Raw genomic sequence first — 57,671 nt, 5'->3', positions numbered from 1 at the left:
CTTTTGGCTGAGGGTGTAGAGAATAGTCCACTGAGACGTGTATAAATTATGCTCCTGCAACTGTTCGTTTAATTGCTTCGATAATAGTCGAACCTTTTGGTTTAAAGTATGTAAAAGAGTGCTTGTATTCATGACTATTTTCCTCCATCTAATATTTACCTAGGTAAGTAATGATTATTATCCCCATTATAGTGGGAGGAAAACAGATTGTAAACTCGAAGAATCAATGCAAAGGTTTTCAAAGTAGATAAATAGAATGAGGGCTGAATGAATATTATTATACGGTTGAATGATGACAATGGCTGGATATATCAGGCGAAGAAGAAGGACTGAAGCTTAGAGATAGTTCATATGGACTTTGAGTGTAAACAAGAAGAGACAAAGCAAATCAATGGAGAAGTCGATCAGCTTTGCCATTAATGTCAGAGGGAAACAAGGATTTTTTAATTTTTTTAAGATGACTTTTTCTGTTTATGTTTTTCATATTTTGTGAAAATAAGAGAATCATGATTAGGGTGATTTGTCCGCAGGAAATCTTCAAAAGGCTCGCCATATTTATCAATGAGTTTCTTGGTGCCGAATGGTTTGCCGAATAGTTTCCCTAAATAGTATTCCCACTCATCCAAGTCTCTGTTACTGTGTTCATTTATTTGGTGTCGGTGTGTGAGCTCTTCTAACTGAACTTTGCTAATACCGATATTCATATAATAAACGCCTAACAAGATGGCTATAATGACAATGATTGCAATTAAATATATCAATGGTAATTCTCCTTTTTTGATAAAGTAAGTAATCATAGTGAAAGATTGGCTTGCAGTTTTTCACCAGTACCTCTTAAAATAGTATACCATCTATCAAAGAGGACAAGTGAGAGTTCAGAGTCAATAAATGATATAGTATTACTAGAGGTGATATGATGAACACACAAACATTTCGTCGATTAGATGCGACTGATTTAGCAGAGTTGATTCAGAAAAAAGAAGTTACAGCAGTTGAATTATTGGACCTTAGTTTTCAAGTGGCTAAAGAGTTAAATCCTCCTCTGAATGCTATTATACATATGCGAAAAAAAGCAGTTTATGAAGAAGCACAGAAACTAGATTGCTTGAATTTGCCCTTGGCTGGTGTGCCGATACTGTTGAAAAATATTTCCCAAGCAATAAAGGACGAACCGATGACAGCGGGAGCAAAATTACTTAAGGGAAATATAGCGAAACAGACGTCAAATTTTGTATCTAAATTACAGAAGGCAGGATGTCTGATTATTGGTCACACGAATACACCAGAGTTTGGATTAAAAAACATAACAGAACCGAAGCTTCACGGCGTAACCAGAAACCCATCGAACACGGAGTATTCTGCTGGTGGCTCTAGTGGTGGCGCGGCAGCTGCGGTTGCTTCTGGAATAGTCCCCGTTGCAGGAGCAAGTGATGGGGGAGGTTCGATCCGAATTCCTGCCTCGTTTACAAATATTTTCGGTCTCAAACCAACCAGAGGAAGAACTCCAGTAGGACCAGGGATTGGTAGACAATGGCAAGGGGCTTCGATAGATTTTGTCGTTAGCCGAACGGTTCGAGATAGTGCGGCCATGCTTGATGAGTTACAGGTTATTCAACCAGAAGCAGCATTTCAAGTCCCATTGTTTGCGGGAAGTTATACAGAACAATTAAAAAGACCTTGGGTGAAACCTCTCCGAATTGGTTTCACAACGGAGTCTCCAGTAGGTACACCGGTATCTACAGAAGCTCGTAAAGCAGTAAATAAAACCATGACTTGGTTGGAACAGCAAGGGCATCATGTCGAAGAAAGAAATAATGACGTAGATGGCATTGGGCTTATGAAAAATTATTATTTAATGAATTGTGGCGAAATCTCAGCTATGATTCAATCGATGGAGAAGATGCTAGGCAGGAAAGTCACCCCTGGAGATGTAGAAATAGAAACGTGGTTGCTGCATGAAGCCGGAAAATCTGTATCAGCAGCAGAATTCACTGGCAGTCTTGCCTCTTGGGATAGAGCGGCAGCACAGATGGCCAGCTACCATGAAAAGTATGACTTTTTTGTGACTCCTGCGACTGCGTTTTCTGCTCCAAAAATCGGTGAGTTATCCCATTCGACAGCGGAGCAAGAAAGATTACAAGAACAGATGGCTAAACTGGCTGGGGACGTGACAAAGCAGCAGCAATTAATCTATGAAATGTTCCTGCCTAGTTTAACGTATACCCCATTTACGCAACTGGCTAATTTAACAGGACAACCGGCGATGTCTGTCCCCGTTCACTTGACTGAAGAGGGTCTTCCGATTGGAGTACAATTTATGGCTACTAAAGGTCGAGAGGATTCATTGTTAAAAATAGCTTGGCAGTTCGAGCAATCAGCTATTTGGGAGGGGAACCGTTAAAAAACGCATCGAATGTTTCGATGCGTTATACGTCCGTCCGTATGGAGAGAATTATCTGTTTTGTTCAGATTCCCAAGTATTCACTTCTTTTTCTGCTTCATCTCTTTCTTTTCCATAACGCTCTTGAATTTTCCCAACAAGCTTATCTCTGTCTCCATCAATAGATTGAAGGTCATCATCCGTAAGCTTTGACCACTTTTTCTTTGATTCACCTTTTAATTGATTCCATTTACCTTTGAAAATATTTTTGTCCATTTTTATCAACTCTCCTTAATTTTAGGATTGTTAAAATCTCTTTCATACTTTATATACTCGTTTTAATACGATGTTAAACCGGGAAATAAGTTGTATTTTAAGAGTTTTTGACTTTAAAATTAGGGTATAGGTACTTAGTTACATATTAAAGGATAGGTTCAATTGGTGATCCAAAGCTGCTTTTATTTCGTTATAAAAGTAGGAAGACTATCCGAGAGGAGATTAAGATGGGTGAAAACAAGGACTTAATGTTGTACGAGCGACTTCGCTCCGGTGATAAAGAAGCGCTTGAATCTCTTTATGACAAATATGAACGTCTTCTCTATTCCTTTTCATACAAGATGGTACATGATCCTCAAGCGGCGGAAGAGATTGTCCAAGAGGTTATGATAAAAGTATGGAAAGGCACAGGTTCATATTCTGATAAAAGTGGTAAATTTTCTTCTTGGTTACTAACTGTTACACGCAATACAGCGATTGACTATATTCGAAAAGAGAAAAAAGTCCGTTCAGAAGAGGTTTATCAAGAAGTAGAACTACGGGATCATCAAGCCCCCGTGGAAGACTTAGTGGAATGGAAAGAAAAGGGTGACCGTTTAAAGACGGCCATGCGTACATTAAAAAAAGAACAACAAATAATTATCGATTTGTTTTATTTTAAAGGGTACTCTCAACAAAAAATATCTGAGAGAATTGATATTCCTCTTGGAACGGTAAAAGGGCGAATTAGGTTAGCTTTGAAGCACCTGAATGGCCAATTGCATGATGAAAGGAGGGATTTACAATGACTGAACGCCAATGTGATCAGGTAATCGATTATTTTAACGATCAATTATCAGATGAAGAAAAACGAGAGTTTGAAGATCATTTGCGAAGTTGTAAATCCTGTCAGGAGGAGTTAAATGAATTGCGTGATTTAACAAGCGATCTTCCGTTTCTAACTGAATCAGAGGAGCCACCTCAAGGCATGAAAAATAGAGTATTAGCTAGTGTTTTTGATGAAAAAAAGGAATCAGAAACGATGCAAAATACCACACCAGTTTCACCTGAACGTGAGTCAATAACTGAAAATCATCCCGGAGTATCAAGACGTCGTCGTTCCCCAATTATTTTTGGAACACTCGCTGCAGCACTGTTATTATCGGTAGCGGGAAATGGCTATCTATGGAATGAGGCCAGAGAAACAGAGTCTGAAAAAGACAACATTGCGATGGAAAGAGACATTCTTGAGTCGGATTATAATGAGATATTAGCTCAGATCGAAACCGATGATGAAGAAGGAGTCTATGATGTTATCCAGACTTCCAATCTTTCTTCTATAGATGAGGGAGAAGAATGGCAAGGTAAGGCAAGTATAATTGCTGAAGGTGGCAATATAGACTTGGTCATCCAAGTAGAAGGGCTTCCACCACTAAACGGAACAGAAACTTTCCAAGCTTGGATTATTGAAGGAGAAACCCCACTGCCAGCGGGGAATTTCAATATTGATGAGAATGGAAATGGAGCAGTGACGTATCGTATTAGTGACTTGGAAGATTTTCAAATTGATCAAATAGCCATCACATTAGAACCACAACCATACAATGAAACGCCCGAAGGAGATCTAATTCTCGCTTCACCTTTATAAAATACGAAGAGACCCGGAAGATTTCGATCTTTTGGGTCTTTTTTGTGGTGGATGGGGTTTGGTACTTTTGCGATTGCTTGTCGTAGTTGTCGGTAGGTGCTCCTGCGATTACTCGTCGCAGAATGTCGGTAGGTGCTACCGGGGTAGCACCTACAAACGTAGCAGGTAGAAAACGGGGGAATGAGTGAGGTTGAGGGAGGTAGAAGAGTGGAATTATCGGTAGGTGCTACCGGAGTAGCACCTACAAACGTAGCAGGTAGAAAACGGGTGAATGAGTGATTATGAGGGAGATTGAAGAGGAGGAATATCGGTAGGTGCTACCGGGGTAGCACCTACAAACGTAGCAGATAGAAAACGGGTGAATGAGCGAGGATGAAGGAGGTAGAAGAATGGATTTATCGGTAGGTGCTACCGGAGTAGCACCTACAAACGTAGCAGGTAGAAAACGAGCGAATGAGTGAGGATGAGGGAGATTGAAGAGTGAAGTTATCAGCAGCTGCTCCTGCGATTACTTTCGTCGCAGAAAACATTGCTAACGATCTAGCAACTACAAAAACTAACAAAAAAAACGAAACATTACTAGTTTTATTAAAAATAATTAACCTCATTAAGCACTGATATATCAACGTTCTAGGAAACAACTATAATTTTTTATTGAAAATAGTGATCCATATTGATCTCTCTTCCGTTATCTTGGGTGAAAGCAAATTAAAACAAACTAAAGGGAGAGTGTTTCAACATGAATTGGAAAAGATCATTAGCAGTATTACCATTAGGAGCAGCACTATTAATTCCGGCAAACTCGGTTTTTGGACATGGGCATGACGAAGAGTCAGACATGAAAGAAGGACACGGCGAGTATGAGGTAAGTGTTTCTACACCAGCAGCAGACCTTCGAGCAACATTAGACCAATACTTATCTGAGCACGCCTTTTTAGCAGTATTAACGATGCAAAAGGGTATTGACGGCGCAGAAGACTTTGAAGCAACGGCAGGAGCGTTAAGTAATAATACGGATGATCTGACAGGTGCTATCGCAAGTGTATATGGCGATGAAGCTGGAGAGATGTTCCGTGGAATGTGGGAAGATCACATTGGATATTTCGTTGATTATGTAACAGCAACAGCAGAAGAAGACGAAGCAGGAAGAGAAGCAGCATTAGCCGAGCTAGATAATTATCGCGCAGATTTCTCTGAGTTTCTAGCATCAGCTACGGAGGAAAGATTAGAAGCTGGAGCGCTAGCAGAAGGTTTACAAATGCACGTTGATCAGCTAGTTTGGGCTTTTGACAATTATAATGCAGGTGAATTTGACACTGCATATGACAATGTTAGTGAAGCAATGGAGCACATGTTTGGTGTAGGTAAAGGTCTTTCTACAGCAATCGTAGATCAGTTTGATGAAGATTTCGATGGTTCACATCCTGATACACCAGCAGCTGACCTTCGCGCTGATTTGAACTTCCTTTTCTCTGAGCACGCAGCACTAGCTGTAGTAACAATGCAAAAAGGGATTGATGGTGCAGAGGATTTTGAGTCAATTGCAGGATCATTGAATGAAAACACAGAAGAATTATCAGCAGCAATCGCTTCCGTTTATGGTGAAGAAGCAGGAGAGGCATTCAATGAGCAGTGGAGCGAGCATATTGGTTATTTCGTTGATTACGTGACGGCAACTGCAGAAGACGATGAAATGGGTAAAGAAGAAGCTTTAGAAAATCTTGATGGCTACAGAGCAACATTCTCTGAGTTTCTTGAAACAGCTACTGAAGAAAGACTAGATGCTACAGAACTTGCTGATGGTCTTCAAATGCACGTCAACCAATTAGTTGGTGCTTTTGATAGCTATGTAGAAGGCGACTATGAAACAACGTATGAAAATGTACGTGAAGCATATGGTCACATGTACGGTGTAGGTGAAGGCGTTTCTGGTGCGATTGTTGACCAGTTCCCTGAAAAGTTTGAGTCAGGTATGCCTAGTGAAATGCCTAAAACAGGTTTAGGTGGAATGAGTGATTCAAATTCTATGTCACCATGGTATTTGTATAGCATCATGACAATTTTACTTGCAGCTGGAGTAGTTATGATTACTCGCAGAAAAACATCAAATCAACAATAATTAGAACGTAATCCTATTCAAAGGTGATGACGATGAAAAAATGCATAGGCTTGATAGTTTTACTACTAGTGTCTTGCGGTACGAATGAAACAGAAGAAACTTCTGAACAGATGATCAATGATTCAAATGATACTGTTTCCAGTGTCCAAAACGATGAATCACTTGATGAGGTTGAGGTGGAAGCGGAAGAAGAGGGGCAGGAAACAGCCTCTTCTGTTCCAGCTTTAAAGATTCCCACAGATAAAACTAAACGAGATGAATCCCAAGTTATGAGTTATGTTAGAGAGGGAATTGAACCAAATAACATTGAAATTCCCGCGCTTGGCATAGATGCACCCATAGAGGATGTTGGCTTGTTGGATAGCGGACAGATGGATGAACCATCAACTATGGATGGGGTTGCTTGGTATGAAGGTGGCTATTTGCCGGGGGAACAAGGAAGTTCTGTTCTGGCAGGACACGTAGACAGTAAAACAGGGCCAGCTGTATTTTATCAACTTGAGGAGTTAACTCAAGGAGATGAAATCATTGTTACCGATGAACAGGGAGAAGAAAAAATCTTTGTTGTTCAAGAAAGTAAGAGTTATGATCGCAATGAAGCCCCATTACAAAAGATTTTTGGCTATTCCTATCGAAGTCAGTTGAACCTTATTACCTGTACAGGAGAATTTAATTCCAAAGCAGGGACTCATGATGAACGACTTGTTGTTTATACTGTGTTAAAAGATGATTTGAGTGATAGTTAAGCAATAATGATTGCTAATCCACTATGAGAAAACTCTCATAGTGGATTTTTCAATCGAAAAAAATTTACAGCTATCTTTACGCCACGCGTGTCAAAGGAACCCCACCCTTGACACTTAAATGATGGTGGCTAAAAGATCACGCTGTATTTAAGAAAAGACGCTACGCGTTTTTCTTATAAACTAAGTACTTTTTCCTATACTTTTTCTAAAAGAGTTTATATTAAAAGTAATTAACAGGTATTGATGATATAATTGGACTATTAACTTGTACAGGAGAAAAAGCGCTATGAAACTAAAAATGAAGGTATTTAACGTCATTTTAATCTGTTTATTGGTATTTTTCATCGTTTTACTTTTTATTATCAAACCGATTTTACTTGAAAGTGCAGCAAAATTAGACGAGCATCGTTTATCTACTAAAATGGATAATGTCCTTGCGTACATAGAAAGTGAAACGGATGATCTTCAAAGGCTTAATAAAGACTGGGCAGTGTGGGATGACACCTACAATTTGCTTTTAGGGGAATACCCTAATTACGCGGGAGTGAATTTACAAAAAGAAACCTTTACGAATAACGAAGTAAACTTAATGATATTCATCAATGAGAACTCAGAAATAATAGAAGAAAAAGCAATGAACTATGATACGGGGATAAATTTAGAGCTTGGTGAGGAATTTGTTGAAAACCTTAGTTTACTAATCGATAAGAAGAGCAACAAAGAAAGAACGTTGTTCGGCGTTACGGAATTTGGTTTAACAATGTTATCTGTCGAAGAAGTTTATCCGAGTAATGGAGAGGGTGATTCAGCTGGATTACTCGTGATGGGGAAATTTTTAGAGACTGGTTATTTTGATCGGATGCAAAAAGAATTAGCTACTTCTTTTTCATACATCGAAGTTGATGAGGCAGGCAACGATGGTGGCCATGAAATATCAATCACCGATAGTACAATGATAAATGGATCAATGTATCTTTTTGATGAATTTAATGAACAAATGCTACGGTTAGATATTCCTATGCCAAGAAGCCACTATATGGAAGAACAATCAAATATGAATATGCTTTTTCTGTCATTTTTCCTAGCTAGTGTCCTGCTAACAATGATCTTATTTTATTTATTAGATCGATTGATTACTTCAAGAGTAACGGGACTGTCAACGGAATTGCGGACTATTCAAGCAACAAAGGATGAAAAGAATGCCAGAGTGGAAGTGGATACATCAGGTAGCGATGAAATAAGTATGCTGAAACATACGATTAATGACTTACTTCAAACGTTAGATTGTAAAACGGAAGAAGTTAAGAATTTGGCATTTTATGATCAAATGACAGGGTTACCTAACCGGTATTATTTATATCAATACAGCTTTAAAAACAAAGAGCAGCATTCGTTTTATACGATATTTATGGATATTGATGGTTTTAAAAGTGTGAATGATACCTATGGTCACCTGGTCGGGGATAAATTATTAAATGAGTTTTCTTCGAGATTAAGAGAATTTATGAAGGATCAAACTGGCTTTGTTTCCAGACTTGGTGGAGATGAATTTATCATTCTGCTGGAAGATATGGATAATGAAAAACTAGAAGAGCAGCTTGATAGATTATTAACTTCTCTTAGACGGGAATATAGAATAGATAACACGAGGATTAGCAATTCAACGAGTATGGGTATTAGTCATTATCCTAAAGATGGAGAAAGTCTGGATGAACTTATTCAAATGGCAGATAAGGCGATGTACCAAGCGAAAAAGAATGGAAAAAATAGATGGCATTTTTATAATCCAAAGCCATTTCCATAATCCCTCTTATTTTGGAAAAGCAACTGCAGACAAGGATCGCTTGTAACTGCAGTTGCTTTAAAGCTGTAAATTTAAGTAACTCAGCGTAATTTGAATCACCCAATGATCTGATGATAAATCGTCCTGGCTTCGGAAATGTCACTGGTGCCATGAATAAGTACTCTTCCATCTAAAAAGAATACGAGTCTGTGTTTTTGATGAAAAAAAGTGACTAAGTAAGGATTCGATTCCACTTTTCCTTCAAGATGAGACAATTGTTCTTTTAAAGCTTGTAAATCTCTTGTCATGTTATCAGAAGGTCGGATTTGAACAGAATCTCTTCCGCATAACACAGATGATTTTAGTTGTTTCTCGAATGATAAAAATGGATAGGTTGGATTAGTGCCACATGACAAACAATGCTCGTTTTTCAAGCTGCTCACATCAATCGTCGACTGTTCATTTTTCCAAAGATCAAAAGAGATTAATCTTTTTCTTAAAGAAGCTTTGTCGTTCACTAAGAGCTTCATAGCTTCCGTTGTTTGGTGAGCTACGACCATTTGAACTGCAGGTGCTATAATTCCGGCTGTATCACAGGTTGCTCCACCGAGTGGAATAGTTTCCATCAGACAATGCAGGCATGGAGTATCTTTAGGAATCACGGTGAAACTTAACCCGTAACTACCAACGCAAGCACCATAAATCCAAGGGATATCGTTTTTCTGAGTCAGGTCATTGATGATTAATCGAGTATCAAAGTTATCTGTAGCATCTATTAGAAGATCTATTCCTTTGAGTAAACCTTCGAGCTCTTCTTTTCTTATATCTAAAACATGGGCACGAATGTCAACTTGAGAATTTATCGCTTCAAGGCGAGTTTTTGCAGCAACTGCTTTTGGAAGGCGTTCGAAAGCGTCTTGTTCCGAGTAAAGCTGTTGGCGTTGAAGGTTACTTTTTTCTACATAGTCCCTATCCACAATAGTAACTGTACCTACGCCTGCTCTTACAAGATTTTCTGCATTCCCAGTTCCTAGCGCCCCGGCTCCGATGATTAATACATGTTTCTGTTGGAGAAGGTGTTGCCCTTTTTCACCGATAGGCTTAAATAAAGTTTGTCTCGAATAGCGAGTTTCCATGTTATCCACCACCAACGAAGTGGACGAATTCTAGTTGGTCATCGGCTGTGAGAAGGGTCTCACTGTGAGTTGTTTTATCAATGATTACGCCATTCTGTTCGACAATCACAACTTTTTTATCTAATCCATAGTGTGATAGTAAATCTGCGATTGTACGAAGACTTTCTGGAATCTCATCTTTTTTCCCATTCACTTGTATGAACATGTTTGTTACTCCTTTCTTGAAAGATGAAAGATCTTTCGTAAGCTTCTTTATAGGTTCTGGCTGCTTTTTCAGGATGTGGAGCACTAAAAACTCCTGACATCACTGCCATTCCATTTGCTCCGGTTTCCATGATGTCATTAACGTGAGCCGGTTGAATTCCTCCAATGGCAATCACTGGAATGGTCACAGTTTCCACAATATTGCGTAGACCTTGTAAACCGTTTGGTTGTTTTCCAGGTTTAGAGGAACTTTGATAAATATGTCCAAAAAGAAGATAGTCTGCTCCACTTTCTTCAGCTTCTTTTGCTTCAGTTACAGAATGAATGGATTTCCCAATCCTGAGAAAGGGGAATGCTTTTTTTATAGCAGCGACATGGAGACTGTGAAAAGCAAGTTGAACGCCAGCTACTTGCGTAACATGTGCGACATCTGCCCGGTCATTGACAGTAATTTTAGAGCTTGGGATTCCGGCTGCTAATAGAAGCTGAATTGTTTCGTATAATTCCGCCGAAGACTTTTGTTTTTCACGCAATTGAATAAAGTCGACATAAGGAGCAGCCAATAATGCTTTTTCCACAAGTGTTTCAATCGAATGATTGCCATCAGAAACAATATGAAAATCAAAGTCTTGATTTGTCATCAAACAACCTCCTTATTTTTAGGACAGGATGTGCCAATCTTTCATCACGGGTTGGTATCCTTTGGCGAGTAACAGTTCTTTGACCTCTTTGACAGAGCGCTCATCGGATATTTCGAATTGACTTTGCGTTGCATCAGGTTCTGTATAACCGCCAACGACAGTAGAAGAGGCCGCAGACATTTTTGTAACACCTAATGGGATAAGTTGGTCACGAAATTCTGGCGTTTCTCTCGTTGATATGGTGATCACGGACCGTGGTAAAAATAGTCGTGAAGCAAGCAAGGCTTGAACAAGATTCTTATCTGTCACATCGACTTTAGGTTGGAAGTCACCAGCATTTGGACGAATTCTAGGGAAAGAGACACCTACTTCTGTTTCTAGATAGTTATCTTGTAAATAAGCTGCATGGAGACCGGTGATGAAGCTTTCTTTTCGCCAATCGTCCAATCCTAGAAGTGCCGCGATATTTACCGAGCGCATTCCGGCAATGGCGCCTCGCTCAGGCGTATCCAAGCGATATTTAAAGTCTCGCTTCGGACCTTTCGTGTGAATACCAGCATAAATTTCTTCGTTGTAGACTTCTTGATAGACGGTTAGTCCGTCGATACCGTGGTCGACTAATTCTTGATACTCCTCTGTATCCAACGGTTGAATCTCTAAACCAATTGAAGAGAAGTATTTTTTCAGTACTTTCAAGCTTTCCTTTAAATAGGCATTGGATGAATGCATTCTCGATTCACCGGATAAAAGTATGATGTGTTTAATCCCCATGTCCGCTATAATTTTTGCTTCCTGTTCAATTTCTTCCATAGACAGGCGTCTTCTAGGGAAATCATTATCGACACTAAAACTACAATATTTACATGTGTTGACACAGTAATCAGATAAATATAATGGAAGAAACAACTGCATAGTTTTGCCGAAATGCTGTGTTGTTATTTCATGGGATTTTTGTGCCATTTCCTCTAAATAATTTTCTGCTGCAGGGGATAAAAGTGTCATGAAATCTTGTTCGGATAATCGGTCTTTTTTCAAAACTTTTTCAACATCACGGTTTGTGACGTTTTCAAAAAGCTCATCATAAGAAAGTGTATTAATCTCTTTTAATTTCGTATAAAAACTCATTAAATCACCTTTTCATTGAATATATTTTAGGATCGGACAGGTTCTAGAAACGGTATGCGTTGTTCTTACAAGATAAGAATTTGTAAGTTGACAGCTATCTTTACGCCACAAGCATCAAGGGAAGTTCGCCTCCTATCGAGTAGCACCTACACGTACTACGTAGGTGCTACTCGGGGTGGCTTTAAAGATCACGCTGCATTTAATAAAAGACGGCTATGCCGTTTTTCTTAACCTAGAAATCCTGTTAATGGCGAAGAGGCATGGGCTTTCTTTGAAATAGGTCCGAGTCCTGAAAGATAACCTAGACGGCCGGATCGAACAGCTAAGTTAAAAGCATGTGCCATGTTGATAGGGTCATCAGCTGTAGCAATTGCAGTATTTACAAGCACGGCATCAGCACCCATTTCCATTGCTTCTGCAGCTTCTGAAGGTTTACCAATCCCTGCATCGACGACAATAGGAACCTTGATTTCATCGATCATGATCTGTATCATTTCCTTCATTCGAATTCCTTTGTTTGAACCGATAGGCGCGCCTAGTGGCATAATGGCAGATGCTCCTGCTTGCTCCATTTGCTTTGCGGCCATTAAATCGGGACTCATATATGGTAAAACAATAAAGCCTTCCTTTGCTAAAACCTCGGTTGCTTTCACTGTTTCTTGGTTATCAGGCAGTAAATATTTACTGTCAGAAATCACTTCAATTTTAATCCAATTACCCATTCCACTCGCTTTCGCCAGTCGGGCAATGCGTATCGCTTCATCCGCGGTTCTTGCCCCAGATGTGTTTGGCATTAAGGTAACGTGATCTGGTATATCATTCACAATATTATCTGCTTCAGAATCCATATCAACACGTCGCAATGCAACAGTCACTACTTGTGACTCAGACGTTGTGATAGCTTCTTTCATCTGATGATGATCGGCATATTTCCCTGTGCCTATAAATAAACGACTTGATAATTCTACTCCACCAATAACTAACGAATCTTTCATTTTTCATTCCTCCAATGTTGAAATAAAAAGATAGACAAGAACTTAATAGTACAGGGGATGAAAACGCAAAAAAGCCCGCCAACTAGGGCGGGCATAATAAACATATAATAGAAGATTCTACTTTAGTTCATCTATGCTTCCCTACGTTGGTATTAACCAATTCAGGTTCAAAGGGTCGGCGGTTGTTCCTCTCAGCCATCACATCACGGTGGCTCCCCTAGCAATTACTTATTAAGTTCTTATATTTACCATAACATAGATTAGTAAGCGGTTACTACTGTTTAAAGAATATACATCGAAAATTTAGATGGTTTTCGAATAGTCGGTCAAACCAACTTCGTTTTCACTCCATTTCCAAAACGCTGTTGCCAAAGTTTTATCTCGTGCGGTTTCCGAGGCGGAGATCTTTTTCTTATGTTCGAAGTATTCTCCGGTAATTCCCTTGATTTCAGGGCTTGTTGCTAGGTAGATTGCAGTCCGAGATCCCTCAGCAGGTGTTTGGAAAAATGGTTTTAACAGTTTATGAACGGTTTTTCCGAAGCCCGTTTTTCTGTCGACTCCGAGGCTCGTCGCAACGGCACCTGGATGTACTGCATTAACCGTGACATTTGTGTTTTTTAATTGACTGGCCAGTTCTTTTGTAAAAAGAATATTTGCTAGTTTGGAACGTCCGTATCCTTTGATAACATTATATTTTTCATTGGTGAAATAAGGATCATTCAAATCAAATTTACCCCATTTGTGGGCTCCGGAAGACAATACGATAATGCGACCATCCGGTGACTCTTTGATCATGTCCAACAGTTCGTTTGTCAGAAGAAAATGCCCTAAGTGATTGACCCCTAACTGTAATTCAAAACCATCCTCTGTTAATTGCTTTTTTAACGAAACAACACCGGCATTATTAATGAGGATGTCAAGATAGTCAAAGGTTTCTCGGAACAGTTGTGCAAACGACCGAACACTCTTTAAGGAACCTAAATCACAAATCATCAATGAAATGTAGTTGGAACCACTTTGCTCGATTGCTGTCGACAGTGCTTCCCTTCCTTTTTCAGGGTTCCTGCATACCATAACAACTTGTATCCCTTTCTTAGCTAATTCAATAGACGTCGCCAATCCCATGCCGGTGTTGGCACCGGTGATGATTGCCAGCTTTTTTTTCATGATCTATACCTCCGTCGTTATAAATTCTCACATTCATGCGCTTAGCAAAACTATTTAATGTTATTCTTATTATAAGTCTAACAGAATGAAATGAGCTTCAAAAAACTAACGTTGAAAGAGAATCTATTAATATTATTGCGATTTGATAAAATAGAGATAGGGTAAATAAATAGACAACTGGTTTTAGCTAAAGGAGAGGAAAAAGATGCAGTCACCACTTAATATCTATTCAGAAATAGGCACACTTGAGAAGGTAATGGTACATAGGCCAGGTAAAGAAATTGAAAATTTATTCCCAGAGTTTATGAAGGAATTTCTTTTTGATGATATCCCTAATCTGCGATTGGCTCAAAAGGAGCATGATAAATTTGTAGAAGTTCTCTCATCCAGGGGGGCAGAAGTACTTTATGTAACTGACCTTGCTTCCGCTGCCCTTACGGAGAAAAGTGTTAGAGAAGTCTTTATCGATGAGTTTCTGACCCTTCCAAAACAGCTGCATCGAGATGAAGAGAGTGTATATAAAAGTTTAAAAGAATACTTGCTTTCCAAAAATCCAACTGAGCTTGTTGAAACTTTGATTCGGGGTATCCGTAAAGAAGAAGTTTTTGTAGAAAAACGGCACAAGCTTGCTGGAATGCTGGACCACCCGTATCCATTTTATTTAGATCCGTTGGTTAACATGTATTTCACAAGAGACCCGTATAATGTCATTGGAAATGGGATTTCTTTGAATCCGATGAATCAAACGGCGAGGAAAAATGAAACCATTTTTATGAAATACATTATGAATCACCATCCTGAATTTAAGGATGCTGACACACCGATCATCTATGATAAATCGAATAACTTCTCGATAGAAGGTGGAGATCAGCTTATCCTGACACCAGAGGTCATGGCTATCGGTATAAGTGCCAGAACAAGTCCTCATGCGATCGAAGTGTTATTCAAAAAACTTCTGTCAGTTAATAAAAGCATCAAGAAAATTGTTGCGATCCAAATCCCAGAAGAACGTGCATTCATGCACTTGGACACCGTATTTACCCAAGTAGACACGAATAAATTCACGGTCCATCCGGCGGTGATAAAAATTGCGGATGAAATGAATTTATTTGTGATGGAAACAGATGAGAACGGCGAAATTATCGTTGAAAAACGGACTAATTTGGTTGAAACTCTTAAAGAAGTTTTAGAATTAGATGATATTATTCTTATCCCAATTGGAAATGGGCACGTGATTGAAGCAGCGAGGGAACAATGGAATGATGGAAGCAATACATTAGCGCTGGCCCCTGGTGTAGTTGTGACTTATGATCGTAATTACATCACCAATGAAACGCTCCGTTCACATGGAGTAGAGGTTCTTGAAGTACCAAGCTCGGAGTTGTCGAGAGGAAGAGGCGGCCCAAGGTGCATGACAATGCCGATTTCAAGACGCAGAGTATAGAGTGAAAACATAGGAAACTCGTTAAATAGTGGAACCTTCTCTTTTATAAAGAGGGGGTTCTTGTTTTGTGTGCTGGGGTGATTTTTCGGGGAGGGGTAGGTGCTACCGGAGTAGCACCTACAAAAGTAGCGGGTAGAAAACGAGAGTATGAGCGAGTATATGAGAGAAAAGATTATTCAATTTACGGTAGGTGCTGCCGGAGTAGCACCTACAAAAGTAGCAGGTAGAAAACGGGAGCATGAGCGAGTATAAGAGAGGAAAAAATGGTCGATTATCGGTAGGTGCTACCGGAGTAGCACCTACAAAAGTAGCGGGTAGATAACGAGAGTATGAGCGAGTATAAGAGAGGAAAAAATGGTCGATTATCGGTAGGTGCTCCTGCGATTACTCGTCACAGAAAACATTGCTACCAACTTTTTGGGCAACAACAATGGAGTATGGGGTGTATGGATACGGAATGTTTTTACTAATCGCAAATCTCGTGGCATGGCGGAAGGTGATCTAAGAGCGATGTTTGTCTGTATTAAAACGATGATATTCAGGGTATATACTATACTGAGGGGTTGAATAAAACCTTTACTCTTAAGAGATAGCGGCAGTAGATGACGCGCTGCATTTAATTTAAAAGCTAGGACGTTTTTATTATGAGAGGATGGACTATGGATAATGTTGTTTAATATGATTTATTGGCCAGTAATCCTGAGCCTTGTTTTAGTAATTGGATTTCTGATTATAGGTGTTTCGTTTTTAATATGGAGAAGTCAGCGATAGCAGTAAAAATATTTTAATTTGCAAAACCTAAAACTGTCGTGAGCTTATGCTTACGGCAGTTTTTCAATGCAGTTTTATCATGAAAAATATTACAAATGCGCGATACGGATCAATAAAAGCGCCACCTGGGCCAGTAGATCGGCGAGAGTAAAAATGCTCCGATCATGAGCGAGATAAATTCCTTAAATTGAAGGAATAAGTAAAGCTAGGTAATTGTGGAAAATCAACGAAAAATCTAGTTTTCATGTTATTATTAGATTTAGAGATTTGTGTTTTTAACATTCAATGATACTGCTTGCAAACTACTATTCAAGGAGGAAACCTCATTGCAAAAACAATCTGAACGATCAGTGGTTGAACAACCACTAGTATATAAATTAATCGAAAATATCGAGAAAGTTGTCGTAGGAAAAGGGAAAGAAATCGAACTTAGTCTTATTGCCCTGTTAAGTGGTGGTCATGTTCTTTTGGAAGATGTTCCGGGTGTGGGGAAAACAATGATGGTTCGTGCAATTGCCAGATCTATAGGAGGAGAATTTAAACGTATTCAGTTTACGCCGGACTTGCTACCGTCTGATGTGACCGGAGTCTCTGTTTTTAGCCAAAAAACAATGGAGTTCCATTTTCGGCCAGGACCAGTAATGGCTAATATTGTCTTAGCAGATGAAATTAATCGAACGTCTCCGAAAACACAAGCAGCATTGCTGGAAGCTTTAGAAGAAGGCAGCGTGACCACCGATGGAGAAACGCGGATTATTCAGCAACCGTTTCTAGTCATGGCAACCCAAAATCCGATTGAGTATGGTGGAACGTACCCATTACCGGAAGCGCAGCTTGATCGTTTTCTCTTTAAGTTTCGTATAGGTTATCCGACAAAATCAGAGGAACTTGAAGTCTTAAACCGTGTAGAGAAGCAACATCCGATTGAGACACTCTTTCCTGTCATAGAATTAGACGAGCTACTGGAAATGAAAAAACAAGTTAAAACCGTTTTTGTAAATGAAAATGTGAAGCAATATATTATTAATATTGTGAGTGAAACAAGGCATCATCCTGCTGTTTTCTTAGGTGCCAGTCCACGAGCATCGATAGCGTTGATGAAGGCAGGACAAGCTTATGCTTTTATGCAAGATCGAGATTATGTGATACCGGATGATATTAAATATTTAGCTCCATATATCCTGCAACATCGGCTTATATTAAATTCGGAATCCAAGCTTTCTAATGCGTCCACAGATCGGGTGATCGAAGAAGTACTCGAACTAGTGGGTATTCCAACAGGGAAAGAAAGAGCACAATGAAATCACTTAGTTTCAAACGATTATGGTCTCCGATAAAATTCCTTTTTAAGATATTGATTGTAGTCGGTGTGTTCGTCGGATTGTTTAGCTATGCGATGTTTCAGGGGGAGTTTGTAAGTTGGTTTTTATTTTATAGTGTAGCTACTTTAGTGGTTTTAATGCTGCTGTATGCATTAATTCCTCTTGGTTCATTTGTGATAGAAAGGAATGTGGGTGACGGAGCATTGCCTTCTGGTTCTGAATTAACGGTGGATATATCAGTCCGGCGCAAATGGCCGTTCCCTTTTTTATATTTAACTGTGGAAGATGAGGTTGGAAATGCAATTCGCGAACAAATGCCATCACGCCAATCAAGAATGATCTTTTATCCCACGATGAAAAAGAAACTTACTTTCTCGTATACCATCCCGGAAGTGAAGCGAGGAGAGTACGAGTTTTTAGGTTTCACTCTATCTACCAGTGATATGTTTGGGATTTTTGAAAAACGTAAGTTTATTGCTTTAAACTCAAATGTGCTTGTATATCCACGTTATCATAATATCGAGCGGTGGTCAGCTTACGAGAAACATGACTCGGAGACAGACATATCCTCTAAGGATTTTATTGAAGATGTAACTTCAGCTGCAGGAGCTCGAGAATACGTTCCTGGTGATAAGTTGACGAGTATAGATTGGAAGGTAACTGCGAGAACTAATAAATTAATGACGAAAGAGTTTGAAGAATATATAGGTCAGAACTTCTTAATCGTTTTTAATAATGCCATTCCTGACGATCACTTTGGAACGGTTGAGGCGTATGAAAAGGGGATTGAACTCGTTACCTCGATTATAATGTATGCCTATACCAGGCATCTGGATGTTGGACTCTGGACATTAGGATCCCATAAGCGCCAGTTTGAACTTGATACTGGGGGAGACCATCAGAAACGAATGGTGAAACATCTTGCACAACTTAAAGGTGATCAACATGGTGATTTTGCGGCGAGGCTTAGTGAATCGGAGGTTAAAGTTCCTTCTGGAGTGTCTATGATTATCGTATCCGTGGAATTGACTCGTGAAACTCTAGAAAGAGTAAAAGTACTTGTAGCACGGCGAGTCCAAGTTTATTTTGCCTTGATGGATAAAGGCAGTGAAATAGATGAATGGGAAAAAAAGCGGCTTCAAGAGCTTCGGAAAACTGGTGTAGAAGTCTATCAATTATCAGACGGAAATATAGATAAAGGTGTAGGAAAGGTATAGAGGTGATGAAATGGCGCAACTAAAAAAACAGCACACAAGGTCCATCACTCATTTTTTTATCTATTCTATGGCTTTTTTAATTTTGTGGGAATGGTTAAGACCGATTCCTCAAGTGACGAACACTGCGGAAATTCAAGTTTTCGTTTTGTTTGCATTATTAAGTGCTGTTCTTATTTATTTTCGTATTTCTTATTGGATAATAGTCCCCGTATTATTGATTGCTAGTTTATATGGTGTGCATACTATCTTTTATGAGGGATCTTTTTTCAGTTTGGAAGGTGTTCTGGAAACACTCAGGCTTTTCACTGGTGAAGTAAAGTATAACTTAGCCCTAATTTATGCAAGAGAATTTGCCTATTTAACGGACCCGTTTCGAACATTTCTCTTATTGCTGTTATTGGCTTTAATTTGTTATTTGCTTTACTTTTGGATTTTTCATACAAAGCGTATTTTCTTTTTTCTCTTTACGACGATTATCTATATTACGGTACTTGATACCTTTACACCGGTAGATGCATCTGTCGCAATTGTACGAATTGTAGTCATCGGATTTTTTATGATTACGTTATTGCAGATGTTAAAAGTTCAGGATGAGGAGAGAGTTATCTCTGGAAAAGCAGATACGTTTCTGTCACCAACATGGATGTATACGCTTATAGTAATGATTACAATAGCCATTATTGTAGGTATAGTGGCACCAAAGCCGGACCCGCAGTGGTCTGATCCTGTTCCAACGATTCGATCAGTTGTGTTAGGAGAAGACAGTCGCTCGGGATCAACTACAAAAAAAATAGGTTACGGTGAAAATGATGAAAAGCTTGGTGGCGGTTTTGCACAGGATGATGAGTTAGTTTTTCAAGCGGAAGTTGTAGAACCTGTTTACTGGCGCGGAGAATCAAAGGATCATTATACGGGACAAGGTTGGGTATCCGGGCAATTTTATGAAGAGACGAACACTATTTTTGAAAAAGAAGTGGAGATCTCTTTTTTTGAAGAACTAGTAGAAGTAGAAGATACCATAGCATCTGTTAAAATGAAAGAAGACGTTGGTTTTAGTCACTTCTTCTATCCAGGTCAGTTTAAAATGGCAAATATTAATACCTTGACCCATCAAGTGGCTGACGAAGAAGGTGCTGTTGGTAATCTGACATTTAGCAGCGACGCCATAAGTGGTAGAATTCAGGCTCACGGATCAACTCAAAACAATGTTACTTTAACAAGCTATGACATCGTATATGAACAGCCAACTTTTCCTATTGAGACTTTACGTAATATCTCGGAGGCTGATCCTGAAGAAATTCAAATGAGATACCTTCAATTGCCGGAAGAATTACCGGAGCGAGTAACGGAATTAGCAAAAGAGATTGTGGAAGGTCAGGATACTCGATATGATCAAGTAGTTGCGGTCGAACAATATTTCTCCGAGAATGATTTCACATATCAAACAACGGATGTTCCTGTGCCAGAAGAAGGGCAAGATTACGTAGACCAGTTTTTGTTTGAAACGCAACTTGGGTATTGTGATAATTACTCGACATCCATGGCTGTTTTACTAAGAACATTGGATATTCCAACCAGGTGGGTGAAAGGATTTACAGCAGGAGAACGGGTGGAAGAAATCGATGAAAATCGTTATTTGTATGAAGTTAGGAACGGAAATGCCCATTCATGGGTAGAGGTTTATTTTCCGGGTGTTGGATGGGTAGCTTTTGAACCTACCCAGGGATTTGATAACTATGCGGAGTTTGAAGAAGAAGAGACGGATGTAGATGTAGATACCGCAGAAAATGAGACAGCAGAACCGGAAAGTGATCAGCAAGATAGAGAAGATCCGTTTGCTTCTGAGAATGAGGAGGAATCTGGAAACCTGGATGAAGAGACGGCCAGTGGTTCCAGTAACGGAGACTATCTTCTATACGACTGGTTGACACTTAAAAATATTATTATTTCGATTGCTGTTGCGGCTTTAGTCATGGTTTTCTATCAAAAACAGCATTACCTCCAAAACAAGTATTTCTTAGTTTATTATAGGGTTTTAGGGAAAGATGAAAAGTTTGTATCGGCTTATCAACGATTGTTATGGATCTTAAAAAACGAAGGACTTGAAAGAACCGAAGGAGAAACTTTACGTGAGTATGCGAAGCGAATAGATAAACAATTAAATTCAAATTCCATGGGGAAACTCACGAAAACGTATGAGAGAGTTTACTACGGTGACCGTGAAACATACGGGGAGTGGCAGACTTTGCAAAAGGAATGGGAAGCAATTGTGAAAAAAATGGGCGCTTGACCACGTGAAGATCACTTGATAAAATGAATCAGTTAAGTGAAAGCGAAAGGTCTTGGATATCGTCTAACTGGACTTCAATGAAATTAAAACTGTAATTGCCGCATATATCCTTGAGAATATGGCTCAAGAGTTTCTACCGGGTTGCCTTAAACAACCTGACTATGAAGGCAGATATTTCTTTCTTCGATGTAAAGCTGGAAATTCTGTCTTCGTATTTTTTTATGTGCGAAGATTGATTTGCAGCTTTTTTTTACATAAAGGACTGCTTTGCAGTCTCTTAAATTAAATAGTAGAGGTGGAATTGATATGGTTGAAATTAATGAAAAGATAATTGTGTTGGATTTTGGTGGACAATATAATCAACTAATTGCGAGGCGTATCCGTGATTTAGGGGTCTTTAGCGAATTAGTATCTCATAAGGTCACTGCGGAGGAATTAAAGGCAATGAACCCGAGTGGGATTATATTATCCGGAGGTCCAGGAAGCGTCTATGCTGAGGGTGCCCCTCGTTATGACGCAGCAATCTTTGATTTAGATGTTCCAGTACTAGGAATATGTTATGGGATGCAACTAATGACTCACCATTATGACGGTGGCGTGGAAGCTTCGAATCACCGCGAATACGGAAAAGCAAAAATAACGATCGAAACCGAGTCTAAACTATTTGATACATTACCAAAGGAGCAAACAGTTTGGATGAGTCACGGTGATCTTGTGAAAGCACCGCCAGCAGGTTTCACTGTCGATGCTACGAATGTTTCTTGTCCTGTAGCAGCAATGAGTGATGAGAGTCGCAGCTTGTATGGCGTGCAGTTCCACCCTGAAGTACGTAATTCAGAATATGGTAATGAAATGCTTAAAAACTTCATTTACAGCGTTTGTAAATGCGAAGGTAACTGGTCCATGGAAAACTTTATTGACATGGAAGTAGAAAAGATTCGTGAGTCAGTCGGCAACCGTAAAGTATTATGTGCGTTGAGTGGTGGCGTAGATTCTTCAGTCGTAGCAGCTTTGGTTCATAAGGCGATTGGTGATCAATTAATTTGTATGTTCATCGATCACGGACTTTTACGAAAAGACGAAGCTGAAGGCGTTGTTAAAACATTTGGTGAAGGCTTCGATATGAATTTTGTGAAAATAGATGCTCAAGATCGCTTTTTATCGAAGTTGGCCGGGGTTACAGACCCTGAACAAAAAAGAAAAATTATTGGAAATGAATTTATCTATGTATTTGAAGAAGAAGCTTCAAAATTAGTGGATGTTGATTTCTTAGCTCAAGGAACGCTATATACTGATATTATTGAAAGTGGAACAGATACTGCTCAAACGATCAAATCCCACCACAATGTTGGCGGTCTGCCAGAAGACATGAAGTTCGAATTAATTGAACCACTAAATACGTTATTCAAAGACGAAGTTCGGATTGTTGGAGCGGAGTTAGGCTTACCGGATGAAGTAGTATGGCGTCAACCTTTCCCTGGACCTGGTCTTGGAATTCGGGTGTTGGGAGCAATTACAGACGAGAAGCTTGAAATTGTTCGAGAATCAGATGCGATTCTTCGTGATGAAATTAAAAAAGCAGGGCTTGATCGTGAAATTTGGCAGTACTTTACTGCACTTCCGGATATGAAAAGTGTTGGAGTCATGGGTGATGAACGTACGTATGATTATACTGTTGGTATCCGTGCAGTTACTTCCATAGATGGAATGACGTCTGATTGGGCAAGAATTCCGTATGATGTGTTGGAGATCATTTCGACTCGTATTGTTAATGAAGTAAAGAGCGTAAACCGTGTTGTTTATGACATTACATCGAAGCCACCATCCACAATTGAGTGGGAGTAAAATAGCTAAATTGTACAAAAAGCGAATGAAATTAGAGGAAAGGTCAATATTATTCGTGTTTTGTATTGACGGCTTTAATACTGTAATGCTACACTAACTATTATAAATTTTATTTATTTCGTATATTTTTGGGAATAGGGCCCGAAAGTTTCTACCGAGCTGCCGTAAATAGCTCTACTACGAATGGTAAAAGAAGGTTTGGTGTAGTGTTCAATTGTATGTACACTTCTTCTTTTATTATTGCGTATAGAAACAGGAAAGCCCTAGTCTTCCATCTAGTGAAGACGGGGCTTTTTATGTTTAAACTCGTTCAGCTGAAGTCTAAATGAGGTTATACGTGGGAAGACTAAAAGTATAAAGAAAAAGGGGAGTTTTGGACATGCAACGTTACTTTGAGTTTGAAGAATTGGGAACAAATTATAAAAATGAAATCATGGGTGGATTCACCACGTTCTTGGCGATGGCTTATATTTTATTTGTTAATCCATTAATTTTAATGGACGCGGGCATGGATCAAGGTGCAGTATTTGTTGCAACAGCAGTAGCTGCAGCCATTGGTACTATTATAATGGGTCTTGTTGCTCGTTACCCGATCGCTTTAGCACCAGGAATGGGATTAAATGCATTTTTCACATACTCCGTTGTATTGGGGATGGGTATACCGTGGGAAACTGCGTTACTAGGAGTATTTGTTTCAGGTATTATTTTTATTATTATCTCCGTAGTTGGCGTCCGCGAATTTATTATTAACGCGATTCCAGCTGAATTAAAATATGCTGCTGGAGCCGGAATTGGTTTATTTATCGCTTTTATTGGTTTGCAGAACGCTGAAATAGTTGTTGCTTCTGAAGCAACACTTGTAGAAATAGGGAATCTGGGAGCACCTCAAACGTTGTTAGCAGTTTTTGGTGTCATTATCACGGTTGTCTTAATGAGTTTAGGACTTAAAGGTGGTATCTTTTACGGGATTGTAATTACTTCCGTAGTAGGAATGATTTTTGGTGCTGTTCCATTTCCACAACAAGTGATTGGTGCGGTACCTAGTCTTGCCCCTACTTTTGGAGCGGCTTTTGCCCCTTTCGCAGAGATGGGCATTGGAGAAATTTTCACACTGCAATTGATGATCGTAATTTTAACATTTTTATTCGTAGACTTTTTTGATACAGCTGGAACATTGTATGCTGTAGCAAATCAAGCTGGTTTTATAAAAGACAACAAGCTTCCACGAGCGGAGAAAGCACTTTTAGCAGATTCTTCTGCAACGGCGATTGGAGCTGTTTTAGGAACTTCTACTACTACTGCTTATATTGAGTCTTCATCAGGAGTAGCGGCAGGGGCCCGAACTGGGTTTGCATCGATTGTTACTGGTATACTGTTTTTGGTTGCTTTATTATTTTCACCATTACTCGCTGTTGTAACAGAGGCTGTTACAGCTCCTGCGCTTATCGTAGTTGGTGTATTAATGGCATCGTCGCTATCAAGTATTGATTGGAAAAAATTTGAGATTGCCGTACCGGCTTTCTTCACAATTATTGCAATGCCGTTAACATACAGTATTGCAACAGGTATCGCCTTAGGTTTCATCATGTATCCTATTACGATGGTATGTAAAGGAAGGGCGAAGGAAGTGCATCCAGTGATGTACGGTTTGTTGGTTGTGTTTGTTCTGTATTTTGTATATCTATAAAAACACGATAGAAAAATAAAAAGACACTGAAAAAGTAGATCATACTTTTTCAGTGTCTTTTTATCGTCTATGTAAGTGGCTTGATCACGAAAGGTTAATTAATAAAATACATTCAACTGGATGAAAACAGTTGAATTAACATAATATAAAGGCAAGATATGCCATCATTCTTATGAAGGAGGGCTTTAATTGCCTGCAATTGTTTCTGTCACAACGGAGAATCCTCCCTTTAAATATACACAAGCAGAAATAAAAGGACTTATTTATGATCTCTTTCAACCATCCTATTCAGCAATAGATCGAATGATTAAAGTGTTTGATTCTAGTGGAATAGAAGAACGGCAATTGTCAGCGCCAATGTCCTGGTTTAAAGAGGATCGCACGTTTGCTGAAAAAAATGAAAGATATGTAGAAGTTGCAGTAGAGCTTGGCGTGAAAGTAATTCGGTCTTGTTTAGAAAAAGTGGATGAAACAGTTGTATCTGATGTTGATGCCATATTTTACATTTCAAGCTCAGGAATTGCGACACCTACTATTGATGCAAAAATGATGAACAAACTTTCTTTTTCACCTCACATGATACGGATTCCCATTTGGGGACTTGGCTGCGCTGGTGGAGCAGCTGGACTAAGTCGTGCCTATGATTATTGTCTGGCATATCCCCGAGCCAAAGTACTTGTAGTATGTGTTGAATGCTGCAGTTTAACTTTTTCTAAAGAAGATATTTCGAAAAGTAATATAGTAGGAACATCTTTGTTCGGTGATGGGGCAGCATGCGCACTAATTGTTGGGGATACTGCTGCTAATAGCATGAAATTTAAGCAAAAAAAATTGCCGTTTATTCTAGCATCACAATCGACGTTTATGGAAGACTCAGAAGATATTATGGGATGGGATCTTAAAGAGAACGGTTTAAACGTTGTTTTTTCACGAAACATTCCAAATGTGATTGAAAAATGGTTGAAACCGAATGTAGAGGAATTTCTCTCTTTGAATAAAATTGACCTGCAAGATATTAGTTATTTCGTCGCTCATCCAGGTGGTAAAAAAGTTTTACAAGCTTATGAACAAGCTCTGACTTTTTCGGAAGAGATGACGGAAACATCGAGAAAGGTTCTTCGTAATCATGGAAATATGTCATCTCCTACCGTACTGTATGTATTGAAAAAAATAATGGAACACGAGACTGTACAGGGAGAAAAGGGATTGATGGCCGCATTAGGACCAGGATTTTGTTCAGAACTTCTACTATTGGAATGGAGAGAGGTAGGATCATGATTTTTTGGATTTTATGGGGGCTAGTTGTACTGCAACGACTTAGTGAAGTCATTATTGCAAAACGTAATGAAGAATGGATGCGAGAAAAAGGGGCGTTGGAATATGGACAAGCTCACTATAAATGGCTAGTTGGAATGCATATAGGATATTTTCTCTTTATCGCCTTAGAATGGACGATCGGGGCACAGCTTCTTCACCCATACTGGTTCGTAATATTACTCGGATATGTGTTATTACAAGGGCTGAGGATCTGGATGCTAACCACGCTCGGAAAGTTTTGGAATACAAAAATCCTTGTTATTCCCGGCGAAAAAAGAATCACGGAAGGTCTCTACAGTTCCAAGTTGCGCCACCCGAATTATCTTATAGTAACGTTGGAATTAGTGCTATTTCCACTTCTATTTCAAGCTTATGTTACTGCCGTATTATTTACAATATTTAATGCATTGTTTTTACTGCTTATAAGAATTCCTGCAGAAGAAAGAGCATTGGGGGAAGGCTAAAGGACATACATTGATGATACTGGTTATTTACGGTATATTACCCTTAGATTGAATAAACGTTATAAGCTTAATGATGAGGGGAAATGAGATGATGGCAGATAAAAAGAAGAAACAACGTTTTTATGTGGAAGAAAATGAATCCATTGATGCTTGCTTAGATAGAATGAAAGATAATGGTTATATGCCTGTCCGTCGGATGGAAGAACCCGTACTTAAAGAAGTGAAGAAAAACGGGAAAATAGAAATTGAAGTTTCTCATCAAAGAATTGTTTTTGAAGGGAAATTGTTAGAAGATTAAAGTAACGTTGATTTTACAAGAATTTATAAATTGACAGCGTGATCTTTACGCCACAAGTATCAAGGGAAGCCCACCCTTGATACTTAAATGATGGTGGCGAAAGATCACGCTGTATCTATCAAAAGACGCTACGCGTTTTTGATAGGTAATTTCAAGTTTATATTTCTATAAAGGTGGTAGTTAACCTTTAGTAAGATGATATAGAAGCAGGTGAATTTATGAAGTCAAAAATTCGTGAGACGGAAGAGTACATCGATGTAAAAGCAGGTAGGTTTCGTATCTTTTTCAGAAAAAGATACCGACTCATTACGACTCTAAATGATTTGCTAATAGGGATTTTTTTTGTTGCGGGTAGCTGTCTTAACTTTTTTACTAGTACAGAGATTATTGGATCTATCTTTTACTTATGCGGAAGTTTGTTTCTCGCGAGTCGCCCGGTTTTACGAATTATGCATAATACCTCGCTCCGTAATGAAATGAAGCATTCAAGTAACTATAATCCTACTAAAAAGCAAGAATAAGTATTTTAGCGGTAATGAAGCCACCCTTCGATGCTAACGTTGAAGGGTGGCTTTTTCAATCTAGGTTTTTCTATTATCAAATGATTGGACGAAGTCTTTCAATACTTCTTGATATTCTCTGACAGAATCTACATAAACCATTTCTTTTTCGCCATGCCAGTCAAAGCCTACTGGGCCAAATTCCACAGCTGATCCTCCATATTTAGTAAAAAATTGACCATCATTTGATCCATGCTGACCATAAATGTTTATTTTCTCAAGTTGGGTATGATTTTTTATAGACTCAGCAAGACTTTCTACATAAGGATTATCTTTTCTAGTTTTAACCGGTCCATTGCATATATGAATTTTTACATGGCCCTCCGTAATTTCTTGGATCTGGTTGAAAATTTCTTCTGGTGATTGATCAGGCAAGTACCTAATATCAAGTGACATTTTGCACTTCACTGGAACCTTATTGTACACGGTTCCCCCTTTTAGCTTTGCAAGGTTTATAGAAGGTTTGTCATACATAGGTGGTGCGGTCTCTACTGCAAAAGGAAGCTTTAGAATGTTTTCATAGAGATCATAAGCTTTTTTGATTGCGTTATGACCTTCCCAGGGTCTACTTCCATGAGCTGGTTTTCCGTATATCTCAAAATCTAGTTGTAAAACTCCTTTAGATTGGATGGCAATCCCAAAATTGGTCGGTTCACCACAAATAATAAAATCTCCTATATATCCTTTTTCCGTTAAAAATTTTGTGCCATTAACCCCACCTGTCTCCTCGTCAGGTACAATTTGAAGCATTACTCTTGTACCTATATTTCTATCTTTTATATGTGAGATGGTCTCCATCATCGTGGCGACACCTGCTTTCATGTCCACCGAACCTCGCCCATACATTTTTCCTTCTTTAACATAAGGTTGGAACTGCTCTTTATCAGCTTCTATAACATCAACATGTCCATTTAATACGATCGTATTATCTCCTTTTCCAACTTCACAAACTAACATTCGGTACCCATTGTTTTCTATATTTTTCACCTCTAGACCTCTGTTCATTAACCATTTCGCACAATAATCCACTGCTTTATTGGCTCCTGTTTTTCCAGAACTGTCTATCTTGATTAAATCTTCTAATAAGGGGATTGGATCACCCATTGTATCCCTCCTACATGTTTATAGTCCTAAACTGTTGCTATAATTATATACTTATCACGGAAAAGCACTGTCCGATTTATGATGAAATTAGATTGAGCTTGCTTTTTCTTTTGTTTTAAGGGTGTTACTAACCTTTTCTTTATCTACCTGGACGACAATGTCATGACGTGCTAGTTCAATGTCCGAATCTTGAGTTAACCAATCCTTCTGTACTTTTTCCCCTGCTGTTAGCGCGATAATCGTAGCAGGTATATCTGCACCTGCCATGTGAGTAAATGCGTAACCACCGCCAAAACGAGGATTTATATCAATGACGTAATAATCAGTACCATCGTAATACACATCGGTATTGATGTAACCAGCATGCCCAAGGTTTTCACCCATTCTCTGTGCAATGTCTAATAGTTCAGGAGGATTCTCTGTAATACATTTATCGACATCTCCACCTCTCATTTCGATTTGCTTACGGATAAAAGAACCGAGGAAGCGACCATCTAAATCATTGAACATATCCACACTGTATTTTTCACCTTCAATAACATCCTGAATGATAATGTTATCTTCTGGTTTTTTATAAGTAGCGTTATCTAACGGTGTTTCCTTTATTTTATTCACCGCAAACTGATAAGCAAATTTTAGATCTTCTAAACTGTGAGCAATTTCAATTCCGATTGAAGCAGAACCATTTCGGGGCTTCACGATTAAAGGAAATGATATTTCATTCTTCTCTAAGGCTTCTTCCACTTCTTTAATATCAAAGTAGGATTGAGGAGCTTTTACATCAAATGGCTTCAAAAGCTCTTTGTACTTTCCTTTGTCTCGAACATTATGAACAATGTTTTTGTCCGGCGTAAAAACGGATACACCAATTGCTTCGAGTTCTTTTTTGTGAGCAGATAATTTAGGTACTTCCCAATCATTTAACGGAACAAGACATTGCACATGATGCTTTTTGCAAATGTCGAAAATAGCTTCCATGTATTTTGAATCGGTTTGATGAGGAATCACATAATTTTCATCCCCAGCTTGTAGTGAAGGCGCATTCTCCTCAGGATCGGCCACAATTATTTTCCCTTTTATATCAGCATCTTTTAAAGCCTTTTTAAAAAAACCTACGAAGTCTATGCGTCTCGCGCCTGATGTAAGTAAGATATTCATTTAAAGTGTACCTCCTTGTATTTTAGCTTTTTTTTAAAAGCGCTCATTTACCATGCAGACTGGGTTATAGGAATGTTAAGGATTTAACACAGAGCCAACTTTTAAAAATATAGTATTTTTTGTACCCACTGTGAAAAAGCTTAAACTTTATTAAAAGTAATTATCCAAGCTAAGATAGTAACTTTAAATCGAGGAAAAGGGTGTGTATTGTAATGCTATTAGGACAAACTTCCCTTTTTAATTATTTGTAGTTTTAATTTTGTTTTATGTGGAATAAAGAAAAATAACTTTTTAGTAAAGGAGGATGTTGGAAATGGCACAAAACAGCCAAAACAACAATAACAATCAAGAGAACATGAGTCGAGAGGAAGCGGGAAGAAAAGGAGGAAAGCAAACGAGCAAGAACCATGATAAACAGTTTTATGAAGAAGTAGGGCAAAAAGGCGGAGAGCAAAGAAGCAAGAATCAAGAAAAACAGTTCTATTAGGACAAAAAGGTGGAAAGCAAACCAGTAAGAATCAAGACAAAAAATTCTTTGAGGAAATTGGTGCAAAAGGTGGACAAAAGAGCAACGTTAATTCAAGTAACAACGGTTAAAACAGAAAGAGACTTTCCAATGGTTGTAAAAAGGCAACAATGGAAAGTCTCTTTTGTGTGTGCCTAAAATCTTCAATATCTCTTTTGGACCTAAAAAAAGAACAGCTAAGTTCAGCTGTTCAAAGAAAATCCGAAACGAATTATTAACTCATCTGGTTAAATGCTCTTTGGGCCGACTGTGACATATCGTTCCCGTTGTTCCTGTTGTTCCCATTGTTACGGCTTCTTGACATGCCGTAAGCTGCAGCTGCACCAACACCTATGCCAACTAGTGACATCATCATGGCATTACCATTATTATTCTTTCTTCGTCCCATCCCAAACATGTTAACATCTCCTTATTAATGTGTCTTTGAAGAATGATCGATAAAATGATCATAGTCGTGTAGCGGAGTTTAAGAAATAGCGAAGTGCTATCTAAACATTACTTAATATGAGTTTTATTTTGTTAAATAAACAAGGGGTTTACTTCCAATCTATACTGGTGCAAGCAAAGTGCGTTCCTTGAATTGGGAAGGTGCTTAATTCCTGTGCAATGCGCGGGGGATTCTGAAAAAACCAGTTACAAGAACTGGAATAAATTTTAGTTGTACGCAGACACTAATAAAGATCTGTATGGAGGTGAAGAGGTGGAAAATCGTCCATTTGCAATTCATGAAGTGACTGATATGCGTGAATTAATCAATTTTAAAGGTGCGTGTCTGACTCAGGCGAAAGCGCGTATAAATGAAGTGGAAAACCCTGAATTAAAAGCATTAATTACTCAAAGTATTCAACAAGGTAGTACCACAGTAAGACATATGAGAGAAATACTTAGTACTGCAGCAACCCAAATGAATCAATAGGAGAGAATTTGATGGAAACAAAACAATTAAGCGTTTCTGATCATGCAATCGCAACCGATATGCTTTTCGAAACCAAGTCGGCTGTGAAGGACTTTGCAGCGGCTATAACGGAAGTAACTTCACCGGAAATTCAGACTTTTTTAGTGCAAGAACTAAGAAATGCGATTAAACAACACGAGCAAATTTATAATTTTTTACAAGACCGGGGTATTTATGATGCTTATAACGTACCCGAGCAGTTATCAAAAGATTTGAGTTACGCAGATAGAGCTTTGAAGCAATAATACTAAGGAGAGGTGGGAAGGGCATGCGGCAAAAATTAGGTTTACATGAAACGCTGGAATTACATGAGTTAGTTACGTTTAAAAGTTTGTGCTTAACGAAAGCATCGCTCATGCAAGGACTGGTGACGGATCCTATTTTAAAGGAAATTATGCAAAATGATGTCACGATGACTTCGGGACATCTTGAAGAATTGAAAAATCATTTGATATGACGGAGGTTTTCGAATGAATAAAATACTTGAAAAAATTACAGGAATGGCATCACTCACCGACCAAGTCATTGCTACAGACATTTTGAGTGCGGCAAAAGCGGAGATAAAAAGCTATGCGTTAGCAATTACGGAAACAGCTACTCCTGAAGTGAGACAGACGCTGACAAGGCATTTAGAAGATGCAATCGCCTTTCATCAACAAATCTCAACCTACATGATTAATGAAGGATTTTATCATCCTCATGACATGACCAAACAATTACAGGTAGATATGAATGTGGCAGAGAATGCCCTGAACGTTGCGAAAGATTAGTATAGAGGCTTTGTGATAAGGTTTCTAGGCCCTTTTTTACACAGCCTTTTTTCGTTTACGCGCGATGGCAATATGGATATGCACTAGTGGAATAGAATGAATAGCTAGAGCTTCAAAAACATTAAAAGAGCACTTAAAAAGCACAAATTAGCTTTTTAAATGCTCTTATTATTTTCATTAAGAAGGATCAACTTCATCGTTAATCAATCTGGTGACTTTCGTTGAATCTCCATGATCTATGTCGGATTGAGTGGCATCTTCTCCGTATGAATCTTCTTCATCTAGTGTAGGTGCAACCTTTTTATCATTTTCTTCTGTATCTCTTTCCTTATCCAATTCATGAAACCTCCCTTTTTAGGTCCAGCTCTCCATTCGTATGAGAAACCCGCTCCTAGTTAAGTGGTTTTTCCGGTGCAGGTGCATAGCTCTGAAGCAATTGTGACATATCTTGAGGATTAAGCTGTGGCACTTGATAATGACCATGTTTATTTTGATAAAGAAAGACTTCATAACTCATTTCAATTAGGTTAGGCACACTGTCAGCAATGACTCGTCGCAGAACGGGATTTGTCATTTCCAGAGCAGTCATGGCCATTAAAGAAGATAGTCCTTTGACCTGACCGAGCATATAACCTGATAATCCACCATCATTTATATCAGTTGTAAATTGAATTGGTTTACTTGGTGGTTGACCAGGTTGTATACCGTAAACAACGTTATTACTTCGAGTCATATTATATACGTGTGTAGAATCTGAAGGCTTTTGTCCCGTTTGGAAAGATTCAAGAACCGTGTTATACAGGTGAGTCATAAAGCTTGATTGGTGGTTAAGAATCTCTAATAATTCAGGATCCTGAATATTCGCAGCATACATTTGATACTGATCTAGCATGCCGATGATTCCGCTTAAAATTTCTTGTGTATCAAAAATCTCATGGCCTCCATGACTCATTTGTGGTGGCATGTTTTCTGAAATTTTCATTTCGTTTTTTTGTAATTCATCTTTTTGATTCTGCAATTGTTTCCTCCTTAAATATGACATTCTAGAGTATTTTGGTTATTTTCGGAATAAAATATGTATGGAGAAGAAAAGATTCAAAGAATTTTTGTGTTGATGTTCGAGGTGCTTGTGCGCTGCTTACCGCGTGCCTATTAGGAGAAAAATGTTCCTAATGCGTTTTTAAAAACTGGCTCATTGCATTAAAAAGACACTGAAAAGGTAAAAATCAACTTTTCAGTGCCATTGGGAATCACTGCCTAGCGCCCACAATATTTATGTTTTTACAACCTACCATGCTATTTCAGAGTTGAGTTTCCTTGGTGAACACCTTTTAATGACTCGGGACTTTCTCCAAGTATTAATTTGCAGAGGGTAGTATAACCAATTTCTTTGTAAGTAGAAAATAGTAGTTTAACATCTTCAAAGTTAGAATCGTTTTTTAGTCTGTCAACTTCTCCATAAAAGATTTGAAGAACTGAATCCCGAATGTGTATATTGCCGTAAAAACTTTGTTTTTCATTTTCATCCATTAAAAGGGTTCCAAAGCCTTGGTAATTAATCTGCATTTGCCGTGTTAGGCTAATAACATCTAATAGTTTGTTGTAGGCACTCGGTTGGGAGACCTTTAACTGTTCTACTAAATTCTTTGCGGAATATAACTCGTGTAAACTCGATAAAGCAATCATTATTGATTTCCTCCATTTTAATTTAAAATTCCTATATTATATTGAACATCCCATGGCTTCTGTAAACTAATAGATCCGGCTAGCTCTTTACTTTTCTCTCTCTTTAATTTTCGTAATTTCTCTCTTTCAGGTCCGGTTTCATATAACTTTTTCTCTTCTATTGTTTCTGGGGAGATTTTAGGTACTTTCATAGGTTTCTTATTTTCATCTAGGGCGACAAAGGTTAAAAAAGCGGTAGCAGCAATCCGACGTTCTCCAGAAACCATGTCTTCCGCGATAACTTTACAAAATATTTCCATAGAAGTAGTACCTGTGTAAGAAACGAATGATTCAACACAAACGGAATCTTTTTGATAGATAGGGCAAAGAAAATCGATAGAATCGATGGAGGCAGTGAGGCATTCTTTTGCTCTTGAGTGCCTTCTCGCAGATAATACGGCACACCCATCCAGTTTTTTCATTAAAGACCCACCAAATAATGTATTATAATTATTTAAATCACTGCTTAGTACCTGATCAGTGTTAACGATTTTACTATCTTTTGGATGTTTTTTTTTCATTTCACATCTTCCTTTCAGTGATATTCTATTTTATTATAGTACCGAGCCCCACGTGTAGTAAAAGTGAAGTAATTCATGGTGTTATATAGACTTTGTCTATGACAGCGTTACCAAATTATTCTGTACAAAAAACAAGCTATTCCTGTGTGAAGAAATAACTTGATGAAAGGTATGAATATTGCTCATTCAATTAGTAGGGAAATGCTTTTTTGCGAATAGGAGCCATTCATTTGCTGCATAAGACAGGTGCATATCTTTTCTCCAAATAATAGCAAGCTCCCAATACATATCAGGATGAGCGACCGGTAACATTTTGATTTCTCCTTTTAAATCTTTACAGATACTTTCAGGCAATAGCGTAATACCTAATTTAGAGGTGACCATTTTTCCAAGAAGATCCCACTGAGAGCTTTTAAATATAATAAAAGGCTCAAACCCTTCTTTTTGACAGGCTTTCATGATGCGGTTATACAATGCAAAGTCACTATTTAATAACATAAACTGTTCGTCCTTTAAGTCACTCAGCAAAATTTTATCTTTCGTAACTAAAGGGTGTGAAGCGTGTACAACAAGCTTTATATCTTCTGTCACAAATGAAAAAGAGTGAAATAGGTCACTTTTTGTTGGTAAAGCTACAACCCCAATATCAATTGTGCCATGCTCCACTTCTTCTGCAATCTTGTTTGAGCCATCTTCAATTAATTCAATCGCAATAGCTGGATAATTTTCACGAAATTGTCCAATCACTGTCGGAAAAAAACTTGAGCCGATCATAGGAGGTAAACCTATTCTGATATGTCCTTGTTCTAACTTTGAAAGGTTCTCTAACTGGATTTCTAAATCCTTAAATGTTTGATTAATGATTTGGGCTTTCTCCAAAATTAGATTACCAGCATCTGTCAGGACCACTTGTTTTTTCGAACGATCGAACAGATTCACATTAAATTCCTTCTCAAGATTCTTAATCATTTTGCTAATAGTAGGTTGTGTCACATATAGATGCTTTGCTGCTTTACTAAAACTGCTAAATCGATTTATTTCTATAAAATATTGTAGCTGTTTGATATCCACATTTGATCACCTTTCTGTTTTAATAGAGGTGGCTACCTTTCATTTTAACAGCAGTAACTGAAAAACCAAGCTTCATTGACCGATATTGCTTGGAGGACGTTGTTGGAAAAATCCGCGAGACTCCTGTGGAAGAATGATCCAAGCGAGACCCCGCAGAGCGTTCGTTTGCTCGAGGAGCCTCGCGAATCATCCACGTAAAGGGGGCGGTAATTTATCCAAACAACCTTCTATGGCAACCAAGCAACAAGATAAATACAAAAGAGGCGATGCGTCTTCTTATACCATCAGTTCCTTCTTAACATAAAAATACATGAGTGTCGTAGCAATCACAGCGACGAGAAACCCTGCCCATACAAAGGGGAAAAAAGCGGACCAGCCTGTAAAAAAACCAAATAAGAAGCAAATTGGAAGTGTTAGAATGAAGGTTGCTTTTTTAACAGCATAACTCGTTTCTTCATATCCGGGATTGGGATAAAGTTTAAAGTACAAATGGTTTTTCATTTCATCCCAACTTCCGCGGATGAAATGAATGATACTAAAGGTAGAAAGAAGTAACACAATCCACTTGATCCAAAATGGTGCAACGACGATACCAACGACAAAGCAAACAACAAGCTGAAAGAGTGTAAGTAATTTCGACTTATTTCGAATCACAAATTTAATGAAGGTTTCCGTAATGATATTTGAATTCGTACTATTTTTGAATATCTTAGCAGACTCGGAGAAGAGAATGAACGGTTCTTTGTTTGCGCGAAAATTTTTCTCGACCCTATATCCGCTAGCTTTAATGAAGGAAGTTGCTAGTACTAATTGGCGTTGTCCTTCTCTCACGCAATCAGCTTGAAAGCTCCACGTCAAATTTAGAAGAACATTGAATAAAAATCGTGCAGCAACTCCGTTTATAATAATTAAAAACCATTGTACGAAATAAGGACTGATCAAAAACAGCTGAAAAACAACGAAAAATGTAATGAGCGAAGCCATGTTGATAAAATATAATCGCCACCGTTTAAACCAGATAGAAAAGAGTTGTCGGATGAATTGAATATTAATTCTAAATAATGAAGTGAAGAGAGTAAATGTGAAAACGGTGCTTAAACTCGTATCATCGTATGTCCTCCAGAGAGGATATAGTGCAGCAGCTAGAATCAAGATAAGTCCTATCGAAAAGATCATGGAGTAGATCATTCCGTGCCTCATAAGAGCTTGAACCCACTGTTTTTCCTGCCTAAGAAATAGTAGATCGCCTTCTTTAATAAACAATCGGACGGAACCTATTAAACATATGTAAAAGAAAATATACCGTGTATATTGAAGAGGGAAAGCTTCTATCCAGGGTGCTTGATCGGTCCAGATCGAGTAGTACTGGTAGCATATAAAAATAACGAACGGTACGATGAAATATAAAGCGATGATCCAATCTACAGCTGATTTCCATACTTCATAATGGTAGTTCCACTCTCTTTTTAGACGTTGTTGAAATAACTGTTTTGGAGTCATCGCTTTTCATTCTCCATAAAATAGTAAAAACAATCCATTACTAACTGCTCGAACTTCATCAAGTGTCCCAGCCGCGATTAATTCTCCTTGATTGACTAACAAAAAGCGATCACAAATTTTTTCTGCCGTATCTAGCACATGAGTAGACATAAGGATAGCTGCACCTCGCTGACGTTCCTCATCTATAATGGATAAAAAGTCTTTGATGGCTTTTGGATCCAAGCCGATGAATGGTTCATCAACAATATAAAGGCTTGGTTTAATTAAGATAGCAACTATGATCATCAGTTTCTGCTGCATTCCTTTTGAAAAAGAACCAGGAAAGTGATGCTTAACATGTTCCAATCTAAAAAGGCTAATTAATTGTTCGGCGCGTTGATAAAAATTAGCGTCTTCTATGTTGTTAACGGCTTTTGCCAGTTCGATATGTTCCCATAACGTGAACTCTTCACAATAAACGGGGTGCTCAGGTATATACGCATAGCGATTATTGCCGGCGATGTTAATTTCTCCATCAACTTCTTCAAGAATCCCTAAAATAGTTTTAATAATTGTACTTTTTCCTGCTCCATTTGGTCCGATTAATCCGACTAATTCACCTTGTTGCAATTGGAAGTGAATATTTTTAATCGTTTTTTTGTTGTCGGAGTAGCCGGCATGATGTAAATCAACACAGAGTATTTCCATAACATCACCTTCCGTATAAGATTCTCTCTTAATCTAGTATTAGTATATACGTATAAATAGTCTTTTTTGTTTCAACGTATATATCTTTATATTTTTTTACTTTCGTACCTTTATAAGAATCAATTCTTTCAATGTTTAGAAGACAGCATTTTATAGAATACTATTTTCAGTGACTGTAAAGTCCAAATACTGGTAATATCGCCTTTGTTTTAGGGACTCTATTGGTAAAATCCTCTTATGAATCGACGAAATCCGAACAATAAATACAAAAAACAATAAAATGTTCGAATCGATGTTGACGAGGTATACGAGTAATTGTTATGATTAGGATAAGAAAAAAATACGTTACCTCATATAATATTGGGAATTCGGCCCAGAAGTTTCTACCTACTGACCTTAATCAGTGGACTATGAGGGAGATGGACACAAATTTACGCGATACATGGCGGGTGTTGGAAGGAAGTTATTTTATACTTTCGGAAAACCTGGCTTGCTTTTGTATCGCTCAAATTTATTGTGCGATTTTCTACCATTGCGCAATATCCAACGTGTCTTATTGTCCCTCTTTGTTTGGATGATAAGATGCGTTTTTTTATTATCCTGACATCTTAAGGGGACAATTTCTCTCTTTGGCGCCACAGATGTGACAAATACTTTATAATTGAATAAGGAATACTGGTTAGTAGTTAAAAATCGAGGAGGTCAATATTGTATGACAGTTAAAGTTGGAGTAATTATGGGTTCGACATCGGATTGGACAACGATGGAAAATACGGTGGAAACCTTAAAAGAACTAGGTGTTCCGTTTGAGACAAAAGTTGTCTCCGCTCACCGAACCCCGGATCTTATGTTTGAGTATGCAGAAACTGCTCGCGGAAGAGGACTTGAAGTCATTATCGCTGGTGCAGGCGGGGCAGCCCACTTGCCAGGAATGGTAGCAGCGAAAACAACGATTCCGGTTATCGGAGTTCCTGTACAAACAAAAGCATTGAATGGAATGGACTCCTTGCTTTCGATCGTGCAGATGCCTGCTGGAGTGCCAGTGGCAACCGTTGCTATTGGAAAAGCAGGTGCGATAAACGCTGCACTTTTAGCTGCTCAACAGCTCTCTGTTCATGATGAAGAAATTAGAGATAGATTAGAAAAACGGCGTGAGAAAAAACGTGACGAAGTTTTGCAAGAAGGAGCGTTATCATGAGAAATAAATGGATTGAACCAGGGAAAACAATTGGGATTCTAGGTGGGGGACAACTCGGAAGAATGATGGCTCTTTCAGCCCGGGAGATGGGCTATCGAGTGGCGGTTCTTGATCCTACCCCTGACTCTCCGTGTGGACAAGTCGCAGATGAACAAATCATTGGAAAGTATGATGATTTGGCTGCCGCTGAGAAGCTTGCTGAAATTTGCGATGTTCTTACGTATGAATTTGAAAATATTGACTCAGAAACAGCGAAATGGCTAGAAGAGAATATGTATTTACCTCAAGGAAGTAATCTTTTATCAATCACGCAGGACAGAATTCATGAAAAAAAAGCCATAAAATCATTTAACATTCCAGTCGTTCGTTATCGTGCTTTGGAAACAGCGAGTGAACTTCAGCAAGCAAGAGAAGCATTGGGCTTACCTGCTGTGTTGAAAACGACACGCGGAGGATATGATGGCAAGGGTCAACGGATCATTCGTTCAAATAATGAATTACCAGCGGCCTGGTCAGAAATGGAAGGAAGCGGACCATTTATTTTAGAAGCCTGGGTCCCATTCGAGCATGAAATTTCAGTGATAGTGACAAGAAGTGTGAATGGAGAAATGACGACATTTCCTGTTGCCGAAAACATACACGTCAAAAATGCATTACATCAATCTATTGTTCCTGCGCGTATTTCGCCCGATGTGGAAAAACAGGCAATAGAGATAGCCACACAATTAGCTGAATCATTCGATTTGATTGGTACATTGGCTGTCGAGATGTTTGTCGATGACGACGAAAGAATTTATGTGAATGAGCTAGCGCCAAGACCTCATAATTCTGGTCATTATTCGATTAACTCATGTGAAACGTCACAGTTTGAACAGCACATAAGAGCAATTTGCGGCTGGCCATTAGGGAAGACTACGCTTTTGAAACCAAGTATTATGGTCAATATTTTAGGCGAACACGTAGATGGTGTCATAGAAAACCTTGAAAGTTTACCTGAAAATCACTTGCATATGTATGGTAAAAAAGAAGCGCGAACTGGAAGGAAAATGGGTCACATCACATTTTTAACAGATGATTTAGAAAAAACACTTGAGGCAATTGATGAATCTTCCATTTGGAAACAGGAGGAAGAAACAGAAGAAACAGAAGAAACAATAGGAGGAACCGAGGAATGATTGAACGCTATTCACGCCCAGAAATGAGTGCAATTTGGACAGATAATAACCGATTTCAAGCTTGGCTGGAAGTAGAAATTCTCGCGTGTGAAGCGTGGGCTGAGCTTGGAGATATCCCTAAAGCGGATGTTGCAAAAATCCGTGAAAGTGCGTCTTTTGACGTAGAACGGATCTTCGAGATCGAAGCAGAAACTCGTCACGATGTCGTTGCATTTACTCGTGCAGTTTCAGAAACGCTTGGAGACGAAAGAAAATGGGTTCATTATGGATTAACTTCTACAGATGTTGTAGACACTGCGTTATCTTATTTATTAAAACAAGCAAATGACATTATTGAACGAGATATTTTGAATTTTATAGAAATCTTGAAAAACAAAGCGATCGAACACAAGATGACGGTAATGATGGGGCGTACACATGGTGTACATGCTGAACCAACCACGTTTGGATTGAAGTTGGCGCTTTGGTATGAAGAAATGAAACGGAACCTGGAACGTTTTCGTCAGGCGAGCGAAATGGTTCGTGTTGGTAAACTGTCAGGTGCTGTAGGAACATATGCGAACATTGATCCATCCGTTGAAAAATACGTTTGTGAGGGATTAGGATTAGAAGCTTCTCGTATTTCCACTCAAACTTTGCAACGTGATCGCCACGCACAGTATATTGCAACGATTGCTCTTATAGGATCTTCCATTGAAAAAATGGCAGTAGAAATTCGTAATTTACAAAAGAGTGAAGTGAGAGAAGTAGAAGAATTCTTCTCTAAAGGGCAAAAAGGATCTTCGGCTATGCCGCATAAACGTAATCCAATCGGCTCTGAAAATATGACTGGACTAGCTCGTGTGCTAAGAGGACATGTAATGACTGCTTATGAAAATGTGGCACTGTGGCACGAAAGAGATATTTCTCATTCTTCGGCGGAGCGAGTGATCCTGCCAGACGCAACAATTGCTTTGAATTACATGTTGAATCGATTCGGCAATATTGTTAAAAACTTAACGGTTTTCCCGGAAAATATGAAGCGTAATATGACAGCAACTTACGGATTAATATATTCTCAACGAGTGCTTTTATCACTAATTGATAAAGGACTAGCTCGTGAAGAAGCTTATGACATTGTGCAGCCTAAAGCAATGGAAGCATGGGAAACTGCGGTTCAATTCCGCGAACTGGTTGATGCAGACGAGCAGATTACGGCTCATCTCTCATCAGAGGAATTAGATGATTGCTTTGATTATCATCACCATTTAAAGCATGTAGATACGATTTTTGACAGATTAGGACTCGTTAAATAAGAGAGGAAGGGTGTAAAAACCCTCCTCTGTCATAATTTCAATAGTACCAATATTTCGAAAATACACGGCAGGAGGCGACCTTCAATTGGAAAAGCGAGGCTGTTTGTACGAAGGAAAAGCGAAGCGGATTTATGAAACGGATAAGCCTGAGGTTCTATGGGTAGAGTACAAGGATGACGCCACAGCATTTAATGGTGTTAAGAAGGATGTTTTAACAGGTAAGGGACGTCTGAATAATGAGATCAGCTCCGTTATTTTTTCTTTGCTGGCGAAAGAAGGTATCAAGAGTCATTTTATCGAGCGTCTCTCGGAAACAGAGCAGTTGATTCGTAAAGTGACAATTATTCCGATCGAGGTTGTCGTTCGTAACATTGCAGCTGGTAGTCTTGTAAAACGTCTGGGGCTTACACGTGGACAACGTTTCGATCAGCCGATTGTCGAGTTTTATTATAAAGACGATGAGCTGGGAGATCCGCTAATGAACGAGGAGCATATTCGTGTGATGGGACTTGCTACAGAAGATGAGGTCGCTTCTTTGAAAGAGAAAGCACAAGAAGTCAATGAACATTTAATAAAGTTATTTAAAAAAATTGATGTAGATTTAGTCGACTTTAAATTAGAGTTTGGAAGAGAGATTTCAGGCAAAGTATTGTTAGCAGACGAAATTTCACCTGATACATGCCGATTATGGGATTCTAAAACAGGAGATTCATTTGATAAGGATTTATTCCGCTTTGGGCAAGGAAACTTGCAGGAAGGTTATGAAACTATTTTAGCTCGTTTAGGAGGAAAATCATGATGATTTTTGAAGTGAAGGTAACTGTTACATTAAAAGAGGGTGTTTTGGATCCTCAAGGATCAGCTGTTCAAAATTCTTTGCACCAGCTAGGTTTTGATACTGTGGAAGGTGTTCGCATCGGGAAAATTATGAATCTTCGTATCGAAGCAACCAAGGATAGTATTGATGACCAAGTGAAAGAAATGTGTAACAAGCTTCTAGCTAACCCGGTTATTGAGGATTATCGCTATGAAATAGAGGAGGTTGTCTCCTCATGAAATTTGCGGTAATCGTATTTCCGGGCTCCAACGGTGATTTAGATATGTTTCATGCAATTAAGGATGAACTTGGCGAAGATGTCTCTTATGTGTGGCACGATGAGACAAGCTTAGACGGATTTGATGCCATTCTCCTTCCCGGGGGTTTCTCCTATGGGGATTACCTTCGCGCAGGAGCCATTGCCCGATTTTCGCCAATCATGAAGGCTGTGGAAGAAGCTGCAGCTGCAGGAAAACCAGTTTTAGGTGTTTGTAATGGATTTCAAGTTCTGCTAGAAGCAGGTTTACTTCCAGGTGCGATGCGTAAAAATGCTAAATTGAAATTTATCTGTAAGCCTGTAGCACTCAAGGTGAAAAATAGCGAGACAATGTTTTCGATGGCATATGAACAAGGTTCTGTGATCACTATTCCTGTTGCGCATGGTGACGGAAATTATTATTGTGATCAAGAAACACTTGCTTCTTTGGAAAAGAACAATCAGATTGTGTTTACTTACGAGAGCGAATTGAACGGCTCGATAAATGATATCGCGGGTATTACCAATGAAAAAGGCAACGTTCTTGGGATGATGCCTCACCCCGAGCGAGCAGTAGACAGCTTTTTAGGTTCAGAAGACGGATTAAAGCTTTTTAAATCAATCGTAAAGCATTGGAGGGATCAGCATGCAACTACTTCATGAACCATCGCCTGCGATGATTAAAGAACAGAAAGTTTATCAGGAAATGGGCGTAAGCGATAAAGAATTCCAAATGGTGGAGGATATTCTAGGGAGATTGCCTAACTATACGGAATTAGGACTATTTTCTGTTATGTGGTCTGAACACTGCAGCTATAAAAATTCGAAAGTTCTCTTAAGTAAATTCCCGACTACCGGTGAAAAGGTACTGCAAGGACCTGGTGAAGGTGCTGGAATCATTGATATTGGTGATGAACAGGCCGTTGTTTTTAAAATAGAAAGTCATAATCATCCTTCCGCAATTGAACCGTATGAAGGTGCTGCCACTGGAGTTGGCGGAATTATCCGTGACATTTTCTCCATGGGGGCTCGTCCTGTAGCGTTACTTAATTCGCTGCGTTTCGGTGAATTAAAGAATCCTAGAGTGAAATATATTTTTGAAGGTGTCGTGTCTGGAATTGCCGGATACGGTAACTGTATCGGAATTCCAACAGTTGGCGGAGAAATTCAATTCGATCCTTGTTATGAGGGGAATCCGCTTGTTAATGCTATGTGCGTCGGTTTAATTAATCATAAAGATATCCAAAAGGGGCAAGCAAAAGGTGTCGGAAATCCGGTGTTATATGTTGGTGCCAGTACTGGTAGAGACGGTATTCACGGTGCAACTTTTGCGTCCGAAGAGTTAAGTGCAGAATCGGAAGCAAAACGACCGGCGGTACAAGTTGGAGATCCATTTATGGAGAAATTATTGGTAGAAGCTTGTCTCGAAGCAACAAAACACCCTAAATTAGTCGGTATTCAAGACATGGGAGCAGCCGGGTTAGCCTCATCATCGGCTGAAATGGCAAGCAAGGCTGGATCAGGTATTGAGATGAATTTAGATAACGTACCTCAACGTGAAAAAGCAATGACAGCCTATGAAATGATGTTATCAGAATCTCAAGAGCGGATGCTTCTTGTAGTGGAAGATGGCAGTGAACAAGAATTTATTACCCTTTTTGAAAAGTGGGGGTTAATGGCAAATGTGGTTGGTCGAGTAACGGATGACCATCGTCTTAGACTTTTGCATAACGGAAACGTTGTAGCAGACGTACCGGTTGATGCGCTAGCAGAGGAAGCACCTGTTTACCATCAGCCATCCAAGGAACCAAGCTATTACCAGGAGTTTCAGAAGCAAAAGGATTATCGTCCAAATGTGACCGATTATTCTGAGACATTAATGAATTTACTGCAACAGCCCACGATTGCCAGTAAAGAATGGGTATATAACCAGTATGATTATATGGTAAGAACAAGTACAGTTGTTGCCCCTGGATCGGACGCGGCAGTTGTTCGAATCCGCGACACAGACAAGGCGTTAGCAATGACGACGGATTGTAATTCTCGTTATTTATATTTAGATCCGTATGTAGGCGGGAAGTTAGCTGTCGCTGAAGCTGCAAGAAATCTTGTTTGTTCGGGAGCAGAACCTCTCGGAGTAACAGATTGCTTGAATTACGGAAGTCCGGAAAAACCAGAAATTTTCTGGCAACTGGAACGATCTACGGATGGATTAAGTGAAGCATGTAAAGACTTGGAAACACCTGTTATTGGCGGGAATGTTTCTTTATATAATGAAACAGCAAAAGGGGCCATTTATCCAACTCCTGTTATTGGGATGGTCGGTTTAATCACAAGCCTCGATCATATTACGCGCCAGGCATTCCAAAAAGCTGGTGACCGTGTGTATGCATTAGGAGAAGCAAAACCAGAGTTTTCCGGGAGTGAATTGCAGAAGTTTACAGAAGGTAAAATTTTCGGTCCGGCTCCATCCATTGACTTGCAGGTAGAAAAAAATCGTCAGGATCAAGTTCTTGGTGCGATAAGAGCTGGCACGGTCCAATCTGCACACGATCTATCAGAAGGTGGATTTCTTCCAGCACTGGCTGAATGCGTGTTTGGTACCGACTTCGGTGCAGAAGTTACATTAGCTGGAAAAGATGTTCTTGCTGAGTTATTCAGTGAGTCTCCATCAAGATATATTCTGACCGTGTCAGAGGAAAATGCGGAAAAATTCGAAAAGTTAATACCGGAAGCGAAAGAGATTGGCGTTGTAACTAATGAGAAGCAAATTCTTGTAAAAAATCAACAAGGGGAAACTCTTGTAAACGAAAGCGTCCAGAAACTTGAGGACGCATGGAGAGGTGCTATTTCATGTTTGGTGAAATCAAAGGCTTAAACGAAGAATGTGGCGTGTTTGGAATTTGGGGTCATGTGGATGCAGCACAAATTACGTATTACGGCTTACACAGTCTTCAGCATCGTGGACAAGAAGGTGCTGGAATAGTCGTGACAGATCGGGAAAAGCTTTCGATTCACAAAGGAATGGGACTCGTTAATGACGTGTTTAACCAGGATATTTTAGATCGTTTAAAAGGAACCGGTGCGATTGGTCATACTAGATATACAACTGCAGGGGCAAGTGATTTCGTAAATTGTCAGCCGCTGCAATTTAATTCACAATCTGGAAGTCTTGCTTTGGCTCATAACGGTAATATTGTTAATGCGACAGCATTAAAGCATCAACTTGAGTACCAAGGAAGCATTTTCCAAACTACCTCAGATACTGAAGTCATCGCTCATTTAATGAAGCGAAGCGGGTATCCTGACTTAAAGGATTCGCTTAAAAATGCACTTACGATGGTTAAAGGAGCATATGCCTTAGTATGTCTCGTAGAGGATAAAATGTTTGTCGCTTTGGACCCCAACGGTCTTCGTCCATTATCCATTGGTAAATTGGGAGATGCTTATGTAGTTTCCTCAGAAACCTGTGCTTTCGATATCATTGGTGCGACATTTGAACGCGAAGTTCAACCAGGAGAATTAATTACTATTGATGACGACGGTCTTCACATCGACGTATTTTCTCCGTCAACAAAAAGAACAATTTGCTCGATGGAATATGTATACTTTGCACGACCGGACAGTGATGTTGAACAAATAAATGTGCATTACGCTCGTAAAAACCTTGGGAAGCAACTTGCCAAAGAAGCCCCTATTGAAGCTGATGTCGTCACAGGAGTTCCAGATTCCAGTATTTCTGCAGCAATTGGGTTTGCTGAGGAGACGGGAATTCCTTATGAGTTAGGACTTATTAAAAACCGTTATATTAATCGCACATTTATCCAGCCATCTCAGGCACTTCGAGAGCAGGGGGTAAAAATGAAGTTATCGGCTGTTCGAGGGGTAGTTGCCGGAAAACGTGTGGTAATGATTGATGATTCGATCGTACGTGGGACAACAAGCAGAAGAATTGTCGGTTTGCTGCGAGAAGCAGGAGCAACAGAGGTACATGTCCGAATCAGTTCCCCACCGATTATTAATCCTTGTTTTTATGGGATTGACACGTCTACAAAAGGTGAATTAATTGCCTCTGTCAAAACAACAGAAGAGATTCGGGAAGAAATGGGAGCAGACTCTCTCACTTATTTAAGTGTTGAGGGATTAAAAACTGGGATAGGAAGACCTGATACTACGGAAAACTGTGGACAGTGTCTCGCCTGTTTCACCGGTCAGTATCCGACAGAAATTTATCCGGAAACAGATCATCCTTACGATAAGGTACTAGGAGGAAAGTAAGCATGTCTAAAGCATACGAATCCGCAGGTGTAAATATTGAGGCAGGATATGAAGGTGTTCGACGTATGAAAAAGCATGTGGAGTCAACCTATCGTAAAGAGGTGATGGGTGGTCTAGGTGCTTTCGGTGGTCTATTTGATTTGTCGCAGTTAAATCTGAAGGAGCCCGTGCTCGTTTCAGGTACCGACGGAGTAGGGACAAAACTGATGATTGCCCAGGAAATAAATAAGCATGACACGATCGGTGTCGATGCTGTGGCGATGTGTGTCAACGACATTGTTGTTCAAGGGGCATCGCCTTTATTTTTCCTGGATTATTTAGCATTAGGAAAGAATGATCCCGAACAAGTCGAGCAAATTGTTGCGGGAATTGCGGAAGGGTGTCGACAATCGAATTGTGCTTTAATCGGTGGTGAAACGGCGGAAATGCCTGGATTATATGATGAAAAAGAATATGATGTTGCAGGTTTCGTAGTTGGTGCTGCTGAAAAAAGTCAACTTTGGGGACCGGACCGTGTTTCTGAAGGCGATGTTCTTATTGGATTGACCTCTAGTGGCGTTCACAGTAACGGATTTTCATTAGTACGAAAAATTGTTAAGGACGCAGGCTTTACTTGGGCTGATAAAATTGAGAACCTTGAAACGACATTAGGGGAGTTATTTATGACCCCGACGCGTATTTATGTAGAGGCGGTAAAACCTTTTCTTGGCACAGATCAGATACAGGCAGCTTCTCATATAACTGGTGGAGGTTTTGTCGAGAACATTCCACGTATGTTGCCGGAAGGACTTGGGGCTGAGGTTTCTCTTGGTGAATGGGAAGTGCCTTTTGTTTTCCATTGGTTAAAAGAAAAAGGAAACCTGACTAATGAAGACTTTCTTGAAACGTTTAATGTAGGGATCGGTTTTGTGATGGCTGTGAAGAAAGATAATTTGGACGGTGTGTTAAGTACACTTCGTGAGCAAGGAGAAACGCCTGTTCATTTAGGGCAGGTTGTTAAAGGGGAAGGAATCCAATTCAAGGGAGCGTTAAAACTATGAAAATTGCCGTGTTTGCATCAGGCAGTGGAAGTAACTTTCAATCAATCTTAGAAGCAGTTGAAAGTGAACTTGTTGATGCTTCGGTCGAGCTCTTAGTGTGTGATAAGCCAGGAGCTCTCGTAGAGAAAAGGGCTGAAAAAGCGGGAATTTCATTGTACTCCTTTTCACCAAAAACTTTTGCCTCAAAAGCAGCATTTGAGCAAGAAATTTTGGCTGAGCTTCAAGCAAAAGGGGTAGAACTCATCGTTTTAGCTGGTTATATGCGCTTAATTGGACCAACTCTTCTTGAGGCATATGGGGGAAGGATCGTCAATATTCATCCTTCTTTATTACCTTCATTTCCTGGATTAGATGCTATTGGACAAGCATTTGATGCGGGTGTTAAGGTATCAGGAGTAACGATTCACCTTGTCGATGAAGGAATGGATACAGGGCCTATTATCGCGCAGGAAGCTGTTCAGATAAATGAAACAGATACAAAAGAGGTTCTCCAGGGTAAGATTCAAAAAGTGGAGCATGAGTTATATCCAAAGACTCTTCAGCATGTGATCAGCCAATTACAAAGGAGCGTGAAATAAATGAAAAAGCGAGCATTAGTGAGCGTTTCAGATAAGCGAGGAATCGTTTCGTTTGTTCAGAAACTTGAAGAGATGGACGTAGAAGTAATATCGACTGGTGGAACAAAAAGAGAATTGGAAAAAGCAGGTGTGAATGTTATTGGAATCGAAGAGGTAACGGGGTTTCCTGAAATGATGGATGGCCGTGTAAAGACACTTCATCCAAACATTCATGGAGGGCTTCTTGGCGTGCGTAAAAACACAGAGCACATGGAGGCTTTAAAAGACCAAGGAATTGGTCTTATTGATTTTGTTATTGTAAATTTATATCCTTTCCAATCAACCATTGAAAACCCTGCATCTACGTTTGACGATGCGATCGAAAACATTGATATCGGCGGCCCGTCCATGATTCGTTCCGCTGCGAAAAATCACAACGATGTTGCCATTATCGTTGATGCAGAAGATTACGACGTTGTTTTACAAGAATTAAAAGATTCTAATGGAGAATTATCAGTGGAGCGTAAACGTAAGCTAGCAGCGAAAGCATTTCGACATACCGCGGCTTATGATGCATTAATCGGTGAATATTTAACAAAACAAGTAGGCGAAGAGGCACCCGAAAAACTAACGATTACATATAACCGCAAGCAAATGCTTCGCTACGGAGAAAATCCTCATCAACAAGCAGCTTTTTATGAACGACCATTAGGTAACCCAACATCAATTGCTCGTTCTACTCAGCTTCATGGGAAAGAGCTCTCTTACAACAATATTAACGACGCAGACGCAGCTCTTGCGGTGATTCGTGATTTTGAAGGACCGACAGTTGCTGCAATCAAGCATATGAACCCTTGTGGTGTCGGAATTGGCGCGACGATTTTTGACGCTTTTACCAAGGCTTACGAAGCTGACACAACCTCTATTTTTGGCGGTGTCATTGCTTGTAACCAAGAAGTTGATAAAGAAACAGCGCTAAAAATGAAGGAAATCTTTCTTGAAATTGTCATAGCTCCTAGTTTTTCTGAAGAGGCGCTAGCAGTATTAACGGAGAAGAAAAACATTCGTTTATTAACGGTTGATCTTGAGTCGAATCAACCTGTAGAACAACGTATTACCACTGTTTCAGGTGGCGCTTTAGTGCAGGAAACAGATACATTGAGCTATGAAGACGTGGAAGTAACGATTCCAACGACTCGAAAACCTTCGGATAGTGAGTTAGAGCAAATTAAAATGGCGTGGAAAGTTGTAAAACATGTGAAATCCAATGCGATTGTGTTAGCAAAAGCAGACCAGACTATCGGTGTCGGTGCTGGACAGATGAACCGTGTTGGAGCAGCAAAAATTGCTATTGAACAAGCAGGAGACAGAGCAAAAGACGCTGTCATGGCTTCGGATGCCTTTTTCCCAATGAGCGATACGGTTGAAGCAGCTGCGAAAGCGGGAATAAAAGCAATCATTCAGCCAGGTGGTTCAAAACGCGATCAGGAATCGATTGATATGGCGAATGAATATGGGATTACGATGGTGTTCACTGGCGTAAGACACTTTAAACATTAAGACAAACATGAGGGGGGAATCTGTATGAAAATCTTGGTTATTGGAAGCGGAGGGCGAGAACACGCCTTGGCTTGGAAATTTGCCCAGTCTTCGAAAGTAACAGAGGTAATCGTTGCTCCGGGTAGCGATGCGATAAACGAGCTGGCAGGATGCCGGTCGATCCAAGCAGATATGTCTAACCATTCGAGTCTTGTTGACTTGGCAAAAACTGAAGAAGTTTCGTTAACCGTTGTGGGTCCTGAAGCCCCTCTCGTTGCAGGATTAATCGATGATCTTCAAGCAGCAGGTCTGAAAGCTTTTGGTCCAACGAAAGCAGCTGCCGAACTAGAAGGAAGCAAGCAATTCGCAAAGGATTTGATGGAAAAGTATCATATTCCTACTGCGGCTTTTGAATCTTTCACCGATTTGGAGAAGGCGAAGGCATATATCCAAAAGGTAGGTGCACCGATCGTTGTCAAAGCTGATGGATTAGCGGCTGGCAAAGGTGTAGTAGTTGCTGAAACGGAAGCAGAGGCTTTAGAAGCCTTGGATAAAATGATGGGTGAGCGAACATTTGGGGATGCCGGTGAATCAGTGGTCATTGAAGAATGCCTGCGTGGGGAAGAGTTATCCTTTATGGCTTTTGTTCATGGTAATACAGTCATTCCAATGGTTACGGCACAGGACCATAAGCGAGCGTTCGAAGGAGATACCGGACCTAATACTGGCGGAATGGGTGCCTATTCTCCGGTTCCTCATTTAGATGGTGATTGGTTAAAAAAAGCAGAAATGTCGATTTTACGGCCCATGGCTGGGGCAATGGTAACAGAAGGGGTTCCATTTACAGGGATTCTTTACGCTGGTCTAATGATTACCGAGCAAGGGCCGAAAGTGATTGAATTCAATGCTCGTTTTGGAGACCCGGAAACACAAGTTGTTTTACCTCGATTGAAGACGGATCTGGTAGATGTGATAGAGAGTGTCTTAAATGAGGAGGAACTAGCGCTTGAGTGGGCGGAGGAAGCTTGTGTTGGAGTTGTCTTGGCTTCAGAGGGCTATCCCGGTAGCTATGAAAAAGGTACAGTGTTTCATTTGCCTGAGGTTGACGACAAAGCAAGTCAGTTATGGTTTCATGCTGGAAGTGTAAAAAATGATTCTGATGCCGGTGGTTGGAAAACGAATGGCGGACGAGTGTTGTTGCTAGCGACGGTGGCTCCATCGCTGAAGGAAGCATTAAGTACGACGTATGATGTGTTAGCTCGAAGTGAGTGGAATGGGCTTTTTTATCGAAAGGATATTGCGCATCAGTTGGTTGAGAGATAATAATTTAATATAAGAGGTAAAATCCCGTCAAAGTCGATTTGTACTTTGACGGGATCTTTTTTACAAGAAATTTATAAAATTATTGGTTTTTTAAAGATTATTATTCTCGTCGAACAGAGAGGCTCGAATCCGCTCTAGGCGGACGCCTTCGCTACTTCGAGCTTTTAAAATCTATGGTTATGAAAGCAGTTCTTTTGCTTTAAATAAGTCGCGATGCGTTTTTCTTAAAAAAACTTTACATATATAAGCTAGCGAGAAATATTCCCAGACTTTCTTCGTAAATTTCATCAAATTGGCCAATCGGCAAAGGATTTTCGCCTTCGCCTAATTCAATCGTGAATCCGGGTCTTCTCCATTCTTGAATAAACCAATCTTTATAGCCCGCATAACTTTCCACATATTGAATGGGCTCATAGCCGCTAACGCGGGCAAACTCAGTAACAATTGTTTCGGCCTCTGGTGGCTCAAGATCTTGAAATCCCCAATAGATAACTCTGCCTTGCGTGTGAAAAGCTAACGCTCTATGAAATCCTGAGTCGTCGGTTAATTCAGCCATTGCTATAGATTCTGGTTCTGTCAAAGGTGCTGGGCCCGGATAATCTCTAGGTGCAGGTTGGTCAGGTTTGTCTGATATTTCTTGTTCTTCCTCCCATAAAGCCGGATACTGATTATTCAAGTCTACACCTCGAATGTTTGCTTTCCACCCGGAAAAGTCAGTACTTTGGTTATTTATTTCTAATACTTGACTGCGGTATGGTTCCTCATCCGGTAATCCTTCAATTAGCAAGTCTACGCCATCTGGATTCACCATAGGCACAATAGACAAAAATACCGATTCATAAAAAGGCGATACATCCAAACCTCTGATAGGTTGCATGTTTGTTAGCGCCAATAAGTATTGATTTAGTGTCTGCATTAATAGAGGAGTGGTAATCCATTCGTGTGCGTGGAAGGAGCCATTCATGTGTACTTTTTTAGCACCGCGACCAATACTCAGTTCGATAAGACTTTTTCCCATCACAGAATTTCCTATGGAACGAGAAGTCAAAAATGGATAGATCTCAGTGAGCTGGCTGATATCATTTACTAGTGAGGTATAACCGTAGGCTCTTCTTCCTTCAACGATCGGACGTTGAACTCTAAAGGGTACATTAATTGTTTGCCCAATTTGAAGAGCGTAGGGGTTTAGAGTGGGATTTAACAGATAAAGTGTATCCACACTGACTTCTAGCTGATTAGAAATTCTCCAAAGAGAATCTCCAGGCTGAATCGTATAAAAGTTCACGAAATACCCGGGAATTTTTACAATTTGACCTATTTGTAATAAGGCAGCATCAACTGTCGGATTCGAGTCAGTTATCAAATTTAATGGGATATTAAAAAGTCTGCTGTAATACCAAAAACTATCACCTTGACGTGCTCTAATATTCATACATCTATTCTCCTTTTAAACGAAGTTATCTTAGAATATATGATGATAAGAGCATGATTATTATTTTGGTGTAAAAGTAATTGTTGTATGATGAATAACATTTAGTTGTAGAGTGGTTTTTCAGGAGCAATAAGTAGACATTTGAAAAGATCGAATAGTTTAGGAGTATTTGGTGAAGGTTCTTTAATAACATTTCAATTTAACTTCTGGATAATGTGAGACATTTAGGATTGATAACCGGAACTGACTTACTTTGTTTTATTCGTTCTAATCATATATTCAGCAATAAGATCATCTAAATTTTGACTGATTTCAATAATTTTAAGATTACTAAACTTTCTTCTTTTTAATTGAGTTTCTAAATCTAGCCTCATTTCTTCTATGTCTCTCTTAAGTTGATCGTTCTTGGGATTGTCCAATGATATCATTCCTTTAGCAGGTAATTTATATATAACCACCTATACCCTATATTGGTTTTATAGTAACACAATAATTGAATTGTTCAAATACAGCACATAGTCTTGTCTGGTTGGTTATTGATGTTACACTTAGATAGACACAAAGAAAATGATGTGATAAAAAATGATACGTTTAAGTGATAATGTTCGCCTCTATCGAAGGTTATATAAATGGACACAGCAAGACTTAGCAACAAAGCTAAACATTTCACGTACAGTTATTACTCGTTGGGAAAATGAGGAAAGCACTCCTGATCTCCAAACCTTGATAAAACTATGTGATATCTTTCAGATAAATCTGGATACTCTTGTGGGATATGAGAAGCATAAAGAAACAGCTATAGCTTTGCAAAATCAAAATATAGAAGAACTTGGTGAGATAAGCATCAAACTTTTGCACTATATAAAACATAATCCTAGAATGAGAGATTCATTATATGAATTATCTATAATGCCCTATAAAAAGAGAAAACATCTAGAGAAAATTATTTTTATTATTCTAGATGATATATTGACGAATCTTAATGCTATTGATGAAGAAAAGCCTTCTTAAAAAGTTTGTGGTCTAACATTTATTCTGCAATTATTAAGGATTGAGGTGAGTCTTTTGAGGCAACAAAGATCGAGATATAAGCCTTTACAGAAATTAAGTTCGAAGGATATTCCTCCCCGTGAGGAGATCGAATGCATTTTAAAAGAGAATTCATTGGAATACGATCTTGAAATGACGCGAGAGAAACTTTGGGATATTTGGGTGAATTACTATAATGCCAGATATCAGTTGATTTCCAGTCTGTCGTGTAATAATGAGGATTTACAACAAGTGTTTAAGAAGATTGATAAGAATTATTGCACTATCTATAAGAACTGCTCAAATATCTAGAGAGATATTAGGCATTTATAAAAAAAATAACCGTATTGATGAAACGCTCTGAGAAGTTCTCTTTGGGCGTTTTTACATGTTTTAAAGGATGGTCATTAGTGGAAAACTAACTGTATAAGTAAATAGTAAGCCGATCTAGTGGATTATATTGCATACATAGGTCAAAATATAAAAGGTACAACCGTGAAAAGATTGCGCTCAGTTAATAAAAGACGCTACGCGTTTTTCTTAACTGATAAGAAAGTATAAAATGACAGCTATCTTTAGCCACCCGCATCAAGGGAAGTTCACCCTTGATGCTTAAATAATGGTGGCTTTAAAGATCACGCTGTATTTAATAAAAGACGCTACGCGTTTTTCTTAACTGAGCATTATATATGAAAGTTTGAAAGGGGTAGGGTATGATGGATAACGGAAACGTTATTGCTTTTGTAACACCGTTTGACAAAGCAGGACGGGGGAACGTGACAACAACTCGTCGAATAAAAGAAGGTTATGAGAAAAGGGGCTATCTTGTCAGATCTTTTGCCTATAATGAAGGAGGCACCTGAAAGCAGTTCGAGGAGATACTCCGGGAGAGTACTTGGGTGCATATTTTACACATTACGAGGTTTGCTAAGTGGGTTGATGAACAGAAATGCAACTTTGATTATAATAAGCCTTTTATATTAACAATGGGTGGAACAGATGTGCATGTAGACCTCGCTGAAAAAGGGTGGAGCGAAACAACTGTGAATCTTGTTAACCAATCAACGGCAGTCGTTTGTTTTAGTGAGGAAGCACGAAAAATGGTTGTTGAGGTCAACCCGGATTGGCAAGGAAAAGTAAAGGTTGTTCCGCAGGCTGTTATTCCTCCAAAGAGAACAGATCAAGGATCTAACAAAGATGAAAAGTTTGAGATTTTACTTCCGGCAGGCTTAAGACCGATTAAAGATGTATTACATCTATTAGATGCTTGGAAAGATCTGGACAAGCAGATACCCTTTTTGAAAGTAAAGGTGATTGGCGAAGCGCTTGATAAAGATGTGGAGCGGGAAGTATTAGCCGCTTGTGATTACTATTCTTTTTTGGAATATCATTCGACAGTCTCGTTTGACGAAATGGGCAATGTATATGCAGAGGCTGATGTTGTGATCAACACGTCTAAAGAAGAAGGACAATCCACGGCACTTTGCGAAGCAATGGCACTGGGTATCCCCGTAATTGCAAGAAATAATGCCGGCAACAGAGAGTTAATCAAACATGGCAAAACAGGATACATATATCAATATCCTTCTGAGTTTCCAGAGCTTATCAACCGTATTAGGAAAAATCCTTTGGAGACAAAACGTATGACAGAAAGAGCGCAAGCTTATTTTCAACATGAACGGACCGTTGAGCAAGAGACAACAGACTATCTATCAATTTTTAAAAGTTTGAGTGAATCTTGACATTTAAGAAATTAAATAAATAATTTTGGGGGAACTAAAATGAAACGAATTACTAAAGGATTGATAACGGCCACTTTAGTGGCAATACTAGCAGGATGTGGCGAAAATGAGGAAGAACAAGCTGGAGAAACGTTTCATGTAGGCGTCATCCCAGCATTATCGGGTGATGAGTTTCTTGAAGCAGTAGAAGAATTAGAAGGTGAATTAGATGAAGCCCTTCCTCAGGATGTCGAAATAGAGGTTTACCCAAATTATAATGGTGTTGTGGAAGGCTTGAACTACGGACATATCCAAATGGCTTACTTAGGACCGAGAACGTATGTAAGTGCAAATGATGAATCAGGAGCAGAAGCAATTATTACACAGCTCATTGACGGTGAAGCATCTTACTATTCCTATATTATTACTCACGCGGACAATCCATGGGATACACTGGATGAATTCTTGGAAAACGTGGAGGAACGATCCTTTGCTTTTGGTTCTGTTTCTTCTACATCCGGTTCTCTCGTTCCCGGTAAGGAATTAAGTGATCGTGGTGTTTACACAAATGAAGAAGAATATGAGTTTGATGTTGTTAGTTTTTCTGGATCTCATGATATAACCGGAGAGCAAGTAGAAAGTAATCAAGTGGACGCTGGAGCAATTGATAGTGCTTTTTACAACTCGCTTATTGAGCAAGGAACTCTTGATGAATCTGAAACGAAAGTAATTTGGCAATCCGAAGCTTTATTTCAATATCCGTGGTCGGTATCACCTGACGTAGATGATGAAACGGTTGAATTGATTAAGGATACATTTTTAAACATGGATAATGAAGTGGTATTAGAAGGATTTGCAGCGACTGGATTTACCGAAGCTACAGATGAGGACTATCAATTAATTCGTGACATCATGATTGAAGAAGGCGAAATTGACGCTGAGTAAAGAATAGACAAATTACTTTAGGTCAAAGGAATAGTGGTGACGTACTTATGTGGTTTAATAAAAAGAATATTTTAATAACTGTCTTTATATTTGGGATCGTCATTTGGAGTTCTATTGGAACAGGAGTCAGGCCAATCCCATTAGATAATTTTGTGGCCTTTTCAGAGCGATTTTTCCCACCTAATTGGGATAGAACGAATGTAGCCTTAAGTGCTAGTCTGATTACGTTACAAGTCGCTTTTTTAGGAACAATTCTAGCTTTGCTAGTGGCGATTCCGATCAGCTTTTTAGCTGCCAATAATACGTCACCAAATGGGTATGTATACCACACGGTAAGAAGCATGCTCAGTTTTCTTCGGTCTGTTCCTGATATTGTGTTAGGTCTCTTTTTTGTTGTGTTAATCGGATTAGGACCATACGCGGCTGTTCTAGCTATTTTTATTCACAACGTTGGCGTGCTTGGAAAACTTATTGCAGAGCTCATTGAGTCGGCGGATAAAGGACCGCAAGAAGCTGTTCAGTCAATGGGACTGTGTAAAAGCATGGTTGCACTTTATGGTGTACTGCCGCAAATTATCCCCAACGTGCTGTCTCATTACTTTTACCGTTTTGAAGTTGCTATTCGAACCTCTCTAATCCTAGGGTTTATTGGAGCAGGAGGAATAGGACAGCTGTTGTTTAATGATTTCCAAACCTTTAGATATGACAATGTTAGTTTGTACGTACTGTTTATTATGGGTCTGGTTGTTTTTGTTGACATGTTAGGCAGCTATGTGCGAAATCGGGTGATTTAGGAGGTGCAAGTCATGGCATTAACACTACAAGATGTTTCGATGATTTATAAAAGTAAAGGGAATAAAGGTAAAAAAGAACAGGCACTTGATAGTATTAACTTATCTATCCAACAAGGAGAATTTGTTGGTGTATTGGGACGAAGCGGAGCTGGGAAATCTACATTTATTCGGTGTATTAATCAATTAGTCAGACCAAGTCATGGAAAGGTGATATGGTTAGATAAAGAGATGACGACAATGAATAAAGACCAACTCTGTATAACAAGACGTGAAATTGGGATGATTTTTCAACAATTTAATCTTGTACCTCGGCTCAGCGCACATAAAAATTGTGTGATGGGAGGGTTTGGCTATCGGCCAAGGTGGAAGAATATGCTTGGTTTGATTACAGCAGAAGAAAGAGAACGAGCAATGCGTGCCTTGGAACGAGTTGGTATTGACCATATGGCTCATAAACGTGTGGATCAATTGAGTGGTGGGCAGCAGCAGCGCGTAGCAATTGCAAGAATGATTATGCAAAGACCTAAATTAATTTTAGGAGACGAGCCAGTGTCGAGTTTAGATCCAACCACTTCTAAAGAAGTAATGCAATTAATTCGTGACGTCCATGACACAGAAAATATGACGACACTTATTAATTTGCATAATGTAGAACTTGCATTGGAATATTGTGACCGCATCATTGGTTTAGCAGAAGGACGACTTGTTTTTGATGGATCACCTCAGGACGTAGACGATCATGCATTAAAAACGATATACGGCTAAAAAACAGTTGAAATAGAAAATTATTGGAATGAAAACTAGCCTTACTTAAGTTTCTTAAGTAAGTCCCAAAAGCTGA

The 57,671-nt window shown here is 39.2% G+C and carries 61 protein-coding genes and 4 riboswitches (2 of these 65 running past the window's edge); of the genes, 39 read left to right on the top strand and 22 right to left on the bottom strand.

The features are described from left to right. Together ACHABW_RS04815 and ACHABW_RS04810 are read right to left on the bottom strand one after the other, a co-directional pair. Positions 1-132 carry the 5' portion of a MarR family winged helix-turn-helix transcriptional regulator gene (locus tag ACHABW_RS04815; protein ID WP_435754299.1) on the bottom strand. Its footprint begins 300 nt before the window's first position, so only the first 132 of its 432 coding nucleotides appear in the window; the start codon lies at positions 130-132; its stop codon lies off the left edge, out of view. Positions 133-452: 320 nt separating this feature from the next. After that, positions 453-761, bottom strand: a complete 309-nt coding sequence (locus ACHABW_RS04810; protein ID WP_435754298.1) for a hypothetical protein — start codon at positions 759-761, stop codon at positions 453-455. Between the two features lie 155 nt (positions 762-916). Between ACHABW_RS04810 and ACHABW_RS04805 the strand changes: the two genes are divergently transcribed. Continuing rightward, on the top strand, positions 917-2,401 hold the full coding sequence (locus ACHABW_RS04805; protein WP_435754330.1) for an amidase: 1,485 nt from the start codon (positions 917-919) through the stop codon (positions 2,399-2,401). A 51-nt stretch (positions 2,402-2,452) separates the two neighbouring features. On the opposite strand, the gene ACHABW_RS04800 is transcribed toward ACHABW_RS04805, so the two are convergent. Further along, positions 2,453-2,656 (bottom strand): CsbD family protein, encoded by a 204-nt coding sequence (locus ACHABW_RS04800; RefSeq protein ID WP_110937378.1) that lies wholly within the window; start codon positions 2,654-2,656, stop codon positions 2,453-2,455. A gap of 227 nt (positions 2,657-2,883) precedes the next feature. On the opposite strand from ACHABW_RS04800, the gene ACHABW_RS04795 reads away from it, so the two are divergent. The 5 genes from ACHABW_RS04795 (at position 2,884) to ACHABW_RS04775 (ending at position 8,952) form a co-directional block, all read left to right on the top strand. After that, positions 2,884-3,444, top strand: coding sequence for an RNA polymerase sigma factor (locus tag ACHABW_RS04795; protein ID WP_435754297.1), 561 nt, complete (start codon positions 2,884-2,886; stop codon positions 3,442-3,444). Further along, positions 3,441-4,283, top strand: a complete 843-nt coding sequence (locus ACHABW_RS04790) for an anti-sigma factor (protein WP_435754296.1) — start codon at positions 3,441-3,443, stop codon at positions 4,281-4,283. The genes ACHABW_RS04795 and ACHABW_RS04790 overlap by 4 nt, the downstream gene beginning before the upstream one ends. A gap of 739 nt (positions 4,284-5,022) precedes the next feature. Next, entirely contained in the window at positions 5,023-6,402 is a 1,380-nt protein-coding gene (locus tag ACHABW_RS04785) for a copper amine oxidase (protein WP_435754295.1), read from the top strand. Between the two features lie 32 nt (positions 6,403-6,434). Further along, on the top strand, positions 6,435-7,148 hold the full coding sequence (locus tag ACHABW_RS04780; RefSeq protein WP_435754294.1) for a class F sortase: 714 nt from the start codon (positions 6,435-6,437) through the stop codon (positions 7,146-7,148). A gap of 286 nt (positions 7,149-7,434) precedes the next feature. Next, a complete protein-coding gene (locus ACHABW_RS04775) occupies positions 7,435-8,952 on the top strand; it encodes a sensor domain-containing diguanylate cyclase (protein ID WP_435754293.1) in 1,518 nt (505 codons plus the stop codon). 95 nt (positions 8,953-9,047) lie between these two features. On the opposite strand, the gene ACHABW_RS04770 is transcribed toward ACHABW_RS04775, so the two are convergent. The 6 genes from ACHABW_RS04770 to ACHABW_RS04745 all read right to left on the bottom strand — a co-directional run bounded on the left by ACHABW_RS04770 (position 9,048) and on the right by ACHABW_RS04745 (position 14,199). Next, positions 9,048-10,067, bottom strand: coding sequence for a MoeB/ThiF family adenylyltransferase (locus tag ACHABW_RS04770; RefSeq protein ID WP_435754292.1), 1,020 nt, complete (start codon positions 10,065-10,067; stop codon positions 9,048-9,050). A 1-nt stretch (position 10,068) separates the two neighbouring features. Next, positions 10,069-10,272, bottom strand: a complete 204-nt coding sequence (thiS, locus tag ACHABW_RS04765) for a sulfur carrier protein ThiS (protein WP_435754291.1) — start codon at positions 10,270-10,272, stop codon at positions 10,069-10,071. Beyond that, positions 10,241-10,912 (bottom strand): thiamine phosphate synthase, encoded by a 672-nt coding sequence (locus ACHABW_RS04760; protein WP_435754290.1) that lies wholly within the window; start codon positions 10,910-10,912, stop codon positions 10,241-10,243. The genes thiS and ACHABW_RS04760 overlap by 32 nt, the downstream gene beginning before the upstream one ends. A gap of 18 nt (positions 10,913-10,930) precedes the next feature. After that, positions 10,931-12,037 (bottom strand): 2-iminoacetate synthase ThiH, encoded by a 1,107-nt coding sequence (gene thiH, locus ACHABW_RS04755; RefSeq protein WP_435754289.1) that lies wholly within the window; start codon positions 12,035-12,037, stop codon positions 10,931-10,933. A gap of 227 nt (positions 12,038-12,264) precedes the next feature. Next, positions 12,265-13,032 (bottom strand): thiazole synthase, encoded by a 768-nt coding sequence (locus ACHABW_RS04750; protein WP_110937368.1) that lies wholly within the window; start codon positions 13,030-13,032, stop codon positions 12,265-12,267. Positions 13,033-13,153: 121 nt separating this feature from the next. Beyond that, positions 13,154-13,261: riboswitch (TPP riboswitch) on the bottom strand. A 74-nt stretch (positions 13,262-13,335) separates the two neighbouring features. Then, positions 13,336-14,199 carry an SDR family oxidoreductase gene (locus ACHABW_RS04745; RefSeq protein ID WP_435754288.1) on the bottom strand — a complete coding sequence of 288 codons (864 nt, stop codon included), beginning with the start codon at positions 14,197-14,199 and terminating at the stop codon, positions 13,336-13,338. 205 nt (positions 14,200-14,404) lie between these two features. On the opposite strand from ACHABW_RS04745, the gene arcA reads away from it, so the two are divergent. From arcA to ACHABW_RS04695, 10 genes are all read left to right on the top strand, one after another. Next, complete coding sequence (gene arcA / locus ACHABW_RS04740; RefSeq protein WP_435754287.1) at positions 14,405-15,643, top strand: arginine deiminase; 1,239 nt, start codon at positions 14,405-14,407, stop codon at positions 15,641-15,643. Positions 15,644-16,740: 1,097 nt separating this feature from the next. Further along, positions 16,741-17,715, top strand: coding sequence for an AAA family ATPase (locus ACHABW_RS04735; RefSeq protein ID WP_435754286.1), 975 nt, complete (start codon positions 16,741-16,743; stop codon positions 17,713-17,715). Beyond that, positions 17,712-18,953 carry a DUF58 domain-containing protein gene (locus tag ACHABW_RS04730; protein WP_435754285.1) on the top strand — a complete coding sequence of 414 codons (1,242 nt, stop codon included), beginning with the start codon at positions 17,712-17,714 and terminating at the stop codon, positions 18,951-18,953. The genes ACHABW_RS04735 and ACHABW_RS04730 overlap by 4 nt, the downstream gene beginning before the upstream one ends. A gap of 10 nt (positions 18,954-18,963) precedes the next feature. Next, on the top strand, positions 18,964-21,243 hold the full coding sequence (locus ACHABW_RS04725; RefSeq protein ID WP_435754284.1) for a transglutaminase TgpA family protein: 2,280 nt from the start codon (positions 18,964-18,966) through the stop codon (positions 21,241-21,243). Positions 21,244-21,323: 80 nt separating this feature from the next. Beyond that, positions 21,324-21,425: riboswitch (purine riboswitch) on the top strand. 124 nt (positions 21,426-21,549) lie between these two features. Beyond that, positions 21,550-23,088 carry a glutamine-hydrolyzing GMP synthase gene (gene guaA, locus ACHABW_RS04720; RefSeq protein ID WP_435754283.1) on the top strand — a complete coding sequence of 513 codons (1,539 nt, stop codon included), beginning with the start codon at positions 21,550-21,552 and terminating at the stop codon, positions 23,086-23,088. Positions 23,089-23,186: 98 nt separating this feature from the next. Further along, positions 23,187-23,288, top strand: a riboswitch (purine riboswitch). Positions 23,289-23,467: 179 nt separating this feature from the next. Next, complete coding sequence (locus ACHABW_RS04715; protein ID WP_435754282.1) at positions 23,468-24,775, top strand: NCS2 family permease; 1,308 nt, start codon at positions 23,468-23,470, stop codon at positions 24,773-24,775. 189 nt (positions 24,776-24,964) lie between these two features. Next, a complete protein-coding gene (locus ACHABW_RS04710) occupies positions 24,965-26,053 on the top strand; it encodes a type III polyketide synthase (protein WP_435754281.1) in 1,089 nt (362 codons plus the stop codon). After that, a complete protein-coding gene (locus tag ACHABW_RS04705) occupies positions 26,050-26,556 on the top strand; it encodes an isoprenylcysteine carboxyl methyltransferase family protein (protein WP_435754280.1) in 507 nt (168 codons plus the stop codon). Before ACHABW_RS04710 ends, ACHABW_RS04705 begins: the two co-directional genes overlap by 4 nt. Before the next feature lie 91 nt (positions 26,557-26,647). Then, positions 26,648-26,854 carry an NETI motif-containing protein gene (locus ACHABW_RS04700; RefSeq protein ID WP_435754329.1) on the top strand — a complete coding sequence of 69 codons (207 nt, stop codon included), beginning with the start codon at positions 26,648-26,650 and terminating at the stop codon, positions 26,852-26,854. Positions 26,855-27,072: 218 nt separating this feature from the next. Then, the gene (locus ACHABW_RS04695) at positions 27,073-27,375 is read left to right on the top strand and encodes a YrhK family protein (RefSeq protein WP_435754279.1); all 303 of its coding nucleotides are present in this window, start codon (positions 27,073-27,075) and stop codon (positions 27,373-27,375) included. Positions 27,376-27,435: 60 nt separating this feature from the next. Here the strand turns inward: ACHABW_RS04695 and ACHABW_RS04690 are convergent, their stop codons facing one another. Beyond that, the gene (locus tag ACHABW_RS04690; RefSeq protein WP_435754278.1) at positions 27,436-28,518 is read right to left on the bottom strand and encodes a M20 family metallopeptidase; all 1,083 of its coding nucleotides are present in this window, start codon (positions 28,516-28,518) and stop codon (positions 27,436-27,438) included. A gap of 87 nt (positions 28,519-28,605) precedes the next feature. Continuing rightward, the gene (locus tag ACHABW_RS04685; protein ID WP_435754277.1) at positions 28,606-29,676 is read right to left on the bottom strand and encodes an ATP-grasp domain-containing protein; all 1,071 of its coding nucleotides are present in this window, start codon (positions 29,674-29,676) and stop codon (positions 28,606-28,608) included. 313 nt (positions 29,677-29,989) lie between these two features. On the opposite strand from ACHABW_RS04685, the gene ACHABW_RS04680 reads away from it, so the two are divergent. Further along, on the top strand, positions 29,990-30,163 hold the full coding sequence (locus ACHABW_RS04680) for a stress-induced protein, KGG, repeat-containing protein (protein ID WP_435754276.1): 174 nt from the start codon (positions 29,990-29,992) through the stop codon (positions 30,161-30,163). A gap of 253 nt (positions 30,164-30,416) precedes the next feature. Here ACHABW_RS04680 and ACHABW_RS04675 read toward each other — a convergent pair whose 3' ends face one another. After that, positions 30,417-30,599: a hypothetical protein gene (locus tag ACHABW_RS04675; protein ID WP_435754275.1), complete on the bottom strand. Its 183-nt coding sequence runs from the start codon at positions 30,597-30,599 to the stop codon at positions 30,417-30,419. Between the two features lie 303 nt (positions 30,600-30,902). Between ACHABW_RS04675 and ACHABW_RS04670 the strand changes: the two genes are divergently transcribed. Genes ACHABW_RS04670 through ACHABW_RS04655 form a run of 4 tightly spaced genes read left to right on the top strand, consistent with a single transcriptional unit; the run spans position 30,903 to position 31,927 of the window. Then, positions 30,903-31,118, top strand: coding sequence for a hypothetical protein (locus tag ACHABW_RS04670; RefSeq protein ID WP_435754274.1), 216 nt, complete (start codon positions 30,903-30,905; stop codon positions 31,116-31,118). An 11-nt stretch (positions 31,119-31,129) separates the two neighbouring features. Further along, complete coding sequence (locus ACHABW_RS04665; protein ID WP_435754273.1) at positions 31,130-31,402, top strand: spore coat protein; 273 nt, start codon at positions 31,130-31,132, stop codon at positions 31,400-31,402. A gap of 23 nt (positions 31,403-31,425) precedes the next feature. Beyond that, positions 31,426-31,614, top strand: coding sequence for a hypothetical protein (locus ACHABW_RS04660; protein ID WP_435754272.1), 189 nt, complete (start codon positions 31,426-31,428; stop codon positions 31,612-31,614). Between the two features lie 13 nt (positions 31,615-31,627). Continuing rightward, positions 31,628-31,927: a spore coat protein gene (locus ACHABW_RS04655; protein WP_435754271.1), complete on the top strand. Its 300-nt coding sequence runs from the start codon at positions 31,628-31,630 to the stop codon at positions 31,925-31,927. 177 nt (positions 31,928-32,104) lie between these two features. Here the strand turns inward: ACHABW_RS04655 and ACHABW_RS04650 are convergent, their stop codons facing one another. The 7 genes from ACHABW_RS04650 to ACHABW_RS04620 form a co-directional block, all read right to left on the bottom strand. Continuing rightward, on the bottom strand, positions 32,105-32,263 hold the full coding sequence (locus ACHABW_RS04650; RefSeq protein ID WP_435754270.1) for a hypothetical protein: 159 nt from the start codon (positions 32,261-32,263) through the stop codon (positions 32,105-32,107). Positions 32,264-32,318: 55 nt separating this feature from the next. After that, complete coding sequence (locus ACHABW_RS04645; RefSeq protein WP_435754328.1) at positions 32,319-32,909, bottom strand: spore coat protein; 591 nt, start codon at positions 32,907-32,909, stop codon at positions 32,319-32,321. Between the two features lie 314 nt (positions 32,910-33,223). Next, positions 33,224-33,613, bottom strand: a complete 390-nt coding sequence (locus ACHABW_RS04640; RefSeq protein WP_435754269.1) for a hypothetical protein — start codon at positions 33,611-33,613, stop codon at positions 33,224-33,226. Positions 33,614-33,630: 17 nt separating this feature from the next. Then, entirely contained in the window at positions 33,631-34,173 is a 543-nt protein-coding gene (locus ACHABW_RS04635) for an acyl-CoA thioesterase (protein WP_435754268.1), read from the bottom strand. 186 nt (positions 34,174-34,359) lie between these two features. Further along, positions 34,360-35,244 (bottom strand): LysR family transcriptional regulator, encoded by an 885-nt coding sequence (locus ACHABW_RS04630; RefSeq protein WP_435754267.1) that lies wholly within the window; start codon positions 35,242-35,244, stop codon positions 34,360-34,362. A gap of 276 nt (positions 35,245-35,520) precedes the next feature. Continuing rightward, positions 35,521-36,744: an ABC transporter permease gene (locus tag ACHABW_RS04625; protein ID WP_435754266.1), complete on the bottom strand. Its 1,224-nt coding sequence runs from the start codon at positions 36,742-36,744 to the stop codon at positions 35,521-35,523. A gap of 6 nt (positions 36,745-36,750) precedes the next feature. After that, positions 36,751-37,431, bottom strand: a complete 681-nt coding sequence (locus tag ACHABW_RS04620) for an ABC transporter ATP-binding protein (RefSeq protein ID WP_435754265.1) — start codon at positions 37,429-37,431, stop codon at positions 36,751-36,753. 330 nt (positions 37,432-37,761) lie between these two features. Continuing rightward, a riboswitch (purine riboswitch) is annotated at positions 37,762-37,862 on the top strand. A gap of 281 nt (positions 37,863-38,143) precedes the next feature. On the opposite strand from ACHABW_RS04620, the gene purE reads away from it, so the two are divergent. The 12 genes from purE (at position 38,144) to purD (ending at position 50,909) form a co-directional block, all read left to right on the top strand. Continuing rightward, positions 38,144-38,629 (top strand): 5-(carboxyamino)imidazole ribonucleotide mutase, encoded by a 486-nt coding sequence (purE, locus tag ACHABW_RS04615; protein ID WP_110937335.1) that lies wholly within the window; start codon positions 38,144-38,146, stop codon positions 38,627-38,629. Continuing rightward, on the top strand, positions 38,626-39,804 hold the full coding sequence (purK, locus tag ACHABW_RS04610; protein WP_435754264.1) for a 5-(carboxyamino)imidazole ribonucleotide synthase: 1,179 nt from the start codon (positions 38,626-38,628) through the stop codon (positions 39,802-39,804). Before purE ends, purK begins: the two co-directional genes overlap by 4 nt. Next, on the top strand, positions 39,801-41,099 hold the full coding sequence (gene purB / locus ACHABW_RS04605) for an adenylosuccinate lyase (RefSeq protein WP_435754263.1): 1,299 nt from the start codon (positions 39,801-39,803) through the stop codon (positions 41,097-41,099). The genes purK and purB overlap by 4 nt, the downstream gene beginning before the upstream one ends. Before the next feature lie 85 nt (positions 41,100-41,184). After that, entirely contained in the window at positions 41,185-41,898 is a 714-nt protein-coding gene (gene purC, locus ACHABW_RS04600; protein ID WP_435754262.1) for a phosphoribosylaminoimidazolesuccinocarboxamide synthase, read from the top strand. A 2-nt stretch (positions 41,899-41,900) separates the two neighbouring features. Beyond that, complete coding sequence (purS, locus tag ACHABW_RS04595) at positions 41,901-42,155, top strand: phosphoribosylformylglycinamidine synthase subunit PurS (RefSeq protein WP_110937728.1); 255 nt, start codon at positions 41,901-41,903, stop codon at positions 42,153-42,155. After that, positions 42,152-42,835 (top strand): phosphoribosylformylglycinamidine synthase subunit PurQ, encoded by a 684-nt coding sequence (purQ, locus tag ACHABW_RS04590; RefSeq protein ID WP_435754261.1) that lies wholly within the window; start codon positions 42,152-42,154, stop codon positions 42,833-42,835. Before purS ends, purQ begins: the two co-directional genes overlap by 4 nt. Continuing rightward, positions 42,819-45,050, top strand: coding sequence for a phosphoribosylformylglycinamidine synthase subunit PurL (gene purL / locus ACHABW_RS04585; protein WP_435754260.1), 2,232 nt, complete (start codon positions 42,819-42,821; stop codon positions 45,048-45,050). The genes purQ and purL overlap by 17 nt, the downstream gene beginning before the upstream one ends. After that, positions 45,026-46,450 (top strand): amidophosphoribosyltransferase, encoded by a 1,425-nt coding sequence (gene purF, locus ACHABW_RS04580; RefSeq protein WP_435754259.1) that lies wholly within the window; start codon positions 45,026-45,028, stop codon positions 46,448-46,450. The genes purL and purF overlap by 25 nt, the downstream gene beginning before the upstream one ends. Positions 46,451-46,452: 2 nt before the next feature. Continuing rightward, the gene (purM, locus tag ACHABW_RS04575; RefSeq protein WP_435754258.1) at positions 46,453-47,490 is read left to right on the top strand and encodes a phosphoribosylformylglycinamidine cyclo-ligase; all 1,038 of its coding nucleotides are present in this window, start codon (positions 46,453-46,455) and stop codon (positions 47,488-47,490) included. After that, the gene (purN, locus tag ACHABW_RS04570) at positions 47,487-48,068 is read left to right on the top strand and encodes a phosphoribosylglycinamide formyltransferase (protein ID WP_435754257.1); all 582 of its coding nucleotides are present in this window, start codon (positions 47,487-47,489) and stop codon (positions 48,066-48,068) included. The genes purM and purN overlap by 4 nt, the downstream gene beginning before the upstream one ends. Next, complete coding sequence (gene purH, locus ACHABW_RS04565; RefSeq protein ID WP_435754256.1) at positions 48,069-49,607, top strand: bifunctional phosphoribosylaminoimidazolecarboxamide formyltransferase/IMP cyclohydrolase; 1,539 nt, start codon at positions 48,069-48,071, stop codon at positions 49,605-49,607. A 24-nt stretch (positions 49,608-49,631) separates the two neighbouring features. Continuing rightward, a complete protein-coding gene (gene purD, locus ACHABW_RS04560; RefSeq protein WP_435754255.1) occupies positions 49,632-50,909 on the top strand; it encodes a phosphoribosylamine--glycine ligase in 1,278 nt (425 codons plus the stop codon). Positions 50,910-51,144: 235 nt separating this feature from the next. Here purD and ACHABW_RS04555 read toward each other — a convergent pair whose 3' ends face one another. Together ACHABW_RS04555 and ACHABW_RS04550 are read right to left on the bottom strand one after the other, a co-directional pair. Next, positions 51,145-52,341 carry a M14 family metallopeptidase gene (locus tag ACHABW_RS04555; protein WP_435754254.1) on the bottom strand — a complete coding sequence of 399 codons (1,197 nt, stop codon included), beginning with the start codon at positions 52,339-52,341 and terminating at the stop codon, positions 51,145-51,147. Between the two features lie 248 nt (positions 52,342-52,589). Further along, the gene (locus ACHABW_RS04550; RefSeq protein WP_435754253.1) at positions 52,590-52,760 is read right to left on the bottom strand and encodes an aspartyl-phosphate phosphatase Spo0E family protein; all 171 of its coding nucleotides are present in this window, start codon (positions 52,758-52,760) and stop codon (positions 52,590-52,592) included. Between the two features lie 163 nt (positions 52,761-52,923). Between ACHABW_RS04550 and ACHABW_RS04545 the strand changes: the two genes are divergently transcribed. From ACHABW_RS04545 to phnC, 6 genes are all read left to right on the top strand, one after another. After that, entirely contained in the window at positions 52,924-53,352 is a 429-nt protein-coding gene (locus tag ACHABW_RS04545; protein WP_110937322.1) for a helix-turn-helix domain-containing protein, read from the top strand. Between the two features lie 731 nt (positions 53,353-54,083). After that, positions 54,084-54,233 (top strand): hypothetical protein, encoded by a 150-nt coding sequence (locus ACHABW_RS04540; protein WP_435754252.1) that lies wholly within the window; start codon positions 54,084-54,086, stop codon positions 54,231-54,233. Between the two features lie 36 nt (positions 54,234-54,269). Then, positions 54,270-55,112, top strand: coding sequence for a glycosyltransferase (locus tag ACHABW_RS04535; RefSeq protein ID WP_435754251.1), 843 nt, complete (start codon positions 54,270-54,272; stop codon positions 55,110-55,112). Between the two features lie 39 nt (positions 55,113-55,151). Further along, complete coding sequence (gene phnD / locus ACHABW_RS04530) at positions 55,152-56,036, top strand: phosphate/phosphite/phosphonate ABC transporter substrate-binding protein (RefSeq protein ID WP_435754250.1); 885 nt, start codon at positions 55,152-55,154, stop codon at positions 56,034-56,036. A gap of 47 nt (positions 56,037-56,083) precedes the next feature. Further along, complete coding sequence (gene phnE, locus ACHABW_RS04525) at positions 56,084-56,830, top strand: phosphonate ABC transporter, permease protein PhnE (RefSeq protein ID WP_110937318.1); 747 nt, start codon at positions 56,084-56,086, stop codon at positions 56,828-56,830. Between the two features lie 12 nt (positions 56,831-56,842). Beyond that, complete coding sequence (gene phnC, locus ACHABW_RS04520; protein WP_435754249.1) at positions 56,843-57,595, top strand: phosphonate ABC transporter ATP-binding protein; 753 nt, start codon at positions 56,843-56,845, stop codon at positions 57,593-57,595. Positions 57,596-57,636: 41 nt separating this feature from the next. On the opposite strand, the gene ACHABW_RS04515 is transcribed toward phnC, so the two are convergent. After that, positions 57,637-57,671: the final stretch of a hypothetical protein gene (locus tag ACHABW_RS04515; RefSeq protein WP_435754248.1), read on the bottom strand. It continues 175 nt past the right edge of the window; 35 of the gene's 210 nt are visible here — the last part of the coding sequence; its start codon lies beyond the right edge, outside the window; its stop codon occupies positions 57,637-57,639.

Source organism: Salipaludibacillus sp. CF4.18, from assembly GCF_051262595.1.
Classification (GTDB): Bacteria; Bacillota; Bacilli; order Bacillales; family Salisediminibacteriaceae; genus Salipaludibacillus; species Salipaludibacillus neizhouensis.
The sequence above is the reverse complement of the archived record's forward strand: the minus strand, read 5'-3'. Positions and strand labels throughout refer to the sequence as shown.

Coding starts and splice junctions, on each gene's coding strand:
- ACHABW_RS04805 (WP_435754330.1), top strand. CDS start 917: ATGAACACACAAACATTTCGTCGATTAGATGCGACTGATTTAGCAGAG.
- ACHABW_RS04800 (WP_110937378.1), bottom strand. CDS start 2,656: ATGGACAAAAATATTTTCAAAGGTAAATGGAATCAATTAAAAGGTGAA.
- ACHABW_RS04795 (WP_435754297.1), top strand. CDS start 2,884: ATGGGTGAAAACAAGGACTTAATGTTGTACGAGCGACTTCGCTCCGGT.
- ACHABW_RS04790 (WP_435754296.1), top strand. CDS start 3,441: ATGACTGAACGCCAATGTGATCAGGTAATCGATTATTTTAACGATCAA.
- ACHABW_RS04785 (WP_435754295.1), top strand. CDS start 5,023: ATGAATTGGAAAAGATCATTAGCAGTATTACCATTAGGAGCAGCACTA.
- ACHABW_RS04780 (WP_435754294.1), top strand. CDS start 6,435: ATGAAAAAATGCATAGGCTTGATAGTTTTACTACTAGTGTCTTGCGGT.
- ACHABW_RS04775 (WP_435754293.1), top strand. CDS start 7,435: ATGAAACTAAAAATGAAGGTATTTAACGTCATTTTAATCTGTTTATTG.
- ACHABW_RS04770 (WP_435754292.1), bottom strand. CDS start 10,067: ATGGAAACTCGCTATTCGAGACAAACTTTATTTAAGCCTATCGGTGAA.
- thiS (WP_435754291.1), bottom strand. CDS start 10,272: ATGTTCATACAAGTGAATGGGAAAAAAGATGAGATTCCAGAAAGTCTT.
- ACHABW_RS04760 (WP_435754290.1), bottom strand. CDS start 10,912: ATGACAAATCAAGACTTTGATTTTCATATTGTTTCTGATGGCAATCAT.
- thiH (WP_435754289.1), bottom strand. CDS start 12,037: ATGAGTTTTTATACGAAATTAAAAGAGATTAATACACTTTCTTATGAT.
- ACHABW_RS04750 (WP_110937368.1), bottom strand. CDS start 13,032: ATGAAAGATTCGTTAGTTATTGGTGGAGTAGAATTATCAAGTCGTTTA.
- ACHABW_RS04745 (WP_435754288.1), bottom strand. CDS start 14,199: ATGAAAAAAAAGCTGGCAATCATCACCGGTGCCAACACCGGCATGGGA.
- arcA (WP_435754287.1), top strand. CDS start 14,405: ATGCAGTCACCACTTAATATCTATTCAGAAATAGGCACACTTGAGAAG.
- ACHABW_RS04730 (WP_435754285.1), top strand. CDS start 17,712: ATGAAATCACTTAGTTTCAAACGATTATGGTCTCCGATAAAATTCCTT.
- ACHABW_RS04725 (WP_435754284.1), top strand. CDS start 18,964: ATGGCGCAACTAAAAAAACAGCACACAAGGTCCATCACTCATTTTTTT.
- guaA (WP_435754283.1), top strand. CDS start 21,550: ATGGTTGAAATTAATGAAAAGATAATTGTGTTGGATTTTGGTGGACAA.
- ACHABW_RS04715 (WP_435754282.1), top strand. CDS start 23,468: ATGCAACGTTACTTTGAGTTTGAAGAATTGGGAACAAATTATAAAAAT.
- ACHABW_RS04705 (WP_435754280.1), top strand. CDS start 26,050: ATGATTTTTTGGATTTTATGGGGGCTAGTTGTACTGCAACGACTTAGT.
- ACHABW_RS04700 (WP_435754329.1), top strand. CDS start 26,648: ATGGCAGATAAAAAGAAGAAACAACGTTTTTATGTGGAAGAAAATGAA.
- ACHABW_RS04695 (WP_435754279.1), top strand. CDS start 27,073: ATGAAGTCAAAAATTCGTGAGACGGAAGAGTACATCGATGTAAAAGCA.
- ACHABW_RS04690 (WP_435754278.1), bottom strand. CDS start 28,518: ATGGGTGATCCAATCCCCTTATTAGAAGATTTAATCAAGATAGACAGT.
- ACHABW_RS04685 (WP_435754277.1), bottom strand. CDS start 29,676: ATGAATATCTTACTTACATCAGGCGCGAGACGCATAGACTTCGTAGGT.
- ACHABW_RS04680 (WP_435754276.1), top strand. CDS start 29,990: ATGGCACAAAACAGCCAAAACAACAATAACAATCAAGAGAACATGAGT.
- ACHABW_RS04675 (WP_435754275.1), bottom strand. CDS start 30,599: ATGTTTGGGATGGGACGAAGAAAGAATAATAATGGTAATGCCATGATG.
- ACHABW_RS04665 (WP_435754273.1), top strand. CDS start 31,130: ATGGAAACAAAACAATTAAGCGTTTCTGATCATGCAATCGCAACCGAT.
- ACHABW_RS04660 (WP_435754272.1), top strand. CDS start 31,426: ATGCGGCAAAAATTAGGTTTACATGAAACGCTGGAATTACATGAGTTA.
- ACHABW_RS04655 (WP_435754271.1), top strand. CDS start 31,628: ATGAATAAAATACTTGAAAAAATTACAGGAATGGCATCACTCACCGAC.
- ACHABW_RS04645 (WP_435754328.1), bottom strand. CDS start 32,909: ATGAAAATTTCAGAAAACATGCCACCACAAATGAGTCATGGAGGCCAT.
- ACHABW_RS04640 (WP_435754269.1), bottom strand. CDS start 33,613: ATGATTGCTTTATCGAGTTTACACGAGTTATATTCCGCAAAGAATTTA.
- ACHABW_RS04635 (WP_435754268.1), bottom strand. CDS start 34,173: ATGAAAAAAAAACATCCAAAAGATAGTAAAATCGTTAACACTGATCAG.
- ACHABW_RS04625 (WP_435754266.1), bottom strand. CDS start 36,744: ATGACTCCAAAACAGTTATTTCAACAACGTCTAAAAAGAGAGTGGAAC.
- ACHABW_RS04620 (WP_435754265.1), bottom strand. CDS start 37,431: ATGGAAATACTCTGTGTTGATTTACATCATGCCGGCTACTCCGACAAC.
- purE (WP_110937335.1), top strand. CDS start 38,144: ATGACAGTTAAAGTTGGAGTAATTATGGGTTCGACATCGGATTGGACA.
- purK (WP_435754264.1), top strand. CDS start 38,626: ATGAGAAATAAATGGATTGAACCAGGGAAAACAATTGGGATTCTAGGT.
- purB (WP_435754263.1), top strand. CDS start 39,801: ATGATTGAACGCTATTCACGCCCAGAAATGAGTGCAATTTGGACAGAT.
- purQ (WP_435754261.1), top strand. CDS start 42,152: ATGAAATTTGCGGTAATCGTATTTCCGGGCTCCAACGGTGATTTAGAT.
- purL (WP_435754260.1), top strand. CDS start 42,819: ATGCAACTACTTCATGAACCATCGCCTGCGATGATTAAAGAACAGAAA.
- purF (WP_435754259.1), top strand. CDS start 45,026: ATGTTTGGTGAAATCAAAGGCTTAAACGAAGAATGTGGCGTGTTTGGA.
- purM (WP_435754258.1), top strand. CDS start 46,453: ATGTCTAAAGCATACGAATCCGCAGGTGTAAATATTGAGGCAGGATAT.
- purN (WP_435754257.1), top strand. CDS start 47,487: ATGAAAATTGCCGTGTTTGCATCAGGCAGTGGAAGTAACTTTCAATCA.
- purH (WP_435754256.1), top strand. CDS start 48,069: ATGAAAAAGCGAGCATTAGTGAGCGTTTCAGATAAGCGAGGAATCGTT.
- purD (WP_435754255.1), top strand. CDS start 49,632: ATGAAAATCTTGGTTATTGGAAGCGGAGGGCGAGAACACGCCTTGGCT.
- ACHABW_RS04555 (WP_435754254.1), bottom strand. CDS start 52,341: ATGAATATTAGAGCACGTCAAGGTGATAGTTTTTGGTATTACAGCAGA.
- ACHABW_RS04545 (WP_110937322.1), top strand. CDS start 52,924: ATGATACGTTTAAGTGATAATGTTCGCCTCTATCGAAGGTTATATAAA.
- ACHABW_RS04540 (WP_435754252.1), top strand. CDS start 54,084: ATGATGGATAACGGAAACGTTATTGCTTTTGTAACACCGTTTGACAAA.
- phnD (WP_435754250.1), top strand. CDS start 55,152: ATGAAACGAATTACTAAAGGATTGATAACGGCCACTTTAGTGGCAATA.
- phnE (WP_110937318.1), top strand. CDS start 56,084: ATGTGGTTTAATAAAAAGAATATTTTAATAACTGTCTTTATATTTGGG.
- phnC (WP_435754249.1), top strand. CDS start 56,843: ATGGCATTAACACTACAAGATGTTTCGATGATTTATAAAAGTAAAGGG.